Annotated in this window: 59 protein-coding genes and 1 tRNA gene (1 of these 60 running past the window's edge); 47 read left to right on the top strand and 13 right to left on the bottom strand. The window is 45.0% G+C overall.

The features are described from left to right. The 5 genes from AC5EF3_RS04675 to AC5EF3_RS04655 all read right to left on the bottom strand — a co-directional run. Positions 1-305, bottom strand: partial view of a TonB-dependent receptor gene (locus AC5EF3_RS04675; protein ID WP_493547206.1) — the start only. Its footprint begins 1,825 nt before the window's first position; only the first 305 of its 2,130 coding nucleotides appear in the window; its start codon is at positions 303-305; its stop codon lies beyond the left edge, outside the window. Positions 306-520: 215 nt separating this feature from the next. Beyond that, positions 521-1,660 (bottom strand): zinc-binding dehydrogenase, encoded by a 1,140-nt coding sequence (locus tag AC5EF3_RS04670; RefSeq protein ID WP_493547205.1) that lies wholly within the window; start codon positions 1,658-1,660, stop codon positions 521-523. Positions 1,661-1,713: 53 nt separating this feature from the next. Beyond that, positions 1,714-2,385, bottom strand: coding sequence for a glutathione S-transferase (locus AC5EF3_RS04665; protein WP_493547204.1), 672 nt, complete (start codon positions 2,383-2,385; stop codon positions 1,714-1,716). Positions 2,386-2,693: 308 nt separating this feature from the next. Then, on the bottom strand, positions 2,694-3,677 hold the full coding sequence (hemB, locus tag AC5EF3_RS04660; protein WP_015827207.1) for a porphobilinogen synthase: 984 nt from the start codon (positions 3,675-3,677) through the stop codon (positions 2,694-2,696). A 50-nt stretch (positions 3,678-3,727) separates the two neighbouring features. Beyond that, positions 3,728-4,291 (bottom strand): GNAT family N-acetyltransferase, encoded by a 564-nt coding sequence (locus AC5EF3_RS04655; RefSeq protein WP_493547203.1) that lies wholly within the window; start codon positions 4,289-4,291, stop codon positions 3,728-3,730. 221 nt (positions 4,292-4,512) lie between these two features. Here AC5EF3_RS04655 and AC5EF3_RS04650 point away from each other — a divergent pair, with 221 nt between their 5' ends. From AC5EF3_RS04650 to AC5EF3_RS04630, 5 genes are all read left to right on the top strand, one after another. Continuing rightward, a complete protein-coding gene (locus AC5EF3_RS04650; RefSeq protein ID WP_493547202.1) occupies positions 4,513-5,040 on the top strand; it encodes a hypothetical protein in 528 nt (175 codons plus the stop codon). 83 nt (positions 5,041-5,123) lie between these two features. Continuing rightward, positions 5,124-6,158, top strand: coding sequence for an enoyl-CoA hydratase/isomerase family protein (locus tag AC5EF3_RS04645; RefSeq protein WP_493547201.1), 1,035 nt, complete (start codon positions 5,124-5,126; stop codon positions 6,156-6,158). Positions 6,159-6,347: 189 nt separating this feature from the next. After that, positions 6,348-6,848: a MarR family winged helix-turn-helix transcriptional regulator gene (locus tag AC5EF3_RS04640; RefSeq protein ID WP_233356762.1), complete on the top strand. Its 501-nt coding sequence runs from the start codon at positions 6,348-6,350 to the stop codon at positions 6,846-6,848. Positions 6,849-7,186: 338 nt separating this feature from the next. Continuing rightward, positions 7,187-8,407, top strand: coding sequence for a 5-aminolevulinate synthase (hemA, locus tag AC5EF3_RS04635; protein WP_015827212.1), 1,221 nt, complete (start codon positions 7,187-7,189; stop codon positions 8,405-8,407). 90 nt (positions 8,408-8,497) lie between these two features. After that, a complete protein-coding gene (locus tag AC5EF3_RS04630) occupies positions 8,498-8,749 on the top strand; it encodes a DUF6898 family protein (RefSeq protein WP_493547200.1) in 252 nt (83 codons plus the stop codon). 72 nt (positions 8,750-8,821) lie between these two features. On the opposite strand, the gene AC5EF3_RS04625 is transcribed toward AC5EF3_RS04630, so the two are convergent. Beyond that, entirely contained in the window at positions 8,822-9,250 is a 429-nt protein-coding gene (locus AC5EF3_RS04625; protein WP_015827214.1) for a Ros/MucR family transcriptional regulator, read from the bottom strand. A 228-nt stretch (positions 9,251-9,478) separates the two neighbouring features. Between AC5EF3_RS04625 and glyA the strand changes: the two genes are divergently transcribed. The 9 genes from glyA to AC5EF3_RS04580 all read left to right on the top strand — a co-directional run bounded on the left by glyA (position 9,479) and on the right by AC5EF3_RS04580 (position 16,394). Then, entirely contained in the window at positions 9,479-10,780 is a 1,302-nt protein-coding gene (gene glyA, locus AC5EF3_RS04620; RefSeq protein ID WP_015827215.1) for a serine hydroxymethyltransferase, read from the top strand. Positions 10,781-10,857: 77 nt separating this feature from the next. After that, the gene (gene nrdR / locus AC5EF3_RS04615) at positions 10,858-11,355 is read left to right on the top strand and encodes a transcriptional regulator NrdR (protein WP_015827216.1); all 498 of its coding nucleotides are present in this window, start codon (positions 10,858-10,860) and stop codon (positions 11,353-11,355) included. Next, positions 11,352-12,029, top strand: a complete 678-nt coding sequence (locus tag AC5EF3_RS04610) for a RibD family protein (protein WP_493547199.1) — start codon at positions 11,352-11,354, stop codon at positions 12,027-12,029. Before nrdR ends, AC5EF3_RS04610 begins: the two co-directional genes overlap by 4 nt. A 91-nt stretch (positions 12,030-12,120) precedes the next feature. Further along, the gene (locus tag AC5EF3_RS04605) at positions 12,121-12,735 is read left to right on the top strand and encodes a riboflavin synthase (protein WP_015827217.1); all 615 of its coding nucleotides are present in this window, start codon (positions 12,121-12,123) and stop codon (positions 12,733-12,735) included. Positions 12,736-12,742: 7 nt separating this feature from the next. Further along, positions 12,743-13,867 carry a 3,4-dihydroxy-2-butanone-4-phosphate synthase gene (gene ribB / locus AC5EF3_RS04600; protein WP_015827218.1) on the top strand — a complete coding sequence of 375 codons (1,125 nt, stop codon included), beginning with the start codon at positions 12,743-12,745 and terminating at the stop codon, positions 13,865-13,867. Positions 13,868-13,870: 3 nt separating this feature from the next. Next, positions 13,871-14,314: a 6,7-dimethyl-8-ribityllumazine synthase gene (gene ribH, locus AC5EF3_RS04595; RefSeq protein ID WP_493547198.1), complete on the top strand. Its 444-nt coding sequence runs from the start codon at positions 13,871-13,873 to the stop codon at positions 14,312-14,314. Beyond that, the gene (gene nusB, locus AC5EF3_RS04590; protein ID WP_015827220.1) at positions 14,315-14,806 is read left to right on the top strand and encodes a transcription antitermination factor NusB; all 492 of its coding nucleotides are present in this window, start codon (positions 14,315-14,317) and stop codon (positions 14,804-14,806) included. Positions 14,807-14,857: 51 nt separating this feature from the next. Beyond that, a complete protein-coding gene (gene thiL / locus AC5EF3_RS04585; protein WP_493547197.1) occupies positions 14,858-15,829 on the top strand; it encodes a thiamine-phosphate kinase in 972 nt (323 codons plus the stop codon). A 109-nt stretch (positions 15,830-15,938) separates the two neighbouring features. Next, a complete protein-coding gene (locus tag AC5EF3_RS04580) occupies positions 15,939-16,394 on the top strand; it encodes a hypothetical protein (protein WP_493547196.1) in 456 nt (151 codons plus the stop codon). 42 nt (positions 16,395-16,436) lie between these two features. On the opposite strand, the gene AC5EF3_RS04575 is transcribed toward AC5EF3_RS04580, so the two are convergent. After that, complete coding sequence (locus AC5EF3_RS04575; RefSeq protein ID WP_015827223.1) at positions 16,437-16,904, bottom strand: outer membrane protein assembly factor BamE; 468 nt, start codon at positions 16,902-16,904, stop codon at positions 16,437-16,439. A 69-nt stretch (positions 16,905-16,973) separates the two neighbouring features. On the opposite strand from AC5EF3_RS04575, the gene AC5EF3_RS04570 reads away from it, so the two are divergent. The 9 genes from AC5EF3_RS04570 to AC5EF3_RS04530 all read left to right on the top strand — a co-directional run bounded on the left by AC5EF3_RS04570 (position 16,974) and on the right by AC5EF3_RS04530 (position 24,202). After that, positions 16,974-17,534 (top strand): ubiquinol-cytochrome C chaperone family protein, encoded by a 561-nt coding sequence (locus AC5EF3_RS04570; RefSeq protein ID WP_493547195.1) that lies wholly within the window; start codon positions 16,974-16,976, stop codon positions 17,532-17,534. Positions 17,535-17,589: 55 nt separating this feature from the next. Beyond that, on the top strand, positions 17,590-18,657 hold the full coding sequence (gene plsX, locus AC5EF3_RS04565) for a phosphate acyltransferase PlsX (RefSeq protein ID WP_493547194.1): 1,068 nt from the start codon (positions 17,590-17,592) through the stop codon (positions 18,655-18,657). Positions 18,658-18,660: 3 nt separating this feature from the next. Next, positions 18,661-19,647, top strand: coding sequence for a beta-ketoacyl-ACP synthase III (locus AC5EF3_RS04560; RefSeq protein ID WP_015827226.1), 987 nt, complete (start codon positions 18,661-18,663; stop codon positions 19,645-19,647). A 74-nt stretch (positions 19,648-19,721) separates the two neighbouring features. Further along, positions 19,722-20,063, top strand: coding sequence for an integration host factor subunit alpha (locus AC5EF3_RS04555; RefSeq protein WP_493547193.1), 342 nt, complete (start codon positions 19,722-19,724; stop codon positions 20,061-20,063). Next, positions 20,063-20,638: a MerR family transcriptional regulator gene (locus AC5EF3_RS04550; RefSeq protein ID WP_015827228.1), complete on the top strand. Its 576-nt coding sequence runs from the start codon at positions 20,063-20,065 to the stop codon at positions 20,636-20,638. Before AC5EF3_RS04555 ends, AC5EF3_RS04550 begins: the two co-directional genes overlap by 1 nt. A gap of 163 nt (positions 20,639-20,801) precedes the next feature. Further along, positions 20,802-20,878: transfer RNA gene (locus AC5EF3_RS04545), tRNA-Pro, on the top strand. Positions 20,879-21,218: 340 nt separating this feature from the next. Then, positions 21,219-23,270: an acyltransferase family protein gene (locus tag AC5EF3_RS04540; protein ID WP_015827229.1), complete on the top strand. Its 2,052-nt coding sequence runs from the start codon at positions 21,219-21,221 to the stop codon at positions 23,268-23,270. A gap of 127 nt (positions 23,271-23,397) precedes the next feature. Continuing rightward, positions 23,398-24,027: a DedA family protein gene (locus tag AC5EF3_RS04535; protein WP_493547192.1), complete on the top strand. Its 630-nt coding sequence runs from the start codon at positions 23,398-23,400 to the stop codon at positions 24,025-24,027. Then, positions 24,011-24,202, top strand: a complete 192-nt coding sequence (locus AC5EF3_RS04530) for a hypothetical protein (protein WP_493547191.1) — start codon at positions 24,011-24,013, stop codon at positions 24,200-24,202. Before AC5EF3_RS04535 ends, AC5EF3_RS04530 begins: the two co-directional genes overlap by 17 nt. Positions 24,203-24,225: 23 nt before the next feature. Here AC5EF3_RS04530 and erpA read toward each other — a convergent pair whose 3' ends face one another. Further along, complete coding sequence (erpA, locus tag AC5EF3_RS04525) at positions 24,226-24,555, bottom strand: iron-sulfur cluster insertion protein ErpA (protein WP_015827232.1); 330 nt, start codon at positions 24,553-24,555, stop codon at positions 24,226-24,228. Between the two features lie 121 nt (positions 24,556-24,676). Here erpA and AC5EF3_RS04520 point away from each other — a divergent pair, with 121 nt between their 5' ends. The 8 genes from AC5EF3_RS04520 to tatC all read left to right on the top strand — a co-directional run bounded on the left by AC5EF3_RS04520 (position 24,677) and on the right by tatC (position 31,490). Then, the gene (locus AC5EF3_RS04520) at positions 24,677-25,867 is read left to right on the top strand and encodes a deoxyguanosinetriphosphate triphosphohydrolase (RefSeq protein ID WP_015827233.1); all 1,191 of its coding nucleotides are present in this window, start codon (positions 24,677-24,679) and stop codon (positions 25,865-25,867) included. A 143-nt stretch (positions 25,868-26,010) separates the two neighbouring features. Further along, positions 26,011-26,946, top strand: a complete 936-nt coding sequence (locus AC5EF3_RS04515) for an SPOR domain-containing protein (protein WP_493547190.1) — start codon at positions 26,011-26,013, stop codon at positions 26,944-26,946. Next, positions 26,943-28,019 (top strand): beta-N-acetylhexosaminidase, encoded by a 1,077-nt coding sequence (nagZ, locus tag AC5EF3_RS04510; RefSeq protein ID WP_493547189.1) that lies wholly within the window; start codon positions 26,943-26,945, stop codon positions 28,017-28,019. Before AC5EF3_RS04515 ends, nagZ begins: the two co-directional genes overlap by 4 nt. Beyond that, a complete protein-coding gene (locus AC5EF3_RS04505) occupies positions 28,019-28,837 on the top strand; it encodes a segregation and condensation protein A (RefSeq protein ID WP_493547188.1) in 819 nt (272 codons plus the stop codon). The genes nagZ and AC5EF3_RS04505 overlap by 1 nt, the downstream gene beginning before the upstream one ends. A gap of 14 nt (positions 28,838-28,851) precedes the next feature. Next, positions 28,852-29,742: an SMC-Scp complex subunit ScpB gene (gene scpB, locus AC5EF3_RS04500; RefSeq protein WP_149037380.1), complete on the top strand. Its 891-nt coding sequence runs from the start codon at positions 28,852-28,854 to the stop codon at positions 29,740-29,742. A 120-nt stretch (positions 29,743-29,862) separates the two neighbouring features. After that, complete coding sequence (gene tatA / locus AC5EF3_RS04495) at positions 29,863-30,108, top strand: twin-arginine translocase TatA/TatE family subunit (protein ID WP_015827238.1); 246 nt, start codon at positions 29,863-29,865, stop codon at positions 30,106-30,108. Between the two features lie 84 nt (positions 30,109-30,192). Continuing rightward, positions 30,193-30,672 (top strand): Sec-independent protein translocase protein TatB, encoded by a 480-nt coding sequence (tatB, locus tag AC5EF3_RS04490; protein ID WP_493547187.1) that lies wholly within the window; start codon positions 30,193-30,195, stop codon positions 30,670-30,672. After that, entirely contained in the window at positions 30,669-31,490 is an 822-nt protein-coding gene (gene tatC / locus AC5EF3_RS04485; protein ID WP_493547186.1) for a twin-arginine translocase subunit TatC, read from the top strand. The genes tatB and tatC overlap by 4 nt, the downstream gene beginning before the upstream one ends. A gap of 37 nt (positions 31,491-31,527) precedes the next feature. On the opposite strand, the gene AC5EF3_RS04480 is transcribed toward tatC, so the two are convergent. Then, complete coding sequence (locus tag AC5EF3_RS04480; RefSeq protein WP_493547185.1) at positions 31,528-32,004, bottom strand: hypothetical protein; 477 nt, start codon at positions 32,002-32,004, stop codon at positions 31,528-31,530. A 213-nt stretch (positions 32,005-32,217) separates the two neighbouring features. Between AC5EF3_RS04480 and serS the strand changes: the two genes are divergently transcribed. The 9 genes from serS to AC5EF3_RS04435 all read left to right on the top strand — a co-directional run bounded on the left by serS (position 32,218) and on the right by AC5EF3_RS04435 (position 43,009). Further along, complete coding sequence (gene serS, locus AC5EF3_RS04475) at positions 32,218-33,669, top strand: serine--tRNA ligase (RefSeq protein WP_493547184.1); 1,452 nt, start codon at positions 32,218-32,220, stop codon at positions 33,667-33,669. After that, the gene (gene surE / locus AC5EF3_RS04470) at positions 33,669-34,436 is read left to right on the top strand and encodes a 5'/3'-nucleotidase SurE (protein WP_015827243.1); all 768 of its coding nucleotides are present in this window, start codon (positions 33,669-33,671) and stop codon (positions 34,434-34,436) included. Before serS ends, surE begins: the two co-directional genes overlap by 1 nt. A gap of 23 nt (positions 34,437-34,459) precedes the next feature. Next, positions 34,460-35,098, top strand: coding sequence for a protein-L-isoaspartate(D-aspartate) O-methyltransferase (locus AC5EF3_RS04465; protein WP_149037497.1), 639 nt, complete (start codon positions 34,460-34,462; stop codon positions 35,096-35,098). A 42-nt stretch (positions 35,099-35,140) separates the two neighbouring features. Then, entirely contained in the window at positions 35,141-37,003 is a 1,863-nt protein-coding gene (locus tag AC5EF3_RS04460; protein ID WP_493547183.1) for a peptidoglycan DD-metalloendopeptidase family protein, read from the top strand. A gap of 160 nt (positions 37,004-37,163) precedes the next feature. Beyond that, positions 37,164-37,517: a preprotein translocase subunit YajC gene (gene yajC / locus AC5EF3_RS04455; protein ID WP_015827246.1), complete on the top strand. Its 354-nt coding sequence runs from the start codon at positions 37,164-37,166 to the stop codon at positions 37,515-37,517. A 12-nt stretch (positions 37,518-37,529) separates the two neighbouring features. Next, the gene (secD, locus tag AC5EF3_RS04450; protein ID WP_015827247.1) at positions 37,530-39,122 is read left to right on the top strand and encodes a protein translocase subunit SecD; all 1,593 of its coding nucleotides are present in this window, start codon (positions 37,530-37,532) and stop codon (positions 39,120-39,122) included. Between the two features lie 11 nt (positions 39,123-39,133). Next, a complete protein-coding gene (gene secF / locus AC5EF3_RS04445; protein WP_493547182.1) occupies positions 39,134-40,117 on the top strand; it encodes a protein translocase subunit SecF in 984 nt (327 codons plus the stop codon). 443 nt (positions 40,118-40,560) lie between these two features. Further along, positions 40,561-40,884 (top strand): energy transducer TonB, encoded by a 324-nt coding sequence (locus AC5EF3_RS04440; RefSeq protein WP_015827249.1) that lies wholly within the window; start codon positions 40,561-40,563, stop codon positions 40,882-40,884. Positions 40,885-40,969: 85 nt separating this feature from the next. Then, the gene (locus AC5EF3_RS04435) at positions 40,970-43,009 is read left to right on the top strand and encodes a methyl-accepting chemotaxis protein (protein WP_493547181.1); all 2,040 of its coding nucleotides are present in this window, start codon (positions 40,970-40,972) and stop codon (positions 43,007-43,009) included. Positions 43,010-43,161: 152 nt separating this feature from the next. On the opposite strand, the gene AC5EF3_RS04430 is transcribed toward AC5EF3_RS04435, so the two are convergent. Then, positions 43,162-43,752: a superoxide dismutase gene (locus tag AC5EF3_RS04430; RefSeq protein ID WP_015827251.1), complete on the bottom strand. Its 591-nt coding sequence runs from the start codon at positions 43,750-43,752 to the stop codon at positions 43,162-43,164. A 63-nt stretch (positions 43,753-43,815) separates the two neighbouring features. Between AC5EF3_RS04430 and AC5EF3_RS04425 the strand changes: the two genes are divergently transcribed. Then, a complete protein-coding gene (locus AC5EF3_RS04425; RefSeq protein WP_493547180.1) occupies positions 43,816-44,508 on the top strand; it encodes a squalene/phytoene synthase family protein in 693 nt (230 codons plus the stop codon). Positions 44,509-44,533: 25 nt separating this feature from the next. On the opposite strand, the gene AC5EF3_RS04420 is transcribed toward AC5EF3_RS04425, so the two are convergent. Next, a complete protein-coding gene (locus AC5EF3_RS04420; RefSeq protein ID WP_493547179.1) occupies positions 44,534-45,301 on the bottom strand; it encodes a haloacid dehalogenase type II in 768 nt (255 codons plus the stop codon). Positions 45,302-45,754: 453 nt separating this feature from the next. On the opposite strand from AC5EF3_RS04420, the gene AC5EF3_RS04415 reads away from it, so the two are divergent. Further along, positions 45,755-46,168 carry a response regulator gene (locus tag AC5EF3_RS04415; protein ID WP_015827254.1) on the top strand — a complete coding sequence of 138 codons (414 nt, stop codon included), beginning with the start codon at positions 45,755-45,757 and terminating at the stop codon, positions 46,166-46,168. Positions 46,169-46,236: 68 nt separating this feature from the next. Here the strand turns inward: AC5EF3_RS04415 and trmFO are convergent, their stop codons facing one another. Next, positions 46,237-47,658, bottom strand: coding sequence for a methylenetetrahydrofolate--tRNA-(uracil(54)-C(5))-methyltransferase (FADH(2)-oxidizing) TrmFO (trmFO, locus tag AC5EF3_RS04410; RefSeq protein ID WP_493547178.1), 1,422 nt, complete (start codon positions 47,656-47,658; stop codon positions 46,237-46,239). Between the two features lie 201 nt (positions 47,659-47,859). On the opposite strand from trmFO, the gene AC5EF3_RS04405 reads away from it, so the two are divergent. Both AC5EF3_RS04405 and AC5EF3_RS04400 read left to right on the top strand, forming a co-directional pair. Next, positions 47,860-48,852, top strand: a complete 993-nt coding sequence (locus AC5EF3_RS04405) for a DUF3667 domain-containing protein (RefSeq protein WP_493547177.1) — start codon at positions 47,860-47,862, stop codon at positions 48,850-48,852. A 49-nt stretch (positions 48,853-48,901) separates the two neighbouring features. Then, positions 48,902-49,819, top strand: a complete 918-nt coding sequence (locus AC5EF3_RS04400) for a hypothetical protein (RefSeq protein ID WP_493547176.1) — start codon at positions 48,902-48,904, stop codon at positions 49,817-49,819. A gap of 43 nt (positions 49,820-49,862) precedes the next feature. On the opposite strand, the gene uvrA is transcribed toward AC5EF3_RS04400, so the two are convergent. Next, the gene (gene uvrA / locus AC5EF3_RS04395; protein ID WP_493547175.1) at positions 49,863-52,916 is read right to left on the bottom strand and encodes an excinuclease ABC subunit UvrA; all 3,054 of its coding nucleotides are present in this window, start codon (positions 52,914-52,916) and stop codon (positions 49,863-49,865) included. Positions 52,917-53,263: 347 nt separating this feature from the next. On the opposite strand from uvrA, the gene ssb reads away from it, so the two are divergent. From ssb to AC5EF3_RS04380, 3 genes are all read left to right on the top strand, one after another. Further along, the gene (gene ssb, locus AC5EF3_RS04390; protein WP_015827259.1) at positions 53,264-53,740 is read left to right on the top strand and encodes a single-stranded DNA-binding protein; all 477 of its coding nucleotides are present in this window, start codon (positions 53,264-53,266) and stop codon (positions 53,738-53,740) included. Between the two features lie 343 nt (positions 53,741-54,083). Beyond that, the gene (gene gyrA, locus AC5EF3_RS04385; RefSeq protein WP_493547174.1) at positions 54,084-57,029 is read left to right on the top strand and encodes a DNA gyrase subunit A; all 2,946 of its coding nucleotides are present in this window, start codon (positions 54,084-54,086) and stop codon (positions 57,027-57,029) included. A 62-nt stretch (positions 57,030-57,091) separates the two neighbouring features. Further along, positions 57,092-57,251 (top strand): adenylyltransferase/cytidyltransferase family protein (locus AC5EF3_RS04380; RefSeq protein ID WP_493547207.1); only part of this gene is annotated, 160 nt, incomplete at its 3' end.

Below are 57,251 nucleotides of genomic sequence, written 5' to 3'. Positions count from 1 at the left end.
AACACAACAGCATCGCGGTGACCTTCACCTTGGGACGCGTTTATTCCTGGAACATAGTTTATAATATCGCCAATGGCTGTGAAGCCTTGTTCGATAATCTGATCTGAGGAGATGATTGAAAGACTCTGAGGTACATCAATAATTGCTGTCGGAGATTTGAGAGAGTTAAGCTGGTCAGAATATAATGTGCGGTTCGTGACGACGATTTCGTCTTGGCGCAATTCTTTATCTTGAGCGAAGCTTGTGCCACCTGATATTGTTAAGGCTGCTATTGCTGCACTTGTATAAAGGATAGCTCTTTTCATTATATCGACCTGTTTGCAATTGATTATCAGGCGCGGAATATGTTCAACTAAGAATGAAAAGCAACGAGAGATGACACAAGAATGAGAGTAAATTGCAACTTGTGTTTTATATGTCACAAATGGGATTGAGAAATGGGAAGTTGCTGGCAACAAAAAAAGCCGCACCCGTTTGAGGTGCAGCTTTCTGTAAATGTGTCTGAATTTTTAGATTGAGATCAGAGCGATTTTTGCGGGCAAACGAGGAATTTCTCGCCTGTCTTTTTGGCGTCATAGCGGCGCACAGTGTCGGCATCTAGCATATCTGTTAGCGAGAGTTCATCCGTGTATGAACTTGCAAATGTAGTTGTCAGTTCTTTGGCCACGCGTGAACGTAAACGTACAGCAACCTCCATGCCGGCTTTGGCAAGGAAGTTTGGCAATAACCAGCCGCCCACGCCCCATGCCATGCCGTATCCGCGTGATAATGTGGTTTGGGACGTGTCTAAGCCGCCATAAAGGTAAACTTGCTTATGCTTTACTGACCCGTAAATGCTGTAAGCGCCCGGTGTGCGGGCGGCGGCGGCTTCCATTGCTGATAGGATGTTGGAGGCAAGATGTCCGCCGCCTGTCGCATCAAAAGCCAGTGTTGCGCCCGTTTCGTGAATCGCATCCACAAGATCTTTCATGAAAGTATCTTTGCTGGAATTGATGATGTATTTTGCGCCTAGATCACGCAGGATTTGCTCTTGCTCATCCTTGCGCACAATATTGACGAGTTCGACACCATCCGCCTGACAGATGCGGTTTAGCATTTGCCCAAGGTTTGATGCGGCGGCTGTATGAACCAAAGCTGTGTGACCTTCCATACGCATGGTCTCAACCATGGAAAGGGCGGTGAGCGGATTTACAAAGCTTGATGCGCCTTCTTTGGCTGTATTGCCTTCAAGAAGGGGTAAGCAGTTCATGGCGTCAACGATTTGATATTGCGCATACATGCCGCCGCCCATAGCAGCCACTGTCTTGCCCATCAGGCTTTGCGCATAATCGCTTGCTCCCGCAGCGACGACAACGCCCGCGCCTTCATTTCCGATTGGCAGCGCCTGATCAATACGGGCTTTGAGAGCTGGCATGATTTGCGGCGCAATCGGTGCTGTTAGCACACGGTCTGCTCCATCGCCCGTTGAACTTGCTTTTGAACTATCAGACAGGCCAAGCATCACTGCTATATCAGAAGGGTTGATCGGTGTGGCTTCAATGCGAATAACGACCTGATTATCTTTTGGGGTCGGCATTTCTTTTTCAACGAGGTTCATCTTAAGCTCGCCGTCAGCTGTAACTGTTGAACGCATTTGAAGATAGTTAGATGGTAGTGACATGATTACTCCCCATGTTTGTTTTGATTGCTGCACCTCATCGGGTGCTATTATATTTATTGTGCTTTTGCGTAGGCGTACTCGCCGCCTTTTTTGAGTGCGGCTTGGTAGGCAGGGCGCGCGTGAATTTTCGCGACGAAGTCTTGTATAACTTGTGGAATAGCTTGCGGTGAGCGTGAAGTCAGCGCTTCGAGTGGGAAACTCATCATGATGTCGGCAGCAGTAAACTCAGAGCCAGCAAACCATTGGTTTTTGGTTAGGGCCTGCGACCAGTATCCGACATGATTTGCAATTTGCGGTGTCACATAGCTTTTTATGGCTTGATTGCTGACCATGCGCACAAGCGGTCTCATGAGTGGATTTACGTTTAAGGGTAGGCGGTCAAATACAAGCTTCATCAGCAAAGGCGGCATGGCAGAGCCTTCGGCATAATGAATCCAATGATTCATCGAACGCCCTTCGGATGTGTCCATGCTCGGGTTTAATGGGCCTTTGCCATATATGTGTAATAGATAGTCAAAAATCGCGCCTGTTTCTGCGATTTTGCGACCTTCATGTTCAAGAATGGGGGATTTGCCGAGAGGGTGGACCGATCTTAGGTCTGCCGGTGCCAGCATAGTTATTTCATCGCGCTGATAGAATTTGATCTGATATGTAAATTGAAGTTCTTCCATCAGCCACAAGACGCGCTGTGATCTGGAATTATTTAGATGGTGGATGGTAAACACAGGCAGCCCTCATAGGTTTTAGGTATAAAACAGAGTTAGGTGGCTAATAGCATGTCTGCAAGCATTAAACAGCGTGTCGCGAGGTTAGGTTTTTAGGTGAAAAATCCAATTTTGGCCGCCAAGGCCGTATGCTTTTTGAAAGCAATCTGCTGTTTTGATTTTGTGTATATGTTCGTAATGTATTGATTAGTAAGAATAAAAATTATCTGCGGTAAGTGTGAAAATGACCGATCAGGAACCTCTGATCAGTCGTTGAAATATTTTTACAAATGTACCAATTATCTGGGTGTCGCTTTTGGGATGAGAGCTTATTTCAGCATTTGTGCTAGTTTATCAGCATTGTATGTGATTATTCCAGATGCACCTGCACGTTTGAATGCTGATGTGATTTCAACAATTGCGCGATCTTCATCTATCCAACCGCGCTGCGCTGATGCTTGAATGGCTGCGTATTCTCCAGACACATGGAAAACAAGCGTAGGTACATGTAGTTCTTTGGAGATACGCTGAACGATATCAAGATAAGGCAGGCCGGGTTTGACCATGACCATGTCAGCGCCTTCCTCAATATCCATAGCGACTTCACGAATGGCTTCATCGGAATTACCAAAATCCATCTGATATGTTTTTTTATCGCTCTTTAAAACAGTCGCTGAACCCACAGCTTCTCGATAGGGACCATAAAAAGCAGATGCATATTTGGCAGCATAAGATAGAATAAGTGTGTTTGTGTGCCCAGCAGCTTCCAGACCTTTGCGGATAGCACCAATGCGCCCATCCATCATGTCAGACGGGGCAACCACATCTGCACCTGCTTCGGCTTGAACGATGGCTTGTTTGACCAGAAGTTCTGTTGTTTCGTCATTTAAGACATAGCCAGTTTCATCTATCAGGCCGTCATGACCGTGCGATGTAAAAGGATCCAGCGCGACATCACAGATAATACCAACGTCTGGCGCAGCTGCTTTCATCGCGCGTATTGCTTCAGGTATTAAGCCTTTTGGGTTTAGCGCTTCGCTGCCTGTTTCGTCTTTTTTGCTAGGATCAATATTGGGGAACATAGCAATTGCAGGAATACCAAGATCTTGTGCACGTCGTGCAGCCTTTGCGGCTTCCTCAATATTTAGTCTCTCTACGCCGGGCATTGCAGTGATAGGAATGCGAGGTGTATCTCCGTCATGAACAATCATCGACCAGACAAGATCATCCACTGTTGGGCGGGTTTCTCTGGTGAGGCGGCGTACCCAATCAGCTTGGCGGGTGCGGCGAAGACGTGTAGCTGGGAAGGCCATGAATGGGACCTTTTCTTTTCAGGTATGAGACAGATTTTACGGCATGAAACTTAGAAAAATAGTCGTTTCACAGACTTATGCATGAAGCAACGTTTGGAAATGTCCATTGTGGCAGTTTGTAGCTGTTCAAGTTCCAATTGCCATGCGGTTAGTTTTTTGCGTGGAATTTCTTTAAAGCCTAGCCCTCTGTAGAATTTTCCATTCCACGCAACGTCCCTAAATGTTGAGAGGGAGAGTGATTTATAATTGTGCTCTCTGGCTGCCTGAATTGTCTCGTTTACAAGTTCCCGACCAATGCCTCGCTGCCCGTATTGAGGAAGAACTGATACTTGATCCAAATATAAGGAACCTGGTTTGTGTGAACACAACGCAAATCCAATAGGTGTGTCTTTGATGTCAGTTGCTACCCAAAGCAGTCTGTCTCCAAGCCCTCTTCTCAAGTTTTCCTCCGGGATAAGTGGGGCGCGCTTGATATTGGGGCCAAAGTCTATCAGGCCGGTTCCTTCAAATAATTCACATGATTTCAAGTCTATCTGTTGAAGGTCTGTGACTTCGTCAGATCGTGCATATCGAATGCGGTAAATGCTTTGTGAAGGAAGTGAGGAGTTTTTCATGTACGAAAGAAGGATATAAAATTATAATCAAGCTATGAATTTTAGTGTTTGAGTAGGCATTATCAACATTAAGGTTTGGCTGTAAGAGTTGAAAAGTATTTGCTTTTCTGTATGAGAAATGTAGGCGAGATGACATGATATTAGGCATCCGGTCTAAAAAGTATAGTAAATTGGCTTTTGCGTAATGACTTGAGACTCACATGCCTTGAAAAGCTGTGTATGTGAGTGGTCGAAGTCGCGTGATTGGAAAGTTGAGTAGTCAGGTGCTTATTGAATTTAAAATAGGTTTTGATAACACTGATTCACTTATGATTTTCGGTGGTTTGATTGGTGTATTGGTCGCAATGGTAATTTCGGCCTTGATGTTGTTATTGTCCCGTCAACTGCGCGGCTTTCTTTTATACGGCATACTTCTCGCCTTTTCGGGGGGCGCGGTCTTCGTTTCTACTGCACTAGGTTCTGGTGTTCTTCCGGGTGATACAGGACAAACGCAAATTGTATTTGATGCTATTCGTTTGGTGTCATTTTTATTCTGCGTGATTGCAGGTGGCTTTATGCTGGCCAAAAGATCTCAATGGATTGTTGGCCTCTATTTGCTTCAGTTTATAACCGAGATGTATTCATTGTCAGTTTCTGAGTATGTTGTGCCGGTTTGGATAAGTGCATTTGACGCGATGTTTTTCATTTTTGTGGGCTGTTCCGCATTCATCTTGCTTCGGCCTGCACGTCGATCCATATTTGACGATTAGAGCAAATTAATCTTTACAACAGCTGGAAACATAATTTGTACAGGCTGTTCAAGATGCTTGAACTGACCAGTTAGCGAGAGAATATGAACAATCAAGATGTCATTATTCGTCAGAGCGGACCTGTTGGCCACATTACCCTGAACCGTCCTCAAGCATTGCATGCTTTAAATACGATAATGTGCGCTCAGATTTCACACGCGCTTTCAGATTGGAAAATAAACAATGAGGTTAAGCTCATTGTTATAGATCATGCAGAAGGTACGCGTGGCTTTTGTGCTGGCGGCGATATTAAGCCGATGGCCGAATCTGGCCAAGGGGACGGCGTGGATGTTCGGGTGTTCTTCGAAACGGAATACCGGATGAATGTGCAGTTATTTGAATATCCAAAGCCCGTTGTCACCTTTATCGACGGCATAACAATGGGCGGCGGTGTTGGCTTAAGCGTTCATGGCAGTCATTCTATTGCAACTGAAAACACGGTTTTTGCTATGCCAGAAACAGGTATTGGTTTGTTTCCAGACGTGGGCGGCGGCTGGTTCTTGCCGCGTTTAGGGGGCGGATTAGGTCAGTGGCTCGGATTGACGGGAGCACGTTTAAAAGGTGCTGATGTTGCCGCTGCAGGCATTGCCACACACTATGTTGAAGAAAAAGTGCTTGCAGCAGTCAAAGACATGGTGATGTTGGGTGATATTGAAACACTCGAGGCGATGGAGTGGGAAGCTTATGGATCTTTTGTCAAACAGCTAGAAACCATCACAAAGTGTTTTGACAAAGAAACTGTTGAAGACGTGTTTGCAGCGTTGGAAGAAGATGGCAGCGAATGGGCACTAAAACAATTATCCATTATGAGGACAAAATGCCCTTTCTCATTGAAGGTGACTTTACGCCAAATGATAGAAGGTGAGAAGTTGACGAATTTCCGCGAAACTATGCTGATGGAATTCCGGTTAGCAAACCGTGCTGTGCGCCGCGCTGATTTTGCAGAAGGTGTAAGGGCGGTCGTTATTGATAAAGACAATGCGCCTCAATGGAATCCTGCAACACTTGCTGATGTTGATGAGATTGAACTTGATGAAATGTTTGCGCCTTTGAAAAGTGGGGATCTAACCTTCATATAAGGTTTTAAGAATGTGATGGTTTTCAATAAATCACATGTTTCTATAAAATATTCTGCGATTTTTATGGAATTAATTTGACAAAAATTGCTAGAAAGTTTCGATTCGTTCTTTAGCATTAGCATTTTGTTAGAATCATTCGTTTAGCTTTAAAACCAGCCAATAATAACAAAATGTATAGTGGTGATGGTGATGATGATTGAAGCTAGCGCATCTAAAATGGATGCGAATGATACGATTGAATATTCTTTCTTGAGTTCTTTGTCTCTTTTAGAGCAAGCGCACAGACGTTTACATGATGTCGTGAAAGACAATTTAGAGCGTTCTGGTGAACGCTATTTGACAGGCGTGCAAGCGCTTCTTCTTTATGAAATTGGTGAAGGTGAAACACCTGCAAGCACATTGCGTGCTCGTGGTGCATTCGCAGGTACATCAATGTCCTATAATGTGAAGAAATTGCAAGAAGGTGGATATCTTGTTCAGACACGTTCTGACGATGACCGTCGCACAGTCTTGTTGAAATTGACCGAAAGTGGTCTGGATGTTCGCAGTAAAGTTGCTTCATTGTTTGATCGTCAAGCACAAGCACTTGAGCCAACAGCATCTGTTCGCAACGATGATTTGCAGCACATGAACAAAACAATTTCACGTCTAGAGCGTTTCTGGTCTGATCAGATCCGCTACCGTCTCTAATATTTAGACAAAATTAAAGTTAAAACGGGCGTTAAATCAGTTGTTTAACTGGTTTTGAGGGGCACCTGTGAAGAAGGGCGCAATATCATTAGGTATTGCGCTTTTCTTATATGGTATGCTGGTGATTGTCTTTGACACGTCGCCGTATCTATTTGTTAATCCTTGCGAAGAGATATTGGCATATCTATATGGATATATTGTTGGGCTGCGACGATTGCGCAGTTTCCTTTTTTTATAAATCGGATTAATCCTTCACTATAACAACGCACCCGGATGAATTCGCTCTGGATGAAAGTGCGTCCTTTGAATATGCTGCACCAAGCTGGGAGCGCAGAAAAATGAGACACCTGCAAGCCTTTGAGGATGCGCTAAATTCAATCAGATCTGAAGGCCGCTACCGAGTCTTTATCGATTTGAAACGTCACCGTGGTGAATTTCCCCGCGCATCTGCACGTTATGAAGATGGCCGCGAGCAGGATGTCATTGTTTGGTGTTCAAATGACTATCTAGGCATGGGACAAGATTCCGATGTTCTAGATGGGATGCATGAAGCGATTGATAGCTTTGGTGCTGGTTCTGGTGGAACACGTAATATTTCGGGAACAACGCGTTATCACGTTGATCTTGAAAAAGAGCTAGCCGATTTGCACGGTAAAGAAGGCGCTTTACTCTTTACATCTGGTTATGTGTCCAATGAAGCGACATTATCAACCATCGCCAAGATTTTGCCGGACGTTATTATTTATTCAGATGCACTAAACCACGCCTCCATGATTGAAGGTATTCGTCGCTCATCATGTGCGCGTCGTGTTTTTCGTCATAATGACATGGATCATTTGCGCGCATTAATGGCGAATGACCCCGCAGATGCACCAAAGCTTATTGCTTTTGAGAGCGTCTATTCAATGGATGGTGATATCGCACCGATAGAAGAAATTTGTGATATTGCCGATGAGTTTGAAGCTCTGACATATATCGATGAAGTTCACGCAGTTGGCTTATATGGCGAGCAGGGCGGCGGTGTTTCTGAACGTGATGACCTAGCCAGCCGTATTGATATTATTGAAGGTACGCTAGCCAAAGGGTTTGGCGTGATGGGTGGCTATATCACCGGCAAAACTGCGGTGATTGATGCTATTCGTTCAATGGCTCCAGGGTTCATTTTTACAACATCTACATGTCCAGTGCTTGCTGCTGGTGCGCTTACTTCAATTCGTAAACTACGTTCTGAAGAAGGTCGCAATTTGCGCAATCGTCACCAAGCGGCTGCGGCCATGCTCAAGCAAAAATTTAAAGATGCAAAACTGCCATTGATGGAATCAGAAACACATATCGTTCCTTTGTTGGTGGCAGATCCTGAGCGTTGTAAGGCTTTATCCGATACTTTGCTTCACGATTTTGGTATTTATGTGCAGCCAATCAATTACCCAACAGTGCCTAAGGGCACTGAACGCTTAAGGTTTACTCCTTCTCCAAATCACACTGAAGAAATGATGGATGAACTTGTTGCTGCATTGTTGGCGATTTGGGCACAATTGGGATTAGAGCGCGTCGCGTAAAAAGGTTGGAATATACATTTCCACGCTCCCCAGAATAAAATAATCGTGTTTGTATTTGTCCGATTTGGCCAATAGCGTTATTGTGTGGCTATGAGCAAATCGGGCCAAATATATTTAGAGTTTGCACGTGTCGGCAACGCTATGGAAGTTCGAGCAATAGATGCATTGGACGGCCTTGAAGTGTCTTTTATGGCACCGGTAAACACGCCTGAAGCTGAAATTACACTGATTTCCCGTCAAAAACTTGCATATGTACGTAAAAAGCAAGCAGAAAATCGCGCAAAACAAGAAGCTCAGGAAGCAGCTAAAAAGCCAGATAATCGTCGCGGAATTATTGTTTAGTGCGAAATGAAAATGCCGACCCAATGAATAATCGGATCGGCATTTGACGGTTATGCATATTTGATTCGGATTTTAGGACTTTCGACCACCTTTTCCGAGACCGATTTTTTTCGCAAATTCAGAACGTCTTGCGGTGTAGCTTGGGGCCACCATGGGATAATCGGATGGTAATCCCCAGCGCCGGCGATATTCATCGGGTGACATATCGTAGCGGGATCTCAGATAACGTTTCAGCATTTTCAGCTTTTTGCCATCTTCAAGACAAACAATATATTCTTCAGTAATAGATTTGCTGGCGGGAACAGCTGGTTTAGGGCGCTCGTCAGACTTTGATTCTTGCGGCTGAGCCAGATTGGTTACGGTTTTGTGGACTGACCTGATAACATCCGGCAAGTTATCCGTAGGAACTGGATTGTTTGAAACGAATGAAGACACGATAGCAGATGTCATACGCATGATTTCGTTTTGGGAGAGGAGTTTATTTTCTATTTCGTCTGTCATGTATTCTTTCCAGAAAGACATTTTTATAATGTTGATTGCCATGCAATGCCAAATTTATTGGCTCTATACAAGTATTAGTGTTCGTTTTGATCAATAACTTATAAGTAAATCGTTGTTGTTTTCTATAAAATGAGTTGAGGCAAATTCAAAGTCGGGAAACTTGCCAATTGGTGCGCAAAGGCTTACCTGATTTGGCAAAGATTGTTAGTCCCAAGTTTGGAGAATCCGATGACTGTGTCTGCTAAAGACTTGTTCACAAAATCACTTAAAGAGTCTGACCCAGACGTATTTGCAAGTATTGGTGATGAATTTGGGCGTCAAACCCAGCAAATTGAGTTAATTGCATCTGAAAACATTACGTCCAGAGCTGTTCTTGAAGCTCAAGGCTCAGTCCTAACAAACAAATACGCTGAAGGTTACCCTGGCCGTCGTTATTATGGTGGTTGTGAGTTTGTGGACGTTGCAGAGAATTTAGCACGGGACCGTGCTAAAAAATTGTTCAATGCAGAATATGTAAATGTACAGCCGTCTTCTGGTTCTCAAGCGAATCAGGGTGTTTTTCAGGCTTTGATCAAACCCGGTGACACCATACTTGGGATGAGCTTGGCAGCTGGTGGACACCTAACGCATGGTGCAAAACCAAACCAGTCAGGTAAATGGTTCAATGCTGTTCAATATGGCGTGCGTGAAGACAATCATTTGATTGATTTTGATGAAGTGGAAGCGCTTGCATTAGAGCACAAACCACAACTCATTATTGCCGGTGGTTCGGCATATCCGCGTCAGATTGATTTTGCAAAATTCCGCGCAATTGCTGATAAAGTCGGCGCTTTCTTTATGGTAGACATGGCCCACTTTGCCGGTCTAGTCGCTGCGGGTGAACACCCAAACCCACTTGATTATGCTGATGTCGCAACAACAACAACGCACAAAACATTGCGCGGCCCGCGCGGTGGTATGATACTGACGAATAACGCAGATATTGCAAAGAAAGTGAATTCAGCCATCTTCCCCGGTATTCAAGGTGGTCCTTTGATGCATGCTATTGCGGGTAAAGCAGTTGCTTTTGGAGAAGCATTGACACCAGAATTTAAAGAGTATGCAAAACAAGTCATCGCGAATGCGCAAGCCATGGCTGCTGCTCTAAAAGAAGGTGGGCTTGATATTGTTTCTGGTGGAACTGACACGCATGTGGTGCTGGTTGATTTACGTCCGAAAGGCGTAAACGGTAAGGACACTGAAGAAGCGCTAGAGCGTGCTTTCATCACATGTAACAAAAATGGTGTTCCATTTGACCCTGCGCCGCCAATGGTAACATCGGGTATTCGCGTTGGTTCACCAGCTGCCACATCGCGTGGATTTGGCGTTGACGAATTTACACAAGTTGGACGTTGGATCGTCGAAATTGTTGATGCAGTTGCTTCTGGTGAAGACTCATCAGCGATTGAAGATCGTGTGAAAAGTGAGGTCATCGCAATGACAGCACGCTTCCCAATCTATGATGGTGCAATTGCTGGCCAAGCCCTTTAGGCGTTAGACTACTCAATAATAAAATGCCCATTTCAGCGAATCAGTTGAAATGGGCATATAATAGGAAGTGAGAGCATATGCGTTGTCCTTTTTGTCAGTCGAGCGATACAGTGGTTCGCGATAGTCGGTCTGCCGAAGAAAACACAGCTGTGCGCCGTCGCCGTGGTTGCCAAACTTGCGGTGGACGCTTCACAACTTTTGAACGTGTGCAATTGCGTGACCTCATGGTCTTAAAACGCGATGGCAAAAAGGCTCTTTTTGATCGCGAAAAATTATCCAGATCCGTAAAAATTGCCCTGCAAAAACGTCCTGTTGATGAAGAACAAATCGAGCAAATGATTTCTGGAATTGTTCGCCGGTTAGAAAGCTCTGCAGAAGAAGAAGTCACTTCTGTTGAAATTGGTGGTTTGGTGATGGAAGCCTTATCAACGCTCGATCCTGTAGGATATGTTCGCTATGCTTCAGTATATCGAGACTTCAAAAACCCATCAGATTTTGCGCGCTTTATCGAAAAACACATGGCAGAATTGGGCGCGGAATTGGACACCGAATTAGGTGAATCCGATCAAGAATGAGTGACATAGTCTTTCCAAAAGTCACGCTAAAACTTGCGACATCTATGGACGGTCGCATAGCGACCCGGTCAGGTCATAGTCAGTGGATTACGGGTGCTGAATCGCGAACGCGTGTCCATGAATTAAGAGCGCAACATGATGTTGTTTTGGTCGGCTCTGGAACAGCGCTGGCTGACGATCCGATGTTAACAGTAAGACTGGACCCAGAACCCACAAAACAACCAATACGTATGGTGGTCGACAGCAGTTTACGCACACCAATGACACATAAACTCGTCACTACCGCGAGAGAATATCGGACAATATTAGTGTCTGGTTTGCACATGGAAGAAGAAGACGAGATACCATTTGTTGCTGAAGGCGTAGAAGTTTGGAGCCTAGCAATTGCGCCAGCAGGTGGGGTTTCAATACGTGCTCTGCTTGCACGTTGCGCTGAAGAGGGCATCGAATCCATTTTCCTAGAAGGTGGCGGTAAACTCGCAGCATCTTTTCTAAAAGCAAATATGGTGGACCACATAGAATGGTTTCGAGCGCCAATTGTTATTGGGGGGGATGGAATCGCCTGTTTAGCGTCTCTGGAGATTGAAAGTCTCAATGAAGTTTCCGCTTGGGAACGTATTCGCCTAGAGGTTTCAGGTGAAGATGTGTGGGAAAGTTTTTCTAAAAAACTTTAGATACATCAATTGGACATTCTATTGCGCTGCACCTAAATGAGACCTAGTAACGCTCCGGTCTTAACTCTGAATCCAAAAGAAAGTTTCCTTCATGTTTACTGGTCTTGTGACTGATTTGGGCCGTATTGCTGATGTCAAAGATGACAATGGTGTACGCAGATTTAGAGTTGAGAGCGCCTATCCTGTTGATTCTATTGAGATGGGGGCATCTATAATGCATTCTGGTGTGTGCCTGACCGTTGTTGGCTTTGACCAGAATGATGAAGGTTGCTGGTTTGATGTGGAAGCTGTGCAAGAAACACTCGACCGTACTGTGCTTGGTGAATGGCGCGGCGGAACGCGTGTAAACCTAGAGCAAAGTTTAGCGCTGGGTGACAAGCTGGGTGGCCATTTTGTATTTGGTCACGTAGATGGTGTCGGCGAGGTTATGTCTATCACACCGGAAGGTGGTTCAAGGCGTATTCGTTTTTCTATTCCGGCTGTACTTTCTAAATATGTTGCAGAAAAAGGGTCCATCGCAATTGATGGTGTGTCTCTCACAATTGCAGCTGTTGGTATAGAAAATGGCATAGATTGGTTTGAAGTTGCTGTTATTCCGCACACTTGGGAAGTGACAACAATTGGTGAAATGAAACCGGGTCGAAAAGTGAACCTGGAAGCAGACATGCTCGCACGTTATGTCGCGCGTATGCTCGGTAAGGAATAAAAACTGAATGTCAGAAGATTTTTCAACTGCAATCTCGCCGATCGAAGAGATCATCGAAGATGCGCGTAATGGTAAAATGTACGTCCTTGTGGATGCAGAAGATCGCGAAAATGAAGGTGATCTAATTATACCTGCGCAATTTGCGACGCCCGATCAGGTGAATTTTATGGCCAAATTTGGTCGTGGTTTGATCTGTCTTTCGATGAATCGCGAACGTGCGCGTGGCTTAGATCTAGATATGATGGCACGAGAAAACCGTGAAAGTATGCAGACCGCTTTTACTGTTTCTATTGAAGCCAAAGAGGGGGTGACCACCGGTATTTCAGCGCATGACCGCTCCCATACAATCGCTGTGGCGATAGATCCGACAAAAGGGCCTGCTGATATTGTGTCTCCTGGCCATGTGTTTCCGCTTGTCGCACGAGACGGAGGCGTTCTTGTGCGTGCAGGACACACAGAAGCTGCTGTCGATATTTCTAGATTAGCCGGCCTTTATCCTGCGGGTGTCATCTGTGAAATCATGAATGATGATGGCTCAATGGCACGTTTGCCGGAATTGGTTTCATTTGCGCAACTTCATGGTCTGAAAGTTGGTACGATTGCTGATTTGATTGCTTATCGTCGCCGTGAAGATCGTTTCCTTGAGCGAAAAATTGAAACTGATTTCCAATCTGCGTATGGCGGTGAGTTTAAGTTAATCGTGTTTAAAAACACGATTGATGATACAGAGCATGTCGCTTTGGTAAAAGGCCGAATATCAGGGGATGAACCGACACTTGTGCGTGTTCATCGTGTTGATTTTCTCACCGATGTTTTAGGACAAGCTGGTGGTCGAGAAGACATGGTCAAAAAAGCCATCAAAACCCTTGGTGATTCTGATGAAAGCGGCGTTGCGGTCTTTGTTCGTATGGGAACGAAAGCTGATCTCGTGACGCGGCTAGGGGGTGTAGATGATGGGAAGCCTGATCCATCTGCGCCATTGCGTGAATACGGTATCGGTGCTCAAATCTTAAAAGATCTTGGCGTGCGCAAAATGATTTTGATAAGCAATCATGGCCCTTCTTCACTTCCTGGTCTTGACGGGTACGGATTGTCGGTAGAGGGATGGCGAAAGTTTTCTGGAGACGAATAGACGATGAGCGATATTGCCCCTCACATCTTGATTGTAACTTCACGTTATTATGAGAAGATCGTGCTTGAGCTTGAAGCTGGTGTACAAGAAGCACTTGATCGAGTTGGTGCGACCTATGAAACGATAGAAGTGCCTGGTGCTTTCGAAATTCCTGCAGCTATTCGCATGGCAATGGATGCAGCTGAATTTGACGGATTTATTGGTCTAGGCTGCGTTATTCGTGGTGAAACTTCTCACTATGATTATGTTTGTGGGGAAACTGCGCGTGCAATGATGGACATTTCATTATTGGGAACACCAATAGGCTTTGGTGTTTTAACTGTTGAAAATCAGGATCAAGCTTGGGTGCGTGCCGATAGAAAACAGAAAAACAAAGGCCAAGAAATTGTTGATGCCTGCGTTGCTATGGTGAATTTATCTCACCATTTTTCAGATGTGGATGTTTAGATGACGAATGAACCGGCAATAGATAAAGATGCAGCGCGTAAACTTCGTAAATTAAGCCGCTCAGGTGCGCGCTTGGCAGCTGTGCAGGCGCTTTATCAAATTGAGCAAACTGGACGCGCTGGTCGTGCTGTTATTGAAGATTATTGTGAAGACGGTATTGGTCTGGATGATGAGGGGCGGCCAATCGAGGCAGCAGATCCCGAAATTTTCCGAAATACAGTCGAAGGTGTCATTGAATCTTTAGACGACATCAATCTAGCGATTGTTAAACGCCTAGCCGATGGATGGAAGATAGAACGTTTAGACGCGACTTCACGCGCAATTTTGCGTGCGGGTGTATATGAGTTGATGAAACGCGATGATTTGCCAGCTCAAATTATTCTCGATGAATATGTGTCTATCGCACATGCTTTCTTTGATGATGCGGAACCGCGCTTTATAAATGCCTTGCTTGAAAATGTACGTGAAGATGTGCGCGATAAGCCAGCGTAAAATTTGAGCGGTAAAGGTTTCAGTTATAATCTAGTTTAAGGATGGCGAGGCATGAATGAGTTTGATCTGATCAAGACTTATTTCGCGCCATTAGCAACATCTCCAGATGCTTTCGGTTTGAAAGATGATGTTGCAGCCTTAAATCCACCTGCCGGACGTCAACTTATTATCACGACCGATACTTTAGTTGAGAGCGTGCATTTCTTAAGTGAAGATCCGCTTGAAACAGTTGCGCAGAAACTCCTCCGCGTGAATATTTCTGATGTCCTCGCCAAAGGCGGAACGCCCTGGGCGGCGGTATTATCTTTAACTTGGCCTAGTGGGCGTGATGTCCGTCAACTCAGTTCATTTGCGGACGGACTGAAAGCGGATTTAGAGCATTGGGGTATCTCGCTCATGGGCGGTGATACAACATCCACTTCAGGCCCATTGACGCTTGGACTCACTTTACTCGCACATTGCCCACAAACTGGCCCTATATTGCGGTCAGGCGGCAAACAGGGCGAAGATATATGGGTGACAGGCACTATAGGTGATGGCTATTTAGGGCTAAAAGCAGCTATGGGTGAATTATGTCTGAGCCGCCCTGAAGATGTGGCTTTGTTGGCATGGCGCTACCGCGTGCCAGAGATTCCAGACAGTGCCATTGCCGAGTTGATATCGGAAGTTGCTCATGCCAGTGCGGATGTGTCTGATGGGCTTGTGGCGGATATTAATCACATTGCAAAAGCCTCGAATCTTCAAGCAATTATCAACTTGGATGAAGTCCCTTTTAGTAGTGCAGCTAAATTATGTTTAGCTGAAAAAAAGGTCTCAAGGTTAGAGCTCGTAACGAAAGGCGATGACTATCAGTCTGTGTTTACAGCTCCACCTGAAGCCAAGGCAGTCATTTTGCGGGCAAGTTTGCAATATGGTTTGGAAATAACCAAGATTGGAAAAATGCAAACTGGCCAAGGCGTGTCGTTACAACGAGCAAATGGAACAATGATTCCCATAAAAAGTGACGGTTGGAAGCATTTTTAAGGGTAAACTCAAATCCTGATAGAGTTTTAAATCACTAAAATAATACGAAGTCCTAACGGAGTTGAAACCTCTTTGGGTTAGGCTTGTCATAGTAATTCAGGAGAATTCTATGTCTTTTTCAATGCGCGCCATTTCAAAAACACTCGCATTTTGTGCAATTGGGTTAGCCATTTCCACGACCGGATTTAGTGGTGCAGCTTATGCTGCTGGCGATAGTGCCAATAAAAAAGAAGAGAAAGAAATCAATCGCTCAGTTGAACTGAATGCGATGGTTTTTCCTGTGTTTGATAAAGATCGTGTGTTGGTAAATTACTTATACGTGAATGCACGGATGCTCGTTGCGGATGGCAAGGGAATATGGGATTTTCGTGAAAAGGCGCATATCGTACGCGACGTTGTTCTGCGCGCGGCGCATCGTCAAAGTGTTCACCTTGAAGGAAATTACACGCGCATTGATGAAGAGAAAGCTGAAAAGCTCTTTGTCGAAACCGTAAATCGCGAATTGGGCGAAGAGGCTTTCTCTTCGATTACATTCCTTCAAGTTGCTAGCCAAGAATTAGGCTAGCAGCTTTGATATAAATTGGGTTTGCGTATGGTCCGGGTTTTATTATTGCCCGGGGCCGCGATTAAGGTCATCACCAATACCTGATGGTAGACCTGCGCCAATCGTGCCAAATAATTGCTCAAGAATTCCAAGCTGGCGACCACGTGTAGGGGTTTCGCGAGAGACATAGTCTATCACTTCGCCTGCCTCTAGGTCGTATGTGAGAACATCAACGACCTGATCTGAATCATCAAATTGAATAGCCACAATGTTACGCTTCACAACCTTTGGGCGGTGGTAAGTTAGCTGCTCTCGTGTTGCAGACATGTAGACCCAAAGGTTATCGTCGAATATACTTGTTGTTGACGGCGAGCCCAAACGGGCAATAACAGTCGAACGTGTATCAACTGAAGGTTCAATTTCAGCAGGGCGGACTTGATCGGGCAAATAGCCGTGGAAATTACGTGATGCCTGACAAGCATTTAACGCAAGAACTGCGACACAGGCTGTAAAAATCTTAAACTTGACCATATGAGGACTCCAACTCGTCAAAGCGTTGGTAGCTGTTGTAGGTATTGTTTGGCAAGCGGAGTAAAGCAAATGGGACTGCTGAAAAGTATATTTCTTAGAAAAAAAAGCTCAAAACACATTCCAGAAGCCCTTCATATGGCGATTATGGAACATTCCCTCCAACCAAGTTTCTTTGGTGAGGGGAAAGTGGATGACACATTTTCGGGACGGTTTGAGGTCGTTTGTCTTCATTCGGCCTTGGTTTTGCGTCGGCTTAGGGAATTTGGTGATGCTGGAAATGATCTGGCTCAGGATACTTTCAACGAATTGTTTTCTGGTTTTGACGATGCCCTGCGCGAGATTGGAACTGGGGATTTGAAGGTCGGCAAAAAGGTCCGCGTTATCGGCGAATCATTTTACGGACGCGCAAAAGCTTATGATGATGCTTTGAGCGCTGGTTCATCGGATGCTTTAAAGGACGCAATCACTAGAAATATCAATTTAGATGCAGGGTTTGCTCAAGTGCTCACCAAATATATTGGAGAGGCGGCAGCAAGTTTTGATAATCAAAAAGAGGAAAGCTTGTTGAGCGGTAAAATCGAGTGGCCGAAGGTTGAAGAAGTCGCCGAATGGCATTCAAAGACTAGCTAACTTGATTATACGTGATAATAGGGCTGGTATAAAGTTAGTAAAACGGACGAAATGAATGACTGAAACTCAAGTCATTTCTATCGATGGAATGGGCGGCGATGACGGCGCGCAAATGGTCATCGCTGGAATTGAGCGCTTCGCGAAATCTAATCTGGATACACGCTTTTTAGTTTTCGGAGATGAGTCAGTTCTGAAGCCTCTTCTGGATGCTACGCAACACGCGAAATCCAGATCGGAAATCAGGCATACAGATAAAAGTGTTTCTATGGAAGCTAAACCCGCGCAAGCTGTGCGTCAGGGTAAAGGTACATCTATGTGGGGCGCGATTGAAGCCGTTAAAAAGGGAGAGGCTTCGGCTGTTGTTTCAGCTGGAAATACAGGCGCATTAATGGCAATGGCAAAGCTGATCCTGCGTACGATGGAAGGTATTCATCGTCCGGCGTTATGTGCTAGCTGGCCAACTGAACGTGGCTTAATCGCCGTGTTGGATCTTGGGGCTGATATCACCGCAGACGCAGAACAATTAGCTGAGTTTGCTATTATGGGAGATGCTTTCGCAAAAGCAGTTCATCATAAAAAAGAACCAAGTGTTGCGCTGCTAAATATTGGGTCTGAAGACATGAAGGGCAATGACACATTGCGTTATGCCGCTTCGATGCTGAACGAACCTGAAATGACACTAAATTATATTGGTTTTGTTGAAGGCAATGACATTTCTTTTGGTAAAGCCGACGTCATTGTGACTGATGGGTTTACGGGCAATGTTGCTTTGAAAACGGCTGAAGGTGCAGTGAAGTTGATTGGGCAATTCCTAAGGGAATCGCTAACGTCTAGCCTATTTGGAAAAATAGGCGCTTTAATTGCCAAGCCAGCGCTAAACAGGTTGAAAGAAAAAATTGATCCAAGACAAGCCAATGGTGCTGTGTTTCTTGGGTTAAAAGGTATTGTTGTTAAAAGTCATGGCGGTACCGATGCATTCGGGTTTGAAAAAGCAATCAGTGTTGCTGCAGATATGGGTAGTTGCCATTTTGCTGAATTTATCGAACCAAGTCTTGCACGATTGAAGATGGTCGTGGAAGAAAATGAAAAGAAAATTTTGAGTGAGACTGAGGCGGCAGAGTAGACATTGACCACATTCCAATCTGAGTATCGTTCTGTTGTTACAGGTATAGGCGGTTATTTGCCGGAACGTGTTTTGACAAATGAAGATTTGTCAAAAATGGTAGATACTGATGATCAGTGGATCACCGAACGTACAGGTATAAAATCGCGCCACATCGCTGCGGATGATCAACTTACGTCTGATCTGGGTGTACATGCTGCACATGCTGCTATGAAAGATGCTGGCGTAAGTGTTGATGATATTGATCTGATCATTTGTGCGACAGCGACACCTGACAAAACTTTCCCAGCGACTGCAGCAATTATCCAAGCAAAACTTGGGGTTACAAACGGCGCCGCATTTGATGTTCAGGCAGTGTGCTCTGGTTTTGTGTTCGCGATGGCAACTGCAGACAATTATCTGGCGCGTGGTCAATTTAAACGCGCTCTTGTTATCGGTGCAGAAACTTTTTCCCGCATTATTGATTGGTCTGATCGTGGAACATGCGTTTTGTTTGGCGATGGCGCAGGTGCGGTTGTGCTGGAGCGACAAGACCCTGATGAAGCTGGAGAAAGTGGTGTGTTAGGCGCTCATTTGCGTACTGATGGTCGCTATGTTGATTTGCTTCATGTTGATGGTGGGCCATCTTCAACGCAGACAGTTGGGCATTTGCGGATGGTCGGAAACCAAGTGTTCAAACATGCGGTGAATAAGATTTCCGAATCGGTGCGTCAGGTCGTAGAAGATACTGATATCGGACTGGAAAACATTGATTGGATTGTGCCCCATCAAGCAAACCAGAGAATTCTTTCTGCCGTTGCGAGAAATCTAGGGATTGAAGAAAATCGAATCGTATCTACTGTAGACAGACACGGAAATACTTCTGCTGCATCTGTGCCGCTTGCGTTGAGTGAGTTGAACAGATCTGGCAAGCTTAACAAGGGAGATTTAGTGCTGATCGAGGCGATCGGTGGTGGACTCTCATGGGGCGCTGCACTGTTTCGACTTTGATTAATGAATAGTAAATAAATGTAATCATTCATTTTTTATTATGAACGCTCTTAACAAAGTCAGCAATCCGCGTTATGCTTAGTTATAAAATGGGAGCTGCTGGCGTGACTGAAAAAACTATTACTCGCGCGGATATCGTTGACAAGCTGGTGTCGGAGGTTGGCCTCACCAGACAAGATTCTAGTGATTATCTCGAGAGAGTGCTCGAGATGGTTTGTGAAGAATTAGTCGCGGATAACTCCGTAAAACTAGCACGTTTCGGAAATTTTGTCGTAAGGCGCAAAAATGCGCGTGTCGGGCGTAATCCTAAAACAGGAAAAGAAGCCCCCATCACCGCGCGCCGCGTTGTCACATTTAAACCGTCGCCTCTGATGCGTCGTCGTGTGGAAGCTGCGCTTGCTTCTAAGGAAAAATAATGAACGCCACTGCAGCTAAGATTGTTCATGACGATCTAGAAATCGCATACGCATCTCAAGAAACCAAAGCGAAATTATCTAACGAAGTTACATCTGGCCGCCGCAAAGTACGCGGCTATAAATCAGCCGAGGCTTTCCGCTCAATTGGTGAAGCAGCTAAAGAGCTCGGGTTGAAAACGCATGTACTACGTTTCTGGGAAACAAAATTTCCACAGATAACACCGATGAAGCGAGCTGATAAACGACGTTTCTATCGCCCAGAGGATATGCTGACTATTCGTGCTATTCAGATTCTATTGCACGAGCGTGGTATGACAATTAAAGGTGCGCAGCGTTATCTTGCCTCTACACCGGTTGAAACACTTCTAAGTGAAGAGAGCCTCAACATGACTCCTGTGACTGCCGGAAAATCTGTTCGTGACCTTCAAGATGTTGTGCGGAACGCAGTTGAGGGCGGTGCATTTAAAGCTGCTATTAAAGAACATAGCAATGTTCCCCGTGAGAGACTTGATCGTCTGCTTGAAGATCTAACAGGGCTTAAATCGCGTTTGGATGAAGTGCGTAAAACGTCCTAGATATTTGGATATTCATTTATTGAAAGCCTTGTGTTCTGTAATGAGAAACCAAGGCTTTTTTTATTGGAATAATCCAAATTTGATCCATTATAAAACACGAAAACACGACTATTGCTAATTGCCAGTGAGGCCTCTCTGACTTATAAGACCCATCTTGATTTGTCGGGGCGTGGCGCAGTCCGGTAGCGCACTCGCCTGGGGGGCGAGGGGTCGCAGGTTCAAGTCCTGCCGTCCCGACCAATCAATTTGCAACCGTGCATACATGATAAGCATTCTTGAAACATGATGCTTTTATATCCCAGCTTACATCTCATTTATGCTGCATGTGTAATCACTTCGAACTAGCACTGGTTTTGGTCTGAAGTTTGCTTCAGTCAATTCAGTAGAAAGCTAGTCATACTGATCTGTTTTCGAGCAGACATTGGTTTTCAAATGAAATAACGGTTTTGTAATTTGGAATTCCTTCTCTTTTGGGTGAAGGGTTTTTCTTGCGAAAAAATCTTTATTTTCTATTTGTTACAGCTGATTGTTAATGTAGTGAGTTAGCTTTGTAGTGAAGGTCTTGAGGGCTAAATACTAAATGATGAAGTCCCCTAACGGCCTCATAGAGCTTGAAAAGCCAGGTTATGAACCGTCGCTTGATGGTTTGCGAGCAATTGCGGTCATGGCTGTGCTTTTATATCATCTCGGTGCAACTGGCCTGCATGGTGGGTTTATTGGGGTAGATGTCTTTTATATTATCAGTGGTTTTCTGATAACCAGAATATTATTGTCTCAATTTGAACAAGCCAAATTTGATTATACAGAATTTTTGGTTCGCAGATGCCGTAGATTACTGCCTGCGCTTTTCCTGACGATTGTGTTGACGCTCATTGGGGCTTTTCTTGTGATGAGCCCCAAGCATTTTTCTGAAACCGCTGAATCCGCTGTGTATTCGTCAGTGTCTTTGGCAAACTGGTATTTTTGGATCGACAGTAGTTATTTTTCTGCTGGAAAACACGTCAGGCCATTATTGCATACATGGTCACTAGGCGTTGAAGTTCAGTTCTATTTGGCTTGGCCATTGGTGATGGCTCTGGTCTCGTGGATTTTCTATTATAGTCGATGGACTGCGTTCTTTGTAATGGTGTTTATCGGAGCTGTTAGTTTTTTCGCTTCTGTCTATGTTCAGGACGGCTATCCAAGTGCAGCTTTCTATTTGAGTATTTTTAGGGTTTGGCAGTTCGCGGCCGGAGGGTGCATTGCCATATTGCTTTTATTACCCGGAAAAAATGGCGACATTTTCATTTCGGAGAAGCTGCACTGGCTATTTTTTGTTGGTGGTATTGTGCTGCTGGGCATGTCAATGTTCCTGCTGTCCTCGGATAATTACAATGCTATTCGGGCCGTTTTACCAACGATAGCAACATGTGCGCTGCTTATCGGTATTCGCACGTCTGCATCACGTGTATTATTGGGAAGTCGACCTTTGGTAAGACTTGGTCAGACATCGTATTCTTTGTATTTGATACATTGGCCACTCATAATTCTATACAGATATTGGGCATTTCGTCCCTTAAATGCGTGGGAAATGATTATTCTCGCAGGTGTCTCCATGCTGCTGGCTGAGTTAATGTATCGACTGGTCGAAGAACGTTTTCGTTTACCTTGGGCGGGGAATCAGAAAGGCGAGGTGCGCTTAGTTGGTTTTGTCGTCTCAAGTATTGTCATGGCAATCGGGTTTTCTGGAAGCTTGATAGCATATCAGAATGGTTGGAATTGGCGCTTGTCCGAAGCGAGGCAGGAAGCGAATCTTGAAACTCATCTATCAATACATTGTGGTGCAAATTTTAAATCTCTGGCCGAGACCGCCTGTGCTTTTGGTCAACCTAAAAAAGATCCAGACATTGTTGTTATTGGTGATAGCCATGCGTTGGAGTTTGCAAAAGGGTTTGAGGCTTTGGTTCAAGCCGATGATCTGAGCGCAGTTTTAGTCAGACAATATGGTGTTTTGCCTTTCAAAGGGGTGACAACTTATGGAGGCGAATGGAAGGTTGGTGATTTTGAAGAAAACCTTACCAGAGTTGCTGACGTGCCTTCTCAGATTGTCGTAATTCATGCTCGGTTTGCGCAATATTGGTGGGGGATTGATGCTGAGGGTGAGCCTCCAACACGTATTGGTTTTCAAGATGGCTCACCTGACGGTATTGAGCCTTCTCAGCATGCATTTAGAGTGGGGCTAGATAATACTTTGGCGCACTTTAAAAATGCTGGCAGTAAGCTTGTCGTTATTGGTGCTATTCCCTATCCAGGGTTGGATTCTAGTCAATGTATTGTGCGTCCTAGTTACCTAATTAGTGAAGACCATTCGGAAAAATCCTGCGAGGGTTTGACGCGAATGGAATCTAAAGAGCGTGCAAGCGCTGTAAATCGTGTTTTGAAAAAACGAGTTGAACAAGAAGGCCACTTGTTTATTGACCCGACATCTGTGTTCTGTCCAGAAACTCAATCAACCTGTTTGCGCATGTTTGATGGCAAAGTGATTTATCATGATAGCAATCACCTAAATGGCGTTGGTGCTAGTATTTTAGCTGATTATGTGTGGGCAATGATCAAGCAGAATTTTGGCGAACCTTTCATGGCGAGCATGTAAATATTCAAATAAACGGAATAATTTTTAGCTAAATTGAACAGTTTTTATAAAAAGAGCCATTCATTGAAATGAGATTTTCTGTTGCTCCACTGCGCTTCAGATGCAATCAGTCTCATCAATTGTTATAGTGGCTGGTGCGATGTTAGATTCTTTACTTTCATTTTTCGAAGCTTATCCTTGGGGCATTTATGCTTGCTTCTTGATATTGCCATTTATTCAAGAGGATGCAGCTGTTATTGGCTCTGCTGCAGCTGCTGTTACAGGACTGGGGGAACCGTGGTTTCTTGGTGCAGCGATAATCACTGGTCTAACTTTTAGTGATTTATGGAAATATTGGGCAGGTCGGGCTGCGGTTTCGCATAAATGGGCAAAAAAATATGCTGATAAACCGACGGTAAAAAAGGCGCGAGATGGTGTGGTAAACCATTTGGCATCCAGTCTTATGATTGTGCGGTTCATACCTGGAACACGTATTCCTTTTTATGTTGCTTCAGGTTTTTTTCACGCACCATTTCCAAAATTTGCCTTTTTTATCATTTTTTCTGGCGCGATGTATATCAGTATAACATTCGTATTTTTTTACATTTTTGGCGAGTTGGCAGGTGAAGACCAAGCTCATAAATGGTTGCCAGTCATTGCTATAGCATTGGTGTCAGTATTAGTGATTATTCAGGTCGTGAGACGCAAACTGGCTCGGGAAAAGGCGATGGATGTGCAACCTTTTAACAAGAGTGAAGGCGATGAACCAGCCGAATAAATTCCAATTTGACCCTGTTCAAGAAGGATTTGTTGGTGTCGCGATGGGCACCCTTCTAGGTTTTATGCTGTTTTTATTTAATATAATCAGCCCGCCAGCCATACTAGGGGTCGCAGCTGGCGTTGGGATTGGAAGTTGGTTGAACGCACGACGACGTAAAAATCAGGATAAGTAGTGATGTTATTGAAACGGTCCGCCTTAGACTGAAAAACTGGTGCCGCACCCACAAGATGCCGTTGCATTGGGGTTGTTTATTTTAAATGACGAACCGATAAGTTCATTTACGAAATCTATTTCACATCCTTCAAGGAATGGGATGCTCGTTTCATCAATAACGACTTTGGCATCATCGCGTTCGAATACGATATCATCTTCATTTGTTTCATTTGCAAAATCGAAAGTGTATGAAAAACCTGAACATCCACCGCCAAGTACGCCTATACGGAGCATGGACGCATTGCCATTATCCTTTAGGATAAATTTAATGCGATCGGCAGCTGAAGCAGTAATGGTGACTTTATCTTGCATAATTGTAACTAAACCCAATCAATAAACTTGGCGTTATTAATCTTATGATTATAAACCGCCACTTATGAGATATGTAATATCAGCGGGTCGAAATTAAAAGCTTTTCTGGAAATCAAACTTAATGGTTGAAACATTTGTACCCCCCCAGCGTTCCATATATGCAAGTGATCCGCTGCAAACGCGTGGGCGTGCACATGAAGAAGCGCCTTCGGCGACGCGCACTTGTTTTCAGCGTGACAGAGATCGCATCATTCATTCGTCTGCATTTAGACGCTTAAAACAGAAGACGCAGGTTTTCGTGGCGCATGAAGGTGATTTTTACCGCACGCGTTTGACGCATTCGTTGGAGGTCGCGCAAATTGCACGTTCTGTCGCGCGAACTTTGGGCCTAGATGAGGATCTTGCTGAAGCTTTGGCCCTTTCCCATGATATTGGTCATCCACCTTTTGGGCATGCGGGAGAGGATGAACTTGATGCGTGTATGCAAGAATATAATGGCTTTGATCACAATGCCCAGACACTGCGTGTTGTGACGAAATTGGAAAAACGATATCCGACATTTGATGGCTTAAATCTGAGTTGGGAAACGCTTGAAGGTCTGGTTAAACACAATGGTCCTGTTCTAACTGATGGCAAATCTATAGACACGCTTCCTCAGGCTTTTTTGGATTATCCTCAACTAGAAAATCTCGAGCTTCACACTTTTGCAGGACCAGAAGCACAAGTCGCAGCGCTTGCAGACGATATTGCCTATAATAATCACGATATAGATGATGGAATTGCTGCTGGCCTATTTACAGTAGATGAGATTTGCGAAGTTCCCCTTGTTGGCGATGTGTTTAAAGGTGTTCGCAAAGAATATGCTTTTCTCGATGAGAAGCTGATAGTCGCTGAAGCGGTGCGGCGTTTAATCGGTATTTGGGTTGATGATCTTGTCAAAGAATCACGCAGGCGTTTGAAAAAGCACAACCCTCAAAGCGCGGAAGATATCAGAAATCTGGACGAGCCAGTTATTGCTTTCTCCAAACGTCTTGATGATAAGCAGCGTGTTTTGCGCGCATTCCTATATGAGCGGATGTATAAACACTTCAAAGTCAATCGTATGCGCTCACAAGCAAGGCGAATTTTGAAGGAATTGTTTGAGTTGTTTAATCGCGAACCAAACACATTGCCGCCCCCATGGAGGCAGGATGCAGAGCAGACTTCAGGCGATCGCCGCGCGAGAATAGTTTGTGATTATATTGCAGGTATGACCGATAATTATGCGATTGAAGAACACAGGCGTTTATTCAACTTAGATTCAATGATCTGATCTCTGCCAAGCCGGAGAAGAATTTATTTGATCTGGTTTAGGTCGCATAAACCATATTTGCTTAAACTGGATATTAAAGATTGAAATTTTGACCGATTGGAAAAGCGACGCGTCAAAAAAACGTATCCTTGCAGGCATTTGAAATGACAGACCGTAGACCCAACCAAACAAAGAATGATAATATGGCATTTGCCGTTTTGCCTGACGAAAACGGTGGCTATGAGATGCCGAACGAGAATAATCGTGGCCCACTGATATTGGCCATGGCATTAGGGGTGATAGCTGTTTTTGGTGTCGTGGTTTGGAACGCCTATAAACAAGGTGTACGCCATTCCGATAGCACAGCATTGCCGCAGATTGCATCTGAAGGTGCTTTTAAAATGCGTCCTTTAGATCCTGGCGGAAATGCAGATAGAAATACAGATATTAGGGTGCTAGATCAGGTGGGTGGAGATGCCCGTGCCGAAACAGATATTGCAGAAATGTCTGTGCGTGAAGAACCTGTTCCTGTTCTTGAGAATGTCGCCATTGATGCTAATCAGGCAAATGGGTTGGCTTCAAAATCTATTTCTCCAAGCATGCCTGAAGTAAGACGTGCGCAGCCTCAGACGCGCCAACTTGGTGAAAGCGGAAAACCTGTTGATTTGCGTCCTGGTTCAAAACCAGCTGGTTCAACCGTCATAACGGAAGAAATTAAACCTGCACCTGTCGTCAAGAAACCAGCTGAACCATCATCAGCCGATATAAATATCACGCCTATTCAGCAACCAAAACCACGCGTTGTTCCGCCTAAACCGGCAAGTGTCTCACATCAATTTGCGGTAGATGGCGGCTTTGTTGTGCAGCTGGCAGCGGTTAAAACCGTCGATGCAGTCGATGATGTTTGGAAAAATGCAGGAAAAAAAGCCCCAAATCTCTTTGAAAACGCACAGAGACACGTTCAGACCGTTGACCTTGGGCCCAAGGGGGTGTGGCATCGTGTACAAGCCGGCAGCTTTGATTCTCGTGCAGATGCGAATGTCTTCTGTAAAGCCTTCAAAGCGAGCGGGGGAGATTGTATTGTTGCAGAGAAAAAATGAGCGCACCAAAAGCATGCATTCTGAGTGTTTCCGGACCTGAACTTCTGGATGAAGAAGCTATCTTTTTAGCACAGCATAACCCGTGGGGAATTATTCTCATGGGTCGCTCTGTTAAATCAAGAAAGCAAGTACGTGCGCTTGTGGATGCAATTTGGTCTGCTTTGGGGCGGCCTTGTCTTGTTTTTATAGATCAGGAGGGCGGCAGAGTTCGCCGTATGCGCCCGCCTGAGTGGCCGGAATTTCCTGCCGGTGAAGCATATGCAAGACTGTACCAAAAATCGCCTGAGCTGGGTAAAGAAGCTGCTTGGCTTGGTCACAGATTGATGGCCGCTGAACTTCAGCCTCTAGGTATATTTGCTGATTGCGCGCCAATTTTAGATTTATTGCATCATGATGCGCATGATATTGTTGGAGATCGTGCTTTTGGATCTTCGCCGCAACAAGTGGCTGAAATTGGCTCTGCTGCCATTAAAGGACTCATGGATGGCGGTGTTGCGAGCGTTATAAAACACATACCCGGGCATGGCCGCGCGAAACAAGATAGTCATAAAGCACTTCCTGTTGTTGATGCGAGTGCCGAAGAATTAGAGAAAGATTTTGCGCCCTTCGCTGCATTAAGTGATGCCCCCATGGCAATGACTGCTCACATTGCGTATCAGGCATTTGACCCAGATGTTGCTGCAACAGTCTCAACAAAAGTTATTCGAGATGTCATTCGTGGACGTATAGGTTTTGATGGTCTTTTAATGGGTGATGATCTTGGCATGAAAGCGCTAGGTGGCACTTTAGAAAGCCGTGCAAGAGCAAGTTTCGACGCTGGGTGCGATATCGCGCTTCATTGTGCTGGATTTGAAAAAGACCCTGATGCTATTTTGATGCAAATGAGGCAAGTGGCTTCTGCCTGTCCGCGCTTAGTCGGGCGGTCAGAAGAAAGAGCGAAAATCGCCGAAGATGCAACATTGCACCGTCAGCCATTTGATATTGATGCAGGACGGCGACGCTTTGATGATTTGCTTGGGCAAATATCGCTTCACGAGGTCGGAGAAGATCCAACTGGTCGGGCGATGGCTTAATGCAGCTCGCTCAGGATCAACACTTGAGAGATGCTTCGCGTAAAGTAGAAGAAGCAGCACCAGAAGATGTTTTTACGGTTGATATTCATGGCTATGAAGGTCCGCTGCATTTATTGTTGGAATTGTCTCGTCGTCAGAAAGTTGATTTGCTTCAAGTTTCTATTTTGCAATTGGCAGAACAATTTCTCGAATTTATCTTAGAAGCGAAGAGCCATCGCATAGAACTGGCTGCCGATTATCTACTTATGGCTTCATGGTTAGCCTATCTGAAATCCAAGCTTTTACTGCCCAAATTGGATGAAAAATCAGAATTAGAACCTGAAGCAGATGCTATGGCGCGCCGTTTATCATTTCGGATTGCTAGGCTAGAGGCTATGCGCAATGCTTCGGCGGAATTAAATGCGCTCAATATCACGGGGCGAGACGTTTTTGTGAGAGGTATGCCTGAGCGCGTTCGGATCAATAAAAAAGTCACTTACGATGCCAGCATTTATGATTTGATGAAGGCGTTTGGAAATATTCAATCTCGAAAAACCCGCGTGCGCTCACATATTGTTCGCCGACAACCAGTGCTCGCTCTGGAAAGCGCACGCAAATCGTTGAAAAAAATTGTGCCTCAACTAGACGATTGGGCAAGAATTCAAGGTCTGAGTGCGCCTAGTGACGAACCCGATGAAACGCCTAGAAAATCTATAACAGCGAGCTATTTTGCTGCAGCCCTTGAGCTAACCCGTGACCGCGCAGTTGATATGAGGCAGGATGCCGCCTTGTCTGATGTGTATGTCAGGCGGGCACAAGCCGAGAATAAAGCTTCTTAAATTGCGGAACAGATATGACAGATAAATCAGATCCCGAAGAAATCCGCAAAGTTGTAGCGGCTCTGTCGCGTCAGCAAAAACAAAAGCCTCCGAAACAAAAAATGCCCATCGCTGAAAATACCGATGGCGATCAGGATGCCGATATTCCGATGGAAGTGGCTCATGCAATACTGGGAAATGACATCTACAAAGTGATCGAAAGGGATGGTGATGCCGAAAGTGATCATTCTGATCCAGTAGAAATCGGCATTGATGCGCTTCGACGTGCAGAGGCGATATTGTTTGCCACAACCATTCCTATTGCAGCAGGTGAATTAGTCGAAATGCTGCCTCCAGGAGTGGATGTCGCTGATATTCTCATGCAATTACAAAAAACCTATGCAGGGCGAGGCATCCAATTGATGGAGATTGCGGGGGGGTGGCGTTTTCAAACTGCGCCTGATCTTGCCTTTTTGTTTGAAGAAACACGAGAAGAAGAAAAAAAGCTCTCAAAAGCTGCTATGGAGACCTTGTCTATTATCGCTTATTGTCAGCCGTGTACACGCGCTGAAATTGAGGATGTTCGCGGCGTGGCGGTGTCCAAAGGCACGCTAGATGTGTTGCTCGAAATGGATTGGATCAAGCTACGCGGACGGCGAAAAACGCCTGGGCGACCAGTCGTATATGGCACAACTAATGCCTTCCTTGAACATTTTGGAATTGATGGATTGGACTCTCTTCCCGGACGCGAGGAGATGAAAGCTGCTGGGTTATTATCTGCCAATATCCCCGATGATTTTGATATGCCGCGCCCTAGCGAGTCTGAAGCGGATGAAGATTTGCTTGAAATCATCGACTCAATTGAAGATGGTTTGACTGAACCAGCGGAATTTCATACAGATTTTTCCAAAGAAGATGATCAATAATCAACTCATTTGCTCAATAAAACAGAAATGTGTTCTGTGATTGTTTGCGGCGGGGGCTGATTTAAATTAGGTATTGGTCTAGGGAATACGACGAAGTTGCAGAATGTAGGAGTTTGAGCAATGTTTGGTCTTGGTGGAGCTGGTCCTTTCCAGTTGATAATTGTACTCGTAATAGCTCTGCTAGTGTTTGGTGGTCGAGGTAAAATCTCCTCAATCATGGGCGATCTTGCCAACGGCATGAAGAGTTTCCGTCAAGGTTTGAAGGATGATGAAGAGAGTAAGGAGCCTGCTCCAAAATCTCCAAAAGCGCTTGAAGACGGCGAAACAATAAACATCACGCCCAAAAAAGATAAAACAGAAGTTTAATATTGAGTGGCGATATCATTTGGCCGTAGTGCCGATGATCAGGGCAGGTGCTTTTTCTTGCTCGCCTATGGAGTAGTTGCGTAAATGATTCCGCAAATCGGCTTTTCGGAAATGTTGTTATTAGGCATTCTAGCGCTCGTAGTTGTCGGGCCGAAAGATTTGCCGTTGATGATGCGCAAGTTCGGACGCTTTACCGGTAAGCTTCGTATGATGGCATTTGAATTCAGACAGAGCTTTGATGAATTGGGACGTCAGGCCGAGCTAGATGAACTTCGTAAAGAAGTTGAGGCGCTCAAAAAAGAGTCCGGCCTTGATGAAATACAAAAAGAATTCAATGACACAGAAGCTGAAATTGCAAAAGATGCCGGTGAAGCTGTCAATAAAATGAAATCTGACTTTGAAAACACCAAAGCTGAAGCAGAAATACCCCAAACAGAAAAAACAAAAACTGAGGCTATAGAATCTGAGGTTTCCGAAACCGAGGCTTTAAAAGCTAAAAAAATTCTCGAAGATCAGTCGATTCAAACTGATTCAAAAAAGATCGGTGATAAAGCCACATCATGACCGATATTCAAACGAAAACTAGCAATTCAGGTCCAGAAGGGCATGAAGATGTGGAGGCGAGTAGAGCGCCTTTAATGGATCATCTTAAAGAGCTGCGTACCCGTTTGGTGCGTGTGCTTATCGCTGTGGGTGTGTGTTCCCTGATCGCATTTGTATTTGCACAGCACATGTTTGATTTCCTCATGTTGCCGTTTGACAAAGCAAAAGCTGAGTTTGGTGCCGCAAACGCCATTGACGGTGTTATCTTTACGGATGCTTTCGAGATTTTGTTCATCAAATTGCGATTGGCAATTCTTGCAGGGCTTGCTGTGGCATTTCCATTTGTTGCTTGGCAAATTTATAGCTTTGTTGCTCCCGGATTATACAAATCCGAACGCCAAGCCATGTTGCCTTACATCACGATCACACCATTCCTATTCGTGGCAGGTGCAGCGCTTGTGTATTTCATGATCCTGCCATTTGTGATGCATTTTGCGTTTAATCAGGAATTTGAAGGCGTCACATTCTTGCCAAAAGCAAAGCCTTATGTGGATTTGTCTATATCCCTGATCACAGCTTTTGGTTTGGCATTCCAAACACCGGTTATTATGTCATTGCTCGCACGCGCTGGTGTGGTGCAAGTGTCGACTTTGCGTGCAAGCCGTAAATACGCGATCTTTGGTATATTCCTGATCGCAATGTTCATGACACCGCCAGACCCATTCTCACAAATCGCATTGGCATTACCTGTCTATCTCTTGTTTGAGCTAGGCATTATCGCAGCAGCTTTTGTCGAGAAGAAAAAAGACGAAGCTGAAGAAGAGCGCCTCAATATTTAGTGTGATTGGCGCTCTTGTTCAGCAGGCGAGTGCTTGATCATTTGCTCAACACTGAACCAACGACCCCGCAGCCCAGTTTCAGCAATTCCTTGCGGCGCATAAATGCAATCGCGATCGACCCCAACCACACACCTATAGCCGCAAAAAACAATCCGCCACCATCATTGTTTGGATCAATACCTAAAGGCGTGAACAGGTGGAAGCTGATCGCACCCGTCATCACAGCCACGCCAATCAGCGCGCCCAAACCATGCATTGTTTTATAGCCAAGAAATAAACCTGCCAGAATCAATACGGATGCAACAAGTTCCGCGCTACCAATGACATATTGGCTAAACAGACCCGTTTGCGAAAATATCCCGCCCGCACCAAACGTGCCAGCCCATGCATCCAGCTTACCAAAAATCACCTGCGTTTCAGGCGCATTGGTAAATTTGAAACGTAGTGAATCCAGAAAAATCACAGCGATATAGATAGATATCACCCAATGTCCGTATTTCCTGATATAGCTCATCTGCCAGCCCCTTGATTGCTCATTTATAGCTATAAGACCCCATCTATCGCTCACTCACAATTCAATAGCGTGTGATTTGTATGTGAGCGTCTATTCCGATAAACAGATTGCTTCGCGAGTTTCGCCAATATGGCTGTTATTTCTTGCGAATAATGCTATTGCCTTCCCCATATAGAATATCCAGACGAGTTTACGCCTTTTAGGAGCCTTCCCATGCACGATATCCGCGCCATTCGCGACAATCCAGATGCCTATAAAAATGGCTGGAACCGCCGCAAGTCGGAATTGGGTAATGTGGTGTCGGAAATTCTTGAGCTAGACGAGCAATTGCGTGCAGCCGTTCAGCAAATCCAAGATGCCGAGCAAATCCGCAACAAATCATCTAAACTAATCGGTAAAGCCAAAGCCACAGGCAATGAAGATGAAGCCCAGCGCCTAATGGCTGAAGTCGCAGATGCCAAAACCACAATGGAAAAAATCGGCGAAACCGAATCAGACGTGCGCGCCAAGCTAGATGCCATTCTGCTTGGCCTGCCAAACATCGTCTATGATGATGTGCCCGATGGCGAAGATGAAGACGACAATACTGAAGTGCGCGTCTGGGGTGAGCCAAATAAATTGGCTTTCACACCCCAAGAACATGCCGATCTTGGTGAAAAGCTAAAAGACGAGAAGGGCTTTGCCCTAATGGATTTTGAAGCCGCCGCTAAAATTTCTGGTGCGCGCTTTGTGGCGCTGCGCGGCAAAATGGCCAAGCTTGAGCGCGCTTTAACGCAATTCATGCTTGATGTGCAGACAGATGAACATGGTTATCAGGAAGTCTCACCGCCATTTTTAGTGCGCGATGACGCGCTTGTAGGAACGGGGCAATTGCCTAAGTTTGAAGAGGATTTATTCAAAACATCGTCTGATGACACTTTGAAAAAGGCGCTAGAGTATCAGGATGCTGCTCGTGAAAAATATGAACTTGGTGAACTTAGCGCAGCAAAAAAGTTAACCGAAGAGTCTTTAAAATTGAGAGGCGGTGCTAACAGTCCTTCTAGCTGGCATCACTATCTCATCCCAACAGCCGAAGTACCTGTCACAAATCTCGTGCGCGAACAAATCTTAGCTGAAGATCAATTGCCAATCCGAATGACGGCGGCGACTCCGTGTTTCCGCTCTGAAGCTGGTTCTGCTGGACGTGATACAAAAGGCATGATCCGGCTTCACCAATTCACCAAGGTTGAAATGGTATCCATCACCAAGCCAGAAGAATCTGACGCTGAATTAGAACGCATGACAGGCTGCGCAGAAGCGATCCTGCAAAAACTTGAATTGCCATACCGTGTTGTGAATTTGTGTACAGGTGATATCGGCTTTGGTGCAAAGCGCACTTACGACATTGAAGTGTGGTTGCCGTCTCAAGATACTTACCGCGAGATTTCTTCTTGTTCGACATGTGGTGATTTCCAAGCGCGTCGTATGAATACACGCTTTAAGCCGGCACCAACTGAAGACAACAAAAAACCAAAAACACAATTTGTGCACACACTAAACGGCTCTGGCCTTGCAGTTGGTCGCACACTCGTGGCGGTCCTTGAAAACTATCAGCAAGAAGATGGCTCTATCAAAGTGCCAGCAGCACTTGTGCCTTATATGGGCGGTGTAGAGGTGATTGGCTAATGCGTATTCTTGTTACAAATGACGATGGAATAGATGCACCGGGTCTTGTGGTCATGGAAGAGATTGCAAGGTCTATCTCTGATGATGTGTGGATGGTCGCCCCGCTGGTTGAGCAATCAGGGCAGGGCCGTGCTATCACTGTCTCTGAAGCTGTTCGCATTGATCAACGCGGAGAAAAGCGTTTCCGCATTGAAGGCACACCAACAGATTGTGTGGTTTTAGGCATAGAGCACATCCTAACTGATAAAAAACCAGATTTGATTTTATCAGGCGTCAATAACGGTCAAAATGTCGGTGAAGATACAACGCAATCTGGCACGATTGGTGCGGTTGTGCAGGGCATGCTCATGGGTGTTCCGGGTATTGCATTTTCCCAAACGAAGGGCTTTCGAAAAGGCAAATCTATGGCTTGGGACACAGGGCGACATTTTGGCCCTAAAGTGGTCAAGCGCCTATTGGAAACTGGCTGGCCAAAATCCGTCGTGATGAATGTCAATTTTCCTGATTGTGAAATTGAAGATGTCAAAGGCACGGAAATCACATCACAAGGCTTGCGTGATTTTTCGATTGTGAATTCAGAAAAACGTACAGACCCGCGTGGCCGTGATTATTACTGGCTCTCACATGGTGGTCCCAAATCTGATCCTCCGGGTGGAACTGACCTGCGTTGCATCTATGAAGACAAGATCAGTATCTCTCCATTACATGTCGATTTAACGCATTATGCTTATCGTGATACGCTAATTGAGTCTTTTGGCGAATTATAAAAGGTCTTTGACCGTTGAGTGTAGTGGATCCATTTAGAGCTGCGCGGCTTGTTTTATTGCTGCGTCAAGCTGGTGTGCGGGACAATCGTGTGATGAGCGCGATTGAAAAAACGCCGCGCGCTGTTTTTGTGCCTCCCGAATATCGCGACATGGCTTATGACAATTTAAAAGTCCCAATTGCGTGCGGACAGGAACTTTCCCTCCCTGTTGTTGTCGGCCAAATGCTGCAAGCGCTGAATGTTCAGCCTGATCACGATGTTTTAGAAGTTGGAACCGGTGTTGGGTATCAAGCCGCGATTTTATCTTTGCTTGCAAAACGGGTTTACACCGTAGAGCGTTTTAGAACCCTGCATGAAAAAGCAGCCGAAACACTGTTATCTTTGGAGCTAGACAATATTCGCTTATTCCATGGCGATGGCATGGAAGGGCTGCAAGAACGTGCGCCATTTGATCGTATCATACTTACGGGTGCAATTAGTCGCCCGCCTTACACTTTGGCGCAACAGTTGAAATCCGAGGGCATATTGGTTGCGCCGGTAGAAAAAGACGGCTCACAACAGATAAATGTTTATAAAAGAGTCGGAAATCAAGTCGAAAAACTAACCACGTTAGGGGCTTCTAAGTTTTTACCCCTCATTATTGGCACTGCAAGAGAACTTTAATGCGGTGAGGGACGAACATTTTGTCTGTTTGTCAGTTAATAAATGAGTGAACAAAAACGGCTTTCTACCAGATCAGTCTTAACCATAAAGCTGGTTCTGGCATGTGTTCTAAGTATGTGTTGGTGCGCGCCGGCAATTGCACAGGCGCGGGAAACTGCACCCGTCGAATTTCGTTCAGCGGCTCGATATAGCGAATATAGAATTCCTGAAGGTGCAGATTATGCACCAGTGACACAAGGCTCCCCGCTTGGTCAGCCCGATACGCAATATTACGAAAAAGTTGCTCAGGCGCGTGAGCAAGCAGAGAGACAACGATTGGCCGCTGAGCAAGCAGCTCAACAACAAGCTCGGGCCAATGCGATAAACAATTCTCAAACAGAAATTTATTCCCAAGCCGGATCAGCCCAACAACAATATGTCACTCATCAAAGTACAGGTGTGTATCAACAGGGAATCGCACAGACTCGCTACCCACCCGTCACTTATGGCCAAGCGGGAACACAAATAGTCGACACAAACCCGTCATTAAACCAACAACAATTCGGCACCTCGGCAAATTACGCAAATTCTGGAATGCGGCAAACTATCCCCCATCAAGCCGTTGGTTCTCTTCCGGCAGCTGCTCCTGTAGCAAATATTTATGCGACACCAATGGCACCGCTTTCAGGAGGAGTTGCAGGTGGCGGAGCACTAATCGGCGCTGGTGTTGTTGATCATTCTTTCAAACAGCGTGAACTTTCTGGCGCAGGAGAAATGAGTTTCTCCAATGAAGATTTAATGGGAATGAATGAAGGTCGATATGATAATGCGGCGTCCATGCAATCATTATCGCATTCACAGCATCAACAAACTTTAGTAAGCAACACTTCTACGGCATCAGTTTATTCTCAGCCTTCAAATATCCCAGCATATACAAATGCTTCCGTATCTGAATTGCCGGTTGGAGATAAGGTGGAAGTGCTTGCAGGTGATACATTATACAGTCTTTCGACGCGCTATAGGGTGGCTTTGCGGGCGTTGGTTGAAACAAATGACCTGCAACCGCCATTTCGTCTGGAAGTTGGAAGTTTCGTGCATTTGCCGCCTCCAAATATCCATGTCGTGGAAACAGGGGAGACTTTATACGCCATTTCACGACGTTATAATGTCGATACCCGCTCGCTCGCAAATATGAATGGATTGCCAAAGCCGTGGACCATTTATCCCGGCGATCAGATGATTTTACCAAGTTTAGCCAGAGATTCTTTTGCATCAGAATCAACAGCTATCGCATCAGCTAAAGCCCGCGATAAAATCTTGCGTGAATCAAAGGGAATTGCAGCTCCAATTGTAGGACAAACTGCAACAGCGTCTTCGCCTTCGGTTGTTCAATTGGGGGGAGACCAACAAGCAGGTCACGGCCTTGCTGTCGATTCGGCTAAATTAGCTGTAAAAAATGAAGCACTGGGCCGTTTTGACGAGTCGGCCCCAGTTTCTGCAATAAAAACAAGTGAAAAAATTGATTTACCCGGAGATTCAAAAGGCTTTTTATGGCCGGTAAATGGGAATATCATAAAAACTTACGGGCAAATGCCAAATGGTAAAATAAATGACGGCGTCAATATCGCCGCCCGTGCCGGATCAACAATAAAAGCCGCCTCTGATGGATATGTCGTCTATGCCGGCAGCGAATTACCAGGTTTCGGCCTCCTAATCCTCATAAACCACGGCAACGGCTGGGTCAGCGCCTACGCTCACGCGGAAGAATTGCTGGTGGAAGAAAATCAACCGATTCGACAAGGGCAGGCGATTGCAAAGGTTGGAGAAACTGGATCAGTTGATCGTCCCCAATTGCATTTTCAGTTGCGTCGAGGGAAGTCTCCGATAGATCCTGCGTCACATTTATTACCCAAACGGTCAATTTAACGCATCAACATGATAAACCAATGCGTATCAGCACATTGCATTGTTGTGACCTGACGATATAGTCCGCGGCTTGAATGCGTCTATCCACACTGGTGTCAGTTGGGTTGGCGCACGTTCGTTTCCAAACGGAAATGGCTAAGGAATAATTTAAGAGGCGTTTATGTCTATCGCACCGCTAATTTTTCAGGTGACCAGCGCTGATGGCGCAGCCGGTCAACCTTCTCCATTGCTTCAAATGCTACCATTCGCTGGTATTCTTGTGATTTTGTATTTCACAATGATTCGTCCTCAGCAAAAGCGCCAAAAAGAACATCAGGCGATGGTGAATGCTGTCGTAAAGGGCGATACAATTGTCACAACGGGTGGACTTATTGGTAAAATCACACGTGTCGAAGATACTGAAGTTGTGATTGATGCGGGCGAGGGTGTAAAACTTCGCGTGCTTCGCGCTATGATTGTTGAGGTCCGTGGTAAAAATACACCTCAGCCAGCTAACGATACTTCTAAAAGCTAGAGTCGCTAAATTATGTTGCAATTTGCTCTTTGGAAACGCCTTCTTGTGATTGGCGTTGTTTTGCTAGGAGCTTGGTTGTGCCTGCCGAATCTGCTGAATGCAGGTCAACGCGCTGGGCTTCCAGGATTTATGCCATCTGAAACTGTAAAATTAGGTTTGGACCTTAAAGGCGGTTCCTATCTACTGCTGGAGGTGGATCCAGAGGAATTGCAACAAAATAGGTTGCTGGAACTTTCTCGGGATATTCAGCGAACGCTTATTAAAAAGCCCAATAATGTGAAATTCCGTGGCCGAGAAGTTGTTGATGGGGGTGTTCGGTTTCGTGTAATGGAACCAACCCAAATTGATGAAGCAAAAAGGCGGGTGCGTGAATTATCTTCTCCTGTTGGCGGAATCGGCGGACAGCAAAGTTTAAATATCTCTGAGCAAAACGGCGTGATGAATGTTACGTTTTCATCGGCTCGTTTGGAAGAGCTTGAAGTTGAAGCCCTTAACGATTCTATTGAAGTCGTTCGTAGACGTGTTGATGGCTCAGGGACAACTGACCCCAATATTCAAAGACAGGGATCAAACCGAATTGTACTTGAAGTTCCAGGGTTGGACGATCCGACAGAATTGATAGAGCTTATTCAACGTGCGGGTGTTATGACCGTTAATCTTGTTGATGAAACTGCTGATGCATCCCAGTATCGGTTAGATGAGCCGCGTTTGGGGAAGGTCAAGCGCCAAGATGCTTATTCTGCGCGCGAATATGTCGTTCACGAAGACCCTATTCTGACGGGTGCTGATTTTGCAACTGCGTCACAAGGTTTTGATGAAAACAACCGTCCACAAATTAACTTTACTCTAAAAGGGCGCGGACCAAAGGTTTTTGGAGATTTTACCTCTGAGCACATCAATGATAGTTTTGCTATTGTGCTTGATGGGCAAGTGATTTCTGCAGCAAGTGTACGTTCCCCTATTTTGAGTGGATCTGGTCGTATTACAGGTTCGTTTGAAATTCAGGAAGCGAACGCAATTGCTATCGTGCTTAGGGCGGGTGAGTTACCAGCTAAGCTCCAAGTCGTCGAGCAGCGAGTGGTAGGCGCGGGGTTGGGTGAAGACTCTATTCGCGCAGGGACGACAGCATCCGCTATTGGTCTGGCGCTCGTCGCAATCTTTATGATTCTTGCCTATGGTTTGTGGGGTGTGTTTGCGGTTATATCCCTTGCAGCAAATATTATGCTCATCATTGGGTCTTTGTCAGGATTGGGTGCAACCCTAACATTGCCTGGTATTGCCGGTATTATCCTAACGATCGGTATGGCTGTTGATGCAAACGTTCTTGTATTTGAACGCATCCGTGAAGAACATAAAAATGGTCGTTCTCCCATTACATCCATAGAAATAGGATATAAGCAGGCAAGTTCAACAATATTGGATGCCAACTTAACGACCCTAATTGCGGCGGCCGTTTTATTCTGGCTTGGGTCAGGTCCTGTAAAAGGGTTTGCGGTGACTTTGGGAATAGGTGTTTTTACCTCTGTATTCACTGCGTTCGTTTTGACACGTATGTTTATGGCTGATTGGGTGCGAACTGTTCGTCCCAAAAAGCTACCAGTATAGGAAGAGAGATTATGTTATTGAAATACCTTCCTACTGAGCCAAAAATTGGTTTTATGAAACTTAGGTTTGGTGCTTTTGCTTTGTCGTTAGTTCTTATTATTGCATCTATTGCAATGGTCGCAACACGAGGGCTTAACTTTGGTATCGATTTCGTTGGTGGTGTTGTGATTGAGATCGAGACATCAACAAAGGTCGAAATTGGCGAAATTAGAGATGCTCTGTCTGAACTTGATTTGGATGGGGTCGAGGTTACTGAGATTAAAGATAATCTAGTAGCGGAAGAGACAGGCACGACGATCGCATTGATCAAAACCAAAGCTCCAGATGCTGAAGGCGAGGCTGTAGAGGCTGCTGTACAAGCAACAGCAAGCGGAATACTTTCAGCACTGAAAGACAAATTCGGTGACATTGAAGAGCGTCGTAAAGAGGCTGTAGGTCCGAAAGTATCGGGTGAACTTTTGCAGGACGGTATCATGGCGCTAGTTGTTGCGCTTGGATTGATGCTTCTTTACATCTGGTTCAGGTTCCAATGGCAATTCTCTATTGGAGCGGTACTTGCGCTTATACATGATGTAATTCTGACAATTGGTATGTTTGCGGTTACGCAATTTGAGTTCAATCTATCTACAATTGCAGCACTGCTAACAATTGTGGGGTATTCTATGAATGATACCGTAGTTGTGTATGACCGTGTGCGTGAGGAAATGCGCAGGTATAAAAAAATGTCTGATACTGATGTAATTGATATGTCTATAAATCGGACGCTATCTCGTACATTGCTAACATCAGGAACAACTTTGCTTGCTCTATTCTCCATTTTCCTACTGGGTGGTGAGGTTTTGCGGGGCTTCTCTTTTGCCATGATTTGGGGGGTGTTTATTGGGACTTATTCGTCCATCTTTATCGCATCGGCAATATTGCTTCACACAGGCCTTCGTCGTGGAAGTATAGGTGGTGGTGAAAATGAAAACGCACCTCATGGCGCACAAGTATAGCGGTATAAATCAGCGGTTTGTACTATAAAAAATATTATGAAGGGCATCTATTGTTGAATGGATGCCCTTTTTATTGAATTCATTTGTTAACATGAATTTGAATATTCTCAGCTTTTGAAGCTATGGAGCCAAAATTTAACGTCCTATACGTGCTTTTTAGGCACATTACATTTTAGGGTTGATGTGTGTTTTAAATTTCTTGCGAAATTTATTTTCTGCATAAAATTGTTTTATATCAATTGTTTACATTGTTTCGACTAGTAAAAACGATCTAAAAATTCGTTTGGATGAGTACATATTTGTAATTTTGGTAGTTAAATTAACCTAACATTTGCAACTCAGAGGTCAATATTTGCCCGTGTAAGCGTATGTCTGGCTGATTCATTATATGTTTCAGTCATTCAAAAAAAACGTATCACTATATCTGTTTTAAGGGTGAAACCATGAAGTTGAAATTTGCATTGTCAGCAGCTGCTCTATCAGTTGCATCTGTATTTGGTGGTGCTGCTCCAGCACTTGCTGAAGCTAAAGTAGTAAAACAAGTTGCTCCTGAATATCCACGTGGAGCTGAACGCCGTGAATTGGAAGGCTCTGTTTCATTGTCTTTCGATGTAAATGACGCTGGAAAAGTTGAAAATGTAGCTGTTACTGACGCTAGTATTCCTGGTGTATTTGATGCAGCAGCAATTAAAGCGCTGAGCCAATGGAAATTTGAATCAGGTTCTCCAGATGCTGGCATTAACGTAACGATTAACTTTCAGCTTTAAAATATAATAATCAAACGGACTGCGCTTTAGTGGTCCGTTTGATTAAAAATCAAAAATTTAGAAGCTCTGGGGGCTGAAAAAGATAATGTCTAAGTTAAATCACAATTTGATTAGGGTGCGGCTACCTGCAGCGTTTGCAGCAGCCGGAGTGACGTTGGCAGGTGCCTCAGGGATTTCAATCTCCGCTCTGAATTCGTCCAGTGCTGGTTTAACAGATATTGTCGAAGAAAAATTGCCGCTTCTAGAAGCAGCCGATGATATGGGAACTTCATCTAGTGTTCTTAAGGCTGCGACAGAAGGTTTTGCCGGAGTTGTCAGTGAAACTGAGCGATCTCGTTCTCTTGATGAGTTAGTGAGTTACCTTGCTGACATTGATGCGAATATTGCAGAATTAGCGGCTGCTGAAGACGTAGGAAATTTAACGCAAGTTGGTGCAGCAATTGATGAAATGCAAAATGCTGTAAACTCGCTAAACAGCGTTGTGACGCAAAGAATTGCGGTAGATGGTAGATTGCGCTCTGCAATGAACGATGTGCGTGATTTTAGAAGCGACGTGGTGGCCGCTGTTGAAGGCCAATTAGATACTGCAGAAGAAGGTGATATCGAAACCCTTTTGCGTATTAGCCTCTCCGCAAATACTATGAACTCACTTTACGGTGAAATTGAACTTGCGGAAACTGTTGATAGTATCACTGATATCGAAGAAGAATTACTTTATCAGGTCGATGAAATTACAGTGAATGTTGCGATTCTCGGTGGCGTGGCCTCAGGAGAGTTGAAAAACGCTGTGCAAAGTCTTGTCACTTTTGCTGAAGGTGACAGTACGATTGCATCGATGAAGACGCAGGTGCTTGAATCTGTATTGCAAGCTGAAGCGATAGCTGAGCAAGCAAATTCCGCTGCTGAAACATTACAAGCATCTACCATCTCGTTCGCAGAGACAATTAGAGCAGATGCTGAAGCTACAGCAAAATCAGCGTTGGGTACAAATACAACAGCGATTACCTTGCTTATTTTGATGACACTAGCATCATTAGCAGGTGCTGGATTGATTGGTTTCTTCTACGTGGATCGCCGTATTTCCAAACGTTTGACAGCACTCAACAATGCCATGGCACGTTTGGCTGATGGTGAGTTTGATATTGATATGTCAGGCACAGACGGAAAAGACGAAATCGGCCAAATGTCTCAAACTCTACGCGTGTTTGAGGAAAATGGTCGCGAGCGTTTGCGTCTTGAAGAACAAACAAAAGTTGAAGCTGCTGAGCGTGAGACACGTACACGTCAGATTGATAGCTTTATCGAAGATTTCGACGGCAAAATGCGCGATACATTTGAAGTTATGTCTCGAGCAACTTCAGAATTACAAAATACTGCTGCGGTCATGCGTGGTTCAGCTGAGAACGCAACACATGAAACTGGAGCAGCTGCTGGTGCTGCAGATCAAGCATCTCACAATGTGAACACTGTGGCGTCTGCCGCTGAAGAAATGTCAGCTTCTATCGCAGAAATTGCGAACCAGATCGTGCATTCAACGAAGATAGCAAAAGAAGCTGTTGATGAAATGCACGTTTCTAGTGAAAGCGTAAAAGGCCTAGATCGCGAAGCAGAAGCGATTGGAGAAGTTGTTGACCTTATTAACAATATTGCAGGCCAAACAAACTTGCTTGCACTCAATGCGACTATCGAGGCAGCGCGTGCTGGTGAAGCCGGTAAGGGGTTTGCGGTCGTTGCGAATGAAGTGAAACAACTTTCAAGCCAAACAAGTAAAGCAACTGAACAAATAGCAAGTCAGATAGCAAGCATACAGCAAGCTTCTGGTGGTGCTGTTTCTGTGATGAACAAGATTTCTACACTGATTAGTGATATTGATACGATTTCTTCATCGATTGCTTCTGCAATGGATCAGCAGCGTGCAGCAATAATGGAAATCTCCCGGTCAGCTCAAGAAGCAGCGAGCGGCGCTCAAACAGTTAATGATTCAGTGCAGTCTCTGAGTGCAACAACATCTGAAACTGGCCAATGTGCACAACAAGTAGAGAGTGCATCTACTGGTTTGGCCGGCGAAGCTGATGGGCTTCAAACGTCCGTTGTAGATTTCTTACAGAAAGTTCGTTCAGCTTAAGGCGGTTGATTTATCCAGTCTCTATGAGCTCATTGTTGGGAAAGCCCGTCAAATTTGGCGGGCTTTTTTATATTCAAAACATGGATGTTAAAAAAAAGGCCGTCCTGCATATAGCAGAGCGGCCTTTTAAAATTTGGCTTTTAACTGTGATCCTAGCTAGCGTCTGCCAAGTTCTGGTTTACGAAGTCCCAATTCACAAGTTCGCTAAGAAAGGTTTCAATGTAAACTGGGCGTGCATTTTGGTAATCTAGGTAATATGCGTGCTCCCAAACATCCATGGTTAGAAGCGGTGTTACACCGTCTTCTGTAAGAGGTGTTTCAGCATTTGGAGTTTTGCGCACTTCTAGTTTGCCGTTTGCAAGGACAAGCCAAGCCCAACCAGAACCAAATTGAGTCGCACCAGCTGTAGCGAAAGCTTCTTTAAATGCAGCATAAGACCCAAAATCTGCATTGATCTTGTCGGCGATCGCACCAGTTGGCTCGCCGCCACCTTGTGGTTTCATTGAGTGCCAGAAGAATGTGTGGTTCCACACTTGAGCCGCATTGTTAAATACACCGCCATCAGAAGACTTGATGATTTCTTCAAGTGATTTGCCTGCGAAGTCAGTGCCTTCAATCATCTTATTCAAATTTGTCACGTATGCGTTGTGATGCTTTGCGTGGTGAAAGCTAAAAGTGTTCGCAGACATGTGAGGTTCTAGTGCATCTGTTGCGTATGGGAGTGCAGGAAGTTCGAAAGCCATTGGTATGTCCTTTTTTTTAAATGAACAGCTAGATATATAACGCTACTGTCCATATATGGTTTCATGACCAATACGACTAGCCCCCAAATCCGCGCACCTAACGAAGAGCTGGAAAATAAACTAAAATCTTCGGATGAAGATCGATGGTTGGCCAGTAGATACGCTCCAAAGAGCAAAAGAGCCATACTTGTGGCTTTTTATTCTTTGGTACATGAGTTGGAGCGTGCCTTAGGTGTATCAGAACCGATGCTCGGTAGAATCCGCGTACAATGGTGGCGTGAGGTTTTAGGTCAAATATTTTCAGGAAGTGTTGTGCGCTCCCACGATTTGGCTTTGGCGCTGAAAGATGAGTTTTGCGACATGCCGGATATGCAGCCAATGCTAGATGGGTTGCTGAATGCATATGATGATGTGTTGGATGGTATAGAGAATGTCGACAAGCCACCGCGTATGGAGACAGGCGCTTGGATTGCTCTATGTGCTGCTAAAATTTTGAGACTAGAGATTGAGCCTTATCAGGATGGGATTGCTGATTGTGGGCGTGGATATGTTTCTGCCCGTATAGGCAGTCCATGTGCTGCGCCTCGCCTTGAAGCTGTTCAGCAAGCTTTCCCGACTATACCACCGGAATTTGGCGGGGCTGTTTTGTATGTGGCGACAATGCCTGCCTATATGACAGGCAAAGGCATTTCCCCGTTAGGGCGCCGGTGGAGTATCTTTAAAGCGATGGCCAGTGGGAAGATAAGCAAAATCTAGGTAACAAACCTCCCTAGGCTACTTTTTATTTGATGAGCTTGTCAGCCAATTCATCAATACCATTTACGATGAAGTCTGGTTCTTTGGCGAGTGGGTAGAGAGCTTTGCCCGGACGGGCTACGAATACGGCTTGCATGCTGGCTGCTTTGGCTCCGGCAATATCCCAACCATGCGCTGCAACAAGCATAGCGTCATGTGGATCGACATTCATTTTTTTCAACGCCCAGTCATATGCGGCTAGATTGGGTTTGTAGATTTCAATGTCTTCAATGCTTAAGCGTTGGTCGAAATAGGGGGTAAGACCTGCAAATTCAAATTGAGCTTTTACACCAGCATTAGACGAATTTGTGAGACTTACAATTGTGTAGCCTGCTGCTTTTAGGCGTTGGAGCCCGTCAATCACATCAGGGTGGGGTGGCAAGGAAGTCAACGGTGTAGCTATGGCGGATTTGGCGGCCTCTGGCGTGATCTCGATGTTGTTATTTTCGGCAACCATCATCAGGGCGGCTACGCCAATGTCTCCAAAGCTGTGATATTGGCCTGTGCTGGTATCAACGAGGGAGTGATGCAACATGGTAGAAAACCATAACGCCATTAGATCTTCGCGGCCTTCCAGAGCTTCGCTCACGGATGACTTCATGGCGTCTAGATCGAGAAGCGTTTCATTTACATCGAAGAATATTATTTTAGGTCGTGTTTCTGGCTGATCCGCTATGGCTATTGGGGCAAAAGAGACAAGACCAAATGAAAAGGAAACAGCAATCAATAATTTCAATCGTCTAAGTAATTTCATAGGAGGTGCTTTCATTTGAACGTATGATTTAGCACTGAACTATCATAGTAGAATGATAGATTCCTATGTGTTGCGAGGTCAAAATTTATGAAACTTGATCACTTCCTTGCGAGCGCTCAAGCAATTGAGAGAGAAAAGGACAAATGCTGTTATTGCTAATTTGAGGTTATGAAAGTTAGTTTTTATATTCAGTTTTGGAACGCACATGCATTTAGGGTAGAAATTCACTGATTTTTCCCACTCAGAAAAATTAAATATTTTTCATATTTGATCAAGTGTCTGAAATAGAGAGAATTTAGTCTGTTTGCTGAATTGTTGTTTTCACACGCAGCGTCTGTTATCTATCCGCTCAAGGAAACATAAGATTTTCCACGTTTTTAATAGTTAACTTAAGTTCTGGTGCTTGAGAAGGGGCGGCGGCAGATCTTTTATGCGTGTTTGTAGGAAATAGTAGTGAGATCTGATTTCAAAATTTTGCTGGTTGATGATGACCCAATCGATCAGTTGTTTATAAAAAAAGCGCTTTTAAAGGTGATTCCGAACGTGGATTTAGTTTGTTCCCTTAGAAGTGAAAAAGCTATTCAATTGCTAGAAGAGCGTGAATATCTCCCGGACCTGATTATTACTGACCTCAATATGCCAGGCGAAAGCGGTATTGAGTTTTTGAAGCGAATTCGCGACAATGTTAAGTTGCATAATATTCCGGTGATAATGATGTCGACTTCGGCAGCGCAATCAGATGTAAATGCAGCTTATCTTTCTCGCGTTAGTACGTATATCCAAAAACCCTTTGACATCAAAAGTTATGATCACATTGCGAAAGTGATTGTAGACTACTGGTGTAATATTGCGCTTTTGCCAAGCTAAATTGAAATCCAAGGAAATGCACTGAGGTGCAAATTCCCTAGATTTGGAGCTCGTTGCATAAGTATTTTTTAACTCTGTGTTCCTAGCCATTCTTGAATGTCTTTGAGTGCTCGTGCAGATTGTGCTCTTTTTTTGGCGCGGCTTTTATCTTTGCCGCGATATCTTTTCCCTGTTTCTGGATCTGCTTTGGGAAAATCTATGTCTGGAAATAAGCCGAAATTTACATTCATAGGTTGGAATGTTGCTTTACCTATAAGGTGTCCACCTGTCACATGGGATATTAGTGAGCCTAGGGCTGTCGTTTCTGGTGGAGGGCTTATTTCTCTGCCTAGGCGTTCAAATGCAGCAAAACGTCCTGCTAATAATCCCATCGCTGCACTTTCAACATAACCTTCAACGCCGGAAACCTGTCCAGCGAAGCGAATGCGCAATTGGTTTTTAAGTTGTAGCTTGTTGTTTAGCACTTTAGGGCTGTTGATAAATGTGTTGCGGTGGATACCACCAAGTCTCGCAAACTCGGCATTTTCAAGACCTGGAATCATACGCAATACGTCTTTTTGAGCGCCATAAGTCATTTTTGTTTGGAAGCCGACAATATTCCAAAGTGTGCCAAGCTTGTTATCTTGGCGCAGCTGAACAATCGCATGTGCTTTGACATCAGGCTGGTGTGCGTTTGTTAAACCCACGGGTTTCAATGGGCCGTATCGCAGTGTTTCGGGGCCTCGGGAAGCCATAACTTCTACGGGCAAGCAGCCTTCAAAATAGGGTGTGTCTTTTTCCCATTCTTTGAACTCAGTTTTTGGTGCATTATTCAGTGCCTCAAGGAAGGCCAGATATTGTTCTTCATTCATCGGGCAGTTGACATAAGCATCAGTCTCACCCGACGGACCAGGTTTATCATAGCGAGATTGTCGCCACGCTTTGCTCATATCAATGCTATCATAATAAACGATCGGAGCTATGGCGTCGAAGAAGGATAACTCGTCTTCCCCGGTTAATTCCTTTATGGCCTCTCCCATAGAAGGAGATGTCAAAGGGCCGGTAGCTATAATAACACTGTCCCATTTTGCTGGAGGGATGCCGGGGACTTCCTCGCGTTCAATCGTAATAAGAGGGTGGGCTTGTATTTTAGCTGTAACGGCTTGGGAGAAACCATCCCGGTCAACAGCGAGAGCGGAGCCAGCGGGTATTTGGTGATCATGCGCTGTGGAGATGATAAGGCCGTTAGCGCGGCGCATCTCTTCATGAAGAAGCCCAACAGCATTATTTTCAAAATCGTCGGAACGAAAGGAGTTTGAACACACAAGCTCAGCTAATCCATCTGTTTGATGTGCCTCAGTTTTTTTAGTAGGACGCATTTCATGTAGAATTACAGGCACACCCAGATTAGCCGCTTGCCAAGCAGCTTCACATCCCGCCATACCGCCGCCAATAACGTGGATAGGTGCTAGGGTTGATTTCTGATTGGCGTCATTGTCTAGTTGCGTCATTAGCTGGTATTATCTCACTGGGGTAGGGATATGAAAGTTGCCTTTAAAAACACAGCTTTTAAAGTAGGGGTAGTGGTTATTACACTTTTGATCCTTTTATCAGGTGTTTTTGTTAAATTACACGATAAATCGGTTCATTTTAGGTGAGTCTTTGTAGACAATTTAGAACGCGGCAGATGTTGGAAATCCTTGGGGCAACATATGAGTAGTGAAATAGAAGCTGGGGGCCTTTGGGGATTGGCGCGCTCTTTACGGGCCGGTAAAAAAAACAAGCCAAAGTTTACCAATTGTCAAAACTGTAAGACCGCTCTTACCGGTCGATATTGCCATGAATGCGGGCAATTAGCTGATGATTTTCAAAGACCTATCTGGTCGCTTGTAGCTGAAGGGGTATCTGATTTTTTATCATTAGATGGCCGTTTGTGGCGAACTTTGCCGCAGCTTTTGCTTCGTCCGGGTAGGATTACGCGTCATTATATTGAAGGGAAACGTGCCTCGCATGTGCCGCCGTTTCGGCTTTACTTAGTTGCTAGCCTACTGTTTTTTACAACATTTTTTGTTGTCGGTGCATCTGGTGATGATGTGGAAAACCTCTTTAATCTAGCTCCAAATGCTGCCAAAGCCTGTGAAGAGTCGCGTGCAGAGATTAAGGACGATCCTGAGGCCGCTGCTAAATGGGAAGAGATATGTGAAAATCCTGAAGTTCTTGAAAATAAAGAGCTTTCAGTAGGGGATTTGAACTTTGGAGAAGGGATGGAAGCTTATTCTCAACTGGTGACAGAGAATATAAACATCCTCCTGAAGGAGCCTCAACGTTTCTGGTTATTGGTCCAAAATTGGGCTCCACGTATCGCTTTTCTGTTGCTACCCTTCATGGTTATTGGGCTTGGCGTGTTGTATCCGTTTAAGCGTGGTGTGTATTTATATGACCATGTCGTGCTTTCGCTGCATTTTCTGACAATGTTGTTTATTTTAATGACGATAAGTTTTGTATTACCAAAGTTTTTGTCAGAAATTTTTGTGTTCGTGCTGATATTCTATCCATTTATATATTTGTACAGAACATTACGCGTCGTGTTTGATAGCGGCCGAATAACATCTTTTTTGAGGGCTTTTATAATGTGGTGCGGGAGTTTCATTGTAACCATTTTTTTAGTAGTCGTTACGATAGCCACGGTCACAATTACAGCTTAAGCAATGTATGAAGAAGCTACAGCGAAATTAAGCAAAATAAGGTTTTGAAATGTCAGAAGTACCAGCGGGCAAAGTGCCAATTTTGGAAAGTATTGGTGTTGCCTACAAATACTTGGCTGCTAATTGGCAGCGTTGGATCCCTGCGTGTATTTTGTTGGGTTGCGTGTCTGCTTGGTATCAAATGCAATCCGTGCGTACCGCAATAGATGCTAGCAATGGCGTGAATTCTGGTTTTACAGCGTTTGGCGTTTTTTGTATCTTTATGCTGACTAGCATTGTTGTTGGTGTTGGGATTTATCGACACGTTATTCGTGATGAATATAATCCGCCTATTGGGATTGGTTTCGGTATTGATGAAATTCGCGTTCTTGGCGTTACATTATCGTTGGTTTTGATTTTTGGTATTGTGGGTGGTTTTCTGGCTATCTTGCTTGTTGCCGCAGCATCCATCCTTGTCGCAAGTAGCGGGCTAGATCCTGAGCTTGCATCAACCAATCCAGATCTGTTTATGGAGCAGTTTGCTGCTGCATTGGGAACAGGTAATGGACCTATCTTGCTGGTTATAGCTCTGCTGTTTTTGTGTGGACTGATTTTTGTGAGTGTACGCCTCACATTTGTTACTGCGGCAACGGTTTCTGAAAAACGAATGATGGTGTTTCAAACATGGAGTTTTGCAAAAGGAAACTTTTGGAGAATTGTCGCCTCCTTGCTTTTAGCGATATTTCCAATGGTACTAGTGGGTGGAATTATCATTGGTGTGACGAATTTATTGATTTTAGGTGGCGCAGCGAAAGACAAACTGCCTGAGGCTAGTTTGGCGCAATTGTTTGCGGTTGGTTCTATCGAAGGTTTTATAAACGCGGTGATATCAATCGTCAGCATCTCGTTGATTGCGTATCTCTATAAAGGTTTGCGTCCATCAGACGAAGAGCTTGAAGCGCTTAGTAAGAAAGCTTCTGAAAGCTAACCTATCTGGTTTGAAGACATATGATTGCTTTAAAGCTCCAACCTTATTTGGTTGGAGCTTTTTTCTTGCGCGTTGTTTTAGCTTTGGATGTTTTGGCAGCCAATTGCGCTTTGGTTTTTGCAGGTGCGCGTGGTTTGCGTTTAGGCTTTTCGTCTGCTTCATAGTCTGCGACTTCAGAAGCAGTGATTTCTGCACGCGCTGCTGCTTTGAGAATTTCTTTCTGACGCGCACTGCGTTCTGCTTGACGTTCCAGTGTTTCTTTAAGGAAGCGGCCAGTGTGGCTCGCATCAATTTTGATAATATCTTCGGGTGTACCAACAGCCACGATTTCACCGCCGCCATCGCCACCATCTGGGCCAAGGTCAATGACCCAATCGGCTGTTTTGATGACATCAAGGTTATGCTCAATCACAACAACTGTATTGCCATTGTCTACCAGCTCTTGAAGAACTTCCAAAAGTTTACGGACATCATCAAAGTGTAGACCGGTTGTTGGTTCATCAAGGATATACATGGTGCGGCCATTGGCGCGGCGCGATAATTCCTTCGCGAGTTTCACGCGTTGTGCTTCACCACCAGACAATGTGTTGGCTTGCTGACCAACTTTCACATAACCAAGGCCAACGCGGTAGAGTGTTTCCATTTTGTTGCGAATGCCCGGTACAGCCGCAAAAAAGCCTTTGGCTTCTTCCACCGTCATATCCAGTACATCGGCGATAGATTTGCCCTTGTAGAGAATTTCGAGTGTTTCGCGATTATAGCGCTTTCCGTTACATTCTTCACAGGTGACGTAGACATCGGGCAGGAAGTGCATTTCGATTTTGATGACACCATCACCCTGACATGCTTCACAGCGCCCGCCCTTCACATTGAAAGAGAAACGGCCTGCTTTATATCCGCGTGCTTTGGCTTCAGGTAGACCTGTGAACCAATCGCGGATTGGACCAAAGGCACCGGTGTATGTGGCTGGGTTTGAGCGGGGCGTACGTCCGATTGGTGATTGATCAATATCGATAATTTTATCGAGATGTTCCAATCCCTCTAAGCTTTCAAAAGGCGCGGGTGCAGCCGAGGTGTTTTGAAGTTTGCGTGCGAGCGCTTTGTACAGTGTTTCAATAATGAGTGTTGACTTACCGCCACCTGATACACCGGAAACACATGTAAAAGTTGCCAACGGGATTTCAACATCAACATTTTTCAAATTATTGCCGGTTGCGCCTTTTAGAGAAACCTTCTTTGTACGGGTTCCCCAGCGACGACGTTTGGGGATTGCGATTTCTTCAACCCCGTTTAGATATTTTCCGGTAAGGCTGTTTGGGTTTGCTTGAACTTCGGCCGGCGTTCCCGCAGCGACCACTTCCCCGCCATGCACACCGGCGCGAGGCCCCATATCAATCACAAAATCTGCTGTCAAAATTGCATCTTCATCATGTTCAACGACGAGAACAGAATTTCCAAGGTCACGCAAATGACGAAGGGTTTCAAGAAGGCGTTCATTATCTCGCTGGTGAAGACCAATAGAGGGTTCATCTAGAACGTAGAGGACACCAGTTAGGCCTGACCCGATTTGGCTGGCCAATCGGATGCGTTGGCTTTCACCACCTGATAACGTGCCTGATGATCGCGATAATCCCAAATAGTCTAAGCCAACATCATTGAGGAATTTAAGGCGATCCCTGATCTCTTTGAGAATACGTGTCGCAATCTCGATTTGTTGAGATGAAAGCTTGCTTTCAACATTATCAAACCAAGTTTTGGCATTTTTGATGGAAAGCTGCGTGATGTGCCCAATATGTTCATCGCCAATTTTTACACACAGTGCTTCTGGTTTAAGGCGGAAGCCATCACAGGCGCGGCAGGGTGCTGAACCTTGATATTTTGCAATATCTTCACGCACCCAAGTTGAATCGGTTTCACGCCATCTGCGTTCTAGGTTTGGGATAACGCCTTCAAATGTTTTTGTGACTTCATAACGGCGTGCACCATCATCATAAACAAAATCAACTTCATCTGTGCCTGTTCCAAACAGGATAATGTCTTGGATCTTTTTTGAAAGTTTGTTCCACGGTGTTTCCAATTTGAAATCATACTTACGAGATATGGCGCGTAAAGTTTGAATTTGGTAGGGCGATGAAGACTTGGCCCAAGGTGCAATTGCGCCGCCTTCAAGCGTTTTACTGTGATCGGGCACGATCAAGGCTGGAGACATTTTTAGCTGTTCACCCAATCCATCACATGACGGACATGCACCAAATGGGTTGTTGAAAGAAAATAGCCGAGGTTCAATTTCAGGTAGGGTGAAACCAGATTCGGGGCAGGAAAATTTGGATGAATAAATGATCCGTTTTGGCGTGGTTTCGCCTTCTTCTAAGGTTGCAAGTTCAGCGACAGCTAAACCCTCTGCGAGTTCAAGCGCTGTTTCAAAACTTTCGGCAAGACGTTGTTTCATGTTGTCGCGAACGACTATGCGATCAACGACCACATCGATGTCGTGTTTGAATTTTTTATCGAGTGTTGGTGGATCTTCTAGTTCATAGAATTCACCATCAACTTTTACACGCGCAAATCCACGTTTTAAAAGGTCGGCAAATTCTTTGCGGTATTCGCCTTTGCGGCCGCGCACGATTGGGGCCAAAAGATAAAGGCGTGTGCCTTCTTCCATCTGCATTGTGCGATCAACCATTTGTGTGACGGTTTGGCTTTGGATGGGTAAGCCTGTTGCTGGCGAATAAGGAATACCAACACGCGCCCAGAGTAGGCGCATATAGTCATAAATCTCAGTAACTGTGGCAACTGTAGAGCGGGGATTACGGGATGTCGTCTTCTGTTCGATGGAAATGGCTGGCGACAAGCCTTCAATCGATTCAACATCTGGCTTTTGCATTAATTCCAGAAATTGGCGGGCATAGGCCGATAGGCTTTCTACATAGCGGCGCTGGCCTTCTGCGTAGATTGTGTCGAAAGCTAATGAGGATTTTCCAGATCCAGATAATCCTGTCATGACCACAAGTTCGTTGCGGGGAATGTCTATGTCTACATTTTTCAGATTATGTTCTTTTGCACCGCGAACGCGGATAGATTTTAGTTCTGTAGACATGATTTCGCTCTGAAGTTTTGGATCTTTAGATTGGTCTATCTAATGCAAACGACTCTGTAATTGCCGCAGCTTATGTACAAGACATAGAATAGGAGAACGAAAAGGGAAACTCGTGTGAGTTAATTTTTCTCATAGTTTGCTGGAATGGAAGGTGTTTGATGACACGTTTTTGTCAGTAGTGATTTGCTCTCTTTACAATTGTATTCTCGGGTTGTAGAACATAAAGTGAACATTAATCAAAATTATTGTTAACAAATGGTTTCAAGTGAATAACAGTGCTAGAATAGTATGTGGGAGGCGTATATCGTCTGCCGATTAAATGAATAGCCGAGTGGAAAGACGATTACATGGCCGGATCAGTAAATAAAGTTATCCTAGTGGGCAATCTGGGGCGAGACCCAGAAATACGCCAATTCCCAAATGGTGGCTCTGTGGCCAGTTTTACTGTGGCGACGTCTGAAAGCTGGAAAGACCGCAATTCCGGTGAACGAAAAGAAAAAACAGAGTGGCACCGCGTGGCTGTTTTCTCTGAAGGTTTGGTGAAAATCGTCGAGCGCTATGTTAAAAAGGGCTCTAAGGTTTATATTGAAGGCCAGCTTGAAACCCGCAAATGGACTGATAACCAAGGTCAAGAAAAATACACAACTGAAGTTGTTTTGCGTAATTTTGGTTCAACGCTGACAATGCTGGATGGTCGTGATGGGCCAAGTGGTGGTCGCGGCGTTAGCGAAGATGGTGGAAGTTATGGTGACAGTTCACCGCGTCAAGTTGATGGACCACGCGAAGATTTCTCAGCTGACCTGAACGACGAAATTCCATTCTAGTATCTAGGCTGTAAGTCCTTTATATTTAAAATGTATGACGCCGATCTTTTGTTTTAGATAAAAGGTCGGCGTTTTTTTATGCTCTTTATGTAGAAAAATCCAAATAAAGGGAGCCTGATACCTGTTTTGTATTTTCCTTGGTAACCAGCGAAATGTGATGAAAATGTCTCTAAGGCGCCTCAGAATACGAAAAAATACATTTTAGCTGCCGAAAAGTGCGTGTTTCACCTCAGAACAGCACAACAGTGTTTGGTAATATGACAGAAAGCGTCGTAAACTAATCTACGAATCTATAGAATCGGAGTGCACTTTATGCGCTCGTCTTAGTAGGTAGGAATTGCGCGTGTCTGACGAAACTGAAAATCCAGAGAACGAAAACCCTGAAAATGGCTTAGACGCTGCCAATGGGGAAGCTGGTGGTCCGGACGATCCTCAGCTACCTGTTCGTTTTGATGCGGGCGAAGATGGTGTATCACCTATAAATATTTCAGATGAGATGAAAAAATCTTATCTGGACTATGCGATGAGCGTGATCGTTAGTCGTGCACTACCAGATGTGCGTGATGGTTTGAAACCTGTGCATCGCCGTATTCTGTTCTCGATGAATGAGCAGGGTTATACATTCGACAAAGCGTATAAAAAGTCTGCTCGTGTGGTTGGTGATGTAATTGGTAAATATCACCCACACGGTGACCAATCTGTTTATGACGCGCTAGTGCGGATGGCACAGAATTTCTCAATGGGGCTTCCTTTGTTGGATGGCCAGGGAAATTTTGGATCAATGGATGGCGACCCTGCGGCTGCCATGCGTTACACAGAGGTCAAACTTAAAAAGGTAGCAAACCATCTTCTCGCTGACATTGACAAAGACACGGTCAATTTTCAGGAAAACTATGATGGCTCTGAGAAAGAGCCAATCGTCCTACCCGCGCGGTTCCCAAACCTACTAGTCAATGGTGGTGGTGGTATTGCTGTGGGGATGGCGACCAACATTCCGCCTCACAATCTTGGAGAGGTCATCGACGCAACAATTGCGATGATTGAAGATCCAAATATTGATGATGAAGCGCTTCTGGAAATCGTGCCTGGACCTGACTTTCCAACAGGTGCATTGATCATTGGTCGGGCAGGTTCTCGGTCCGGACTAATGACTGGTCGTGGATCAGTTATTATGCGATCAAAAAGTTCAATTGAAGAATTAAAGAATGGTCGTGAAGCTCTTGTTTTTACTGAAATTCCTTATCAGGTAAACAAGGCATCTATGATTGAGAAGATCGCGGAATTAGTGCGTGATAAACGCATTGAAGGCATTGCGGACATGCGCGATGAGAGTGACCGTGATGGTGTGCGTGTGGTTGTTGAAGTCAAGCGCGATGCGTCGCCCGAAGTGGTCCTAAATCAGCTCTTCAGATACACACAATTGCAGACATCTTTTGGAATGAACATGCTTGCGCTCAATAGCGGGCGTCCAGAGTTGTTGTCTCTTAAAGCTATTTTGCAGGCCTTTATCATCTTCCGTGAGGAAGTGGTTGCTCGCCGGACAAAATTTGAACTCAATAAAGCACGTGCTAGAGCGCATTTGTTGGTTGGTTTGGCATTGGCCGTGGCCAACATTGATGAGGTCATCAAAATTATTCGCCATTCTCCAGATCCATCAACAGCACGTGAGAAATTGATGGATAGAGCCTGGCCAGCTCAGGATATGCTGTCGCTTATCAATTTGATTGCAGATCGTCGAACTGTTGCAAATGAAGCAGGTGAAATTAGACTTTCTGAAGAGCAGGCTCGTGCTATTCTTGATTTGCGTCTACAGCGCCTAACAGGGCTTGGACGTGATGAAATTGGCGATGAAGCACGTGGACTAGCCGATAGGATTGCGGACTATCTAGACATATTGTCTTCACGTCCTCGCGTGATGGAAATAATCACCGAAGAATTACGTGTTGTACGCGAAGAATTTGCTATCCCACGGCGGTCTCAATTCATTGAAGCTGAATTGGACATGGACGACGAAGCCTTCATTGAGAAAGAAGACATGGTCGTTATGTTTACTCATGGCGGATATGCTAAACGGACAGCTCTTTCTATCTACCGGACACAGCATCGTGGTGGTCGTGGACGTTCTGGTATGGGGACAAAAGAAGAAGATGCCGTTACGCGCTTTTTCGTCGCCAACACACATACGGAAGTTCTCTTCTTCTCCTCTACTGGTATGGTTTACAAAACCAAGGTCTGGCGCATGCCTCTTGGTACACCGCAATCTCGCGGTAAAGCTCTGGTAAATCTGCTTCCTCTGGATAAAGGTGAAACGATTACATCCGTGATGCCGCTTCCTGAAGATGAGGAAGAACGCGCAAACATGAACATATTGTTTGCGACGCGTTCGGGTGGTGTGCGCCGAAACAAACTCTCAGATTTCACGCAAGTAAACCGTAATGGTAAAATCGCGATGAAGTTAGATGAAGCGCAAGTTGCAGGTAGTGATGACGGTATTGTTGGCGTCCAGATTTGTTCTCCAGATGATGATGTCATGCTAACGACGGCTTTGGGCCAATGTATCCGTTTCAAAGTCGAAGACGTACGTGTATTTACTGGACGGACATCTACTGGAGTGCGTGGAATTCGCTTGGCGAATGGAGATGAAGTCATCTCAATGCTTGTATTGCGTCACATGGATATCACCTCGCCTGAGGCTCGCGCATACCTTAAACATGCATCAGCGATGCGTCGTGCATTGGGTGAAGAAGAGGGTGATACCGAAATAGATGTTGTTTCGGAGCCTGATGCAGATGATGAGGGTGATGAAGCAGCGCTTTCTCCTGAACGCATTGCTGAATTGGGTGCCGCAGAAGAATTCCTACTGACGATAACTGAAGATGGTATGGGAAAACGTGCCTCAGCTTATGATTATCGTGTGACTGGTCGCGGTGGAAAAGGGTTGATTGCGCACAAACTCAATGCTGGGCGCCGTCTTGCTGCCGCATTCCCGATTGAAGATGGGGATGAGATCATGTTGGTGACTGATGCAGGGCAACTTATTCGGACACCAGCGAAGCAGATTAGAATTGCGGGACGTGCAACTCAAGGTGTGAAAGTATTGCGCACGAGTGGTGAAGAACGTGTTGTGTCTGTGGAGCGTCTCGCTGAGCAAGAAAGCGATGTAGACGAAAATGAAACCGAGGAGAATGTTGACGGCAGCGCTGAAATTGTTGATGTAGCCATTGATGGTGCACCAGAAGGTGAGCCAAATTCAGAAACCAATGACTCATCTAACGACCAGCAAGAGTAACGATCGGTCATAATTTTGCGGGTGCCGCAAAGTGGTTTCCAATCGGGAGAGGCGACGCTCAAATGAAAATAGGTTTATATCCCGGGACATTTGACCCGATAACTTATGGCCATATGGATATCATCAGTAGAGCTGTAAAGCTTGTTGATAAATTGGTGATTGGGGTCGCAGTGAACGAGTCAAAAGGGCCATTATTAAGCGTTGAAGAACGTGTAGAAATGG

It is taken from the genome of Hirschia sp. (assembly GCF_058892565.1).
The sequence above is the reverse complement of the archived record's forward strand: the minus strand, read 5'-3'. Positions and strand labels throughout refer to the sequence as shown.

Bases quoted from the DNA above. Each gene is read 5' to 3' on its own strand.
- AC5EF3_RS04670 (WP_493547205.1), bottom strand. From the start codon at position 1,660: ATGTCACTACCATCTAACTATCTTCAAATGCGTTCAACAGTTACAGCT.
- hemB (WP_015827207.1), bottom strand. From the start codon at position 3,677: ATGGCCTTCCCAGCTACACGTCTTCGCCGCACCCGCCAAGCTGATTGG.
- AC5EF3_RS04655 (WP_493547203.1), bottom strand. From the start codon at position 4,291: ATGAAAAACTCCTCACTTCCTTCACAAAGCATTTACCGCATTCGATAT.
- AC5EF3_RS04645 (WP_493547201.1), top strand. From the start codon at position 5,124: ATGAACAATCAAGATGTCATTATTCGTCAGAGCGGACCTGTTGGCCAC.
- AC5EF3_RS04640 (WP_233356762.1), top strand. From the start codon at position 6,348: ATGATGATTGAAGCTAGCGCATCTAAAATGGATGCGAATGATACGATT.
- hemA (WP_015827212.1), top strand. From the start codon at position 7,187: ATGAGACACCTGCAAGCCTTTGAGGATGCGCTAAATTCAATCAGATCT.
- AC5EF3_RS04630 (WP_493547200.1), top strand. From the start codon at position 8,498: ATGAGCAAATCGGGCCAAATATATTTAGAGTTTGCACGTGTCGGCAAC.
- AC5EF3_RS04625 (WP_015827214.1), bottom strand. From the start codon at position 9,250: ATGACAGACGAAATAGAAAATAAACTCCTCTCCCAAAACGAAATCATG.
- glyA (WP_015827215.1), top strand. From the start codon at position 9,479: ATGACTGTGTCTGCTAAAGACTTGTTCACAAAATCACTTAAAGAGTCT.
- nrdR (WP_015827216.1), top strand. From the start codon at position 10,858: ATGCGTTGTCCTTTTTGTCAGTCGAGCGATACAGTGGTTCGCGATAGT.
- AC5EF3_RS04610 (WP_493547199.1), top strand. From the start codon at position 11,352: ATGAGTGACATAGTCTTTCCAAAAGTCACGCTAAAACTTGCGACATCT.
- AC5EF3_RS04605 (WP_015827217.1), top strand. From the start codon at position 12,121: ATGTTTACTGGTCTTGTGACTGATTTGGGCCGTATTGCTGATGTCAAA.
- ribB (WP_015827218.1), top strand. From the start codon at position 12,743: ATGTCAGAAGATTTTTCAACTGCAATCTCGCCGATCGAAGAGATCATC.
- ribH (WP_493547198.1), top strand. From the start codon at position 13,871: ATGAGCGATATTGCCCCTCACATCTTGATTGTAACTTCACGTTATTAT.
- nusB (WP_015827220.1), top strand. From the start codon at position 14,315: ATGACGAATGAACCGGCAATAGATAAAGATGCAGCGCGTAAACTTCGT.
- thiL (WP_493547197.1), top strand. From the start codon at position 14,858: ATGAATGAGTTTGATCTGATCAAGACTTATTTCGCGCCATTAGCAACA.
- AC5EF3_RS04580 (WP_493547196.1), top strand. From the start codon at position 15,939: ATGTCTTTTTCAATGCGCGCCATTTCAAAAACACTCGCATTTTGTGCA.
- AC5EF3_RS04575 (WP_015827223.1), bottom strand. From the start codon at position 16,904: ATGGTCAAGTTTAAGATTTTTACAGCCTGTGTCGCAGTTCTTGCGTTA.
- AC5EF3_RS04570 (WP_493547195.1), top strand. From the start codon at position 16,974: ATGGGACTGCTGAAAAGTATATTTCTTAGAAAAAAAAGCTCAAAACAC.
- plsX (WP_493547194.1), top strand. From the start codon at position 17,590: ATGACTGAAACTCAAGTCATTTCTATCGATGGAATGGGCGGCGATGAC.
- AC5EF3_RS04555 (WP_493547193.1), top strand. From the start codon at position 19,722: ATGCTTAGTTATAAAATGGGAGCTGCTGGCGTGACTGAAAAAACTATT.
- AC5EF3_RS04550 (WP_015827228.1), top strand. From the start codon at position 20,063: ATGAACGCCACTGCAGCTAAGATTGTTCATGACGATCTAGAAATCGCA.
- AC5EF3_RS04540 (WP_015827229.1), top strand. From the start codon at position 21,219: ATGATGAAGTCCCCTAACGGCCTCATAGAGCTTGAAAAGCCAGGTTAT.
- AC5EF3_RS04530 (WP_493547191.1), top strand. From the start codon at position 24,011: ATGAACCAGCCGAATAAATTCCAATTTGACCCTGTTCAAGAAGGATTT.
- erpA (WP_015827232.1), bottom strand. From the start codon at position 24,555: ATGCAAGATAAAGTCACCATTACTGCTTCAGCTGCCGATCGCATTAAA.
- AC5EF3_RS04520 (WP_015827233.1), top strand. From the start codon at position 24,677: ATGGTTGAAACATTTGTACCCCCCCAGCGTTCCATATATGCAAGTGAT.
- AC5EF3_RS04515 (WP_493547190.1), top strand. From the start codon at position 26,011: ATGACAGACCGTAGACCCAACCAAACAAAGAATGATAATATGGCATTT.
- nagZ (WP_493547189.1), top strand. From the start codon at position 26,943: ATGAGCGCACCAAAAGCATGCATTCTGAGTGTTTCCGGACCTGAACTT.
- AC5EF3_RS04505 (WP_493547188.1), top strand. From the start codon at position 28,019: ATGCAGCTCGCTCAGGATCAACACTTGAGAGATGCTTCGCGTAAAGTA.
- scpB (WP_149037380.1), top strand. From the start codon at position 28,852: ATGACAGATAAATCAGATCCCGAAGAAATCCGCAAAGTTGTAGCGGCT.
- tatA (WP_015827238.1), top strand. From the start codon at position 29,863: ATGTTTGGTCTTGGTGGAGCTGGTCCTTTCCAGTTGATAATTGTACTC.
- tatB (WP_493547187.1), top strand. From the start codon at position 30,193: ATGATTCCGCAAATCGGCTTTTCGGAAATGTTGTTATTAGGCATTCTA.
- tatC (WP_493547186.1), top strand. From the start codon at position 30,669: ATGACCGATATTCAAACGAAAACTAGCAATTCAGGTCCAGAAGGGCAT.
- AC5EF3_RS04480 (WP_493547185.1), bottom strand. From the start codon at position 32,004: ATGAGCTATATCAGGAAATACGGACATTGGGTGATATCTATCTATATC.
- serS (WP_493547184.1), top strand. From the start codon at position 32,218: ATGCACGATATCCGCGCCATTCGCGACAATCCAGATGCCTATAAAAAT.
- surE (WP_015827243.1), top strand. From the start codon at position 33,669: ATGCGTATTCTTGTTACAAATGACGATGGAATAGATGCACCGGGTCTT.
- AC5EF3_RS04460 (WP_493547183.1), top strand. From the start codon at position 35,141: ATGAGTGAACAAAAACGGCTTTCTACCAGATCAGTCTTAACCATAAAG.
- yajC (WP_015827246.1), top strand. From the start codon at position 37,164: ATGTCTATCGCACCGCTAATTTTTCAGGTGACCAGCGCTGATGGCGCA.
- secD (WP_015827247.1), top strand. From the start codon at position 37,530: ATGTTGCAATTTGCTCTTTGGAAACGCCTTCTTGTGATTGGCGTTGTT.
- secF (WP_493547182.1), top strand. From the start codon at position 39,134: ATGTTATTGAAATACCTTCCTACTGAGCCAAAAATTGGTTTTATGAAA.
- AC5EF3_RS04440 (WP_015827249.1), top strand. From the start codon at position 40,561: ATGAAGTTGAAATTTGCATTGTCAGCAGCTGCTCTATCAGTTGCATCT.
- AC5EF3_RS04435 (WP_493547181.1), top strand. From the start codon at position 40,970: ATGTCTAAGTTAAATCACAATTTGATTAGGGTGCGGCTACCTGCAGCG.
- AC5EF3_RS04430 (WP_015827251.1), bottom strand. From the start codon at position 43,752: ATGGCTTTCGAACTTCCTGCACTCCCATACGCAACAGATGCACTAGAA.
- AC5EF3_RS04425 (WP_493547180.1), top strand. From the start codon at position 43,816: ATGACCAATACGACTAGCCCCCAAATCCGCGCACCTAACGAAGAGCTG.
- AC5EF3_RS04420 (WP_493547179.1), bottom strand. From the start codon at position 45,301: ATGAAATTACTTAGACGATTGAAATTATTGATTGCTGTTTCCTTTTCA.
- trmFO (WP_493547178.1), bottom strand. From the start codon at position 47,658: ATGACGCAACTAGACAATGACGCCAATCAGAAATCAACCCTAGCACCT.
- AC5EF3_RS04405 (WP_493547177.1), top strand. From the start codon at position 47,860: ATGAGTAGTGAAATAGAAGCTGGGGGCCTTTGGGGATTGGCGCGCTCT.
- AC5EF3_RS04400 (WP_493547176.1), top strand. From the start codon at position 48,902: ATGTCAGAAGTACCAGCGGGCAAAGTGCCAATTTTGGAAAGTATTGGT.
- uvrA (WP_493547175.1), bottom strand. From the start codon at position 52,916: ATGTCTACAGAACTAAAATCTATCCGCGTTCGCGGTGCAAAAGAACAT.
- ssb (WP_015827259.1), top strand. From the start codon at position 53,264: ATGGCCGGATCAGTAAATAAAGTTATCCTAGTGGGCAATCTGGGGCGA.